At 68.3% G+C, this 57,671-nt stretch carries 48 protein-coding genes, 2 tRNA genes and 1 riboswitch (1 of these 51 running past the window's edge); of the genes, 30 read left to right on the top strand and 20 right to left on the bottom strand.

Features of this window, described 5'->3' with window-relative positions:
* Together tig and AB0J16_RS56125 are read right to left on the bottom strand one after the other, a co-directional pair.
* Positions 1 to 760 carry the 5' portion of a trigger factor gene (tig, locus tag AB0J16_RS56130; protein ID WP_358556497.1) on the bottom strand. The gene continues 626 nt to the left of window position 1, outside the view, so only the first 760 of its 1,386 coding nucleotides appear in the window; the start codon lies at positions 758 to 760; its stop codon lies off the left edge, out of view.
* A gap of 169 nt (positions 761 to 929) precedes the next feature.
* The gene (locus AB0J16_RS56125; protein WP_225292604.1) at positions 930 to 1,796 is read right to left on the bottom strand and encodes a helix-turn-helix transcriptional regulator; all 867 of its coding nucleotides are present in this window, start codon (positions 1,794 to 1,796) and stop codon (positions 930 to 932) included.
* A gap of 248 nt (positions 1,797 to 2,044) precedes the next feature.
* Here AB0J16_RS56125 and AB0J16_RS56120 point away from each other — a divergent pair, with 248 nt between their 5' ends.
* Positions 2,045 to 2,506: an ATP-binding protein gene (locus AB0J16_RS56120; RefSeq protein WP_357644731.1), complete on the top strand. Its 462-nt coding sequence runs from the start codon at positions 2,045 to 2,047 to the stop codon at positions 2,504 to 2,506.
* 145 nt (positions 2,507 to 2,651) lie between these two features.
* Entirely contained in the window at positions 2,652 to 3,485 is an 834-nt protein-coding gene (locus AB0J16_RS56115; RefSeq protein ID WP_358556494.1) for a M48 family metalloprotease, read from the top strand.
* Positions 3,486 to 3,491: 6 nt separating this feature from the next.
* On the opposite strand, the gene AB0J16_RS56110 is transcribed toward AB0J16_RS56115, so the two are convergent.
* The 4 genes from AB0J16_RS56110 to AB0J16_RS56095 all read right to left on the bottom strand — a co-directional run bounded on the left by AB0J16_RS56110 (position 3,492) and on the right by AB0J16_RS56095 (position 7,232).
* Positions 3,492 to 4,847: a M1 family metallopeptidase gene (locus AB0J16_RS56110; RefSeq protein ID WP_358556491.1), complete on the bottom strand. Its 1,356-nt coding sequence runs from the start codon at positions 4,845 to 4,847 to the stop codon at positions 3,492 to 3,494.
* 62 nt (positions 4,848 to 4,909) lie between these two features.
* A complete protein-coding gene (locus tag AB0J16_RS56105) occupies positions 4,910 to 5,650 on the bottom strand; it encodes a hypothetical protein (RefSeq protein ID WP_358556488.1) in 741 nt (246 codons plus the stop codon).
* Positions 5,647 to 6,135 carry a SigE family RNA polymerase sigma factor gene (locus tag AB0J16_RS56100; protein WP_358556485.1) on the bottom strand — a complete coding sequence of 163 codons (489 nt, stop codon included), beginning with the start codon at positions 6,133 to 6,135 and terminating at the stop codon, positions 5,647 to 5,649. The genes AB0J16_RS56105 and AB0J16_RS56100 overlap by 4 nt, the downstream gene beginning before the upstream one ends.
* Positions 6,136 to 6,857: 722 nt before the next feature.
* Positions 6,858 to 7,232, bottom strand: a complete 375-nt coding sequence (locus tag AB0J16_RS56095; RefSeq protein WP_358556482.1) for a hypothetical protein — start codon at positions 7,230 to 7,232, stop codon at positions 6,858 to 6,860.
* Positions 7,233 to 7,305: 73 nt separating this feature from the next.
* Between AB0J16_RS56095 and AB0J16_RS56090 the strand changes: the two genes are divergently transcribed.
* The gene (locus tag AB0J16_RS56090; protein WP_358556479.1) at positions 7,306 to 7,866 is read left to right on the top strand and encodes a hypothetical protein; all 561 of its coding nucleotides are present in this window, start codon (positions 7,306 to 7,308) and stop codon (positions 7,864 to 7,866) included.
* 564 nt (positions 7,867 to 8,430) lie between these two features.
* Here AB0J16_RS56090 and AB0J16_RS56085 read toward each other — a convergent pair.
* Positions 8,431 to 8,556, bottom strand: coding sequence for a hypothetical protein (locus AB0J16_RS56085; RefSeq protein ID WP_358556476.1), 126 nt, complete (start codon positions 8,554 to 8,556; stop codon positions 8,431 to 8,433).
* Positions 8,557 to 8,885: 329 nt separating this feature from the next.
* On the opposite strand from AB0J16_RS56085, the gene AB0J16_RS56080 reads away from it, so the two are divergent.
* Genes AB0J16_RS56080 through AB0J16_RS56070 form a run of 3 tightly spaced genes read left to right on the top strand, consistent with a single transcriptional unit; the run spans position 8,886 to position 16,711 of the window.
* Complete coding sequence (locus AB0J16_RS56080; RefSeq protein WP_358556473.1) at positions 8,886 to 15,533, top strand: DNRLRE domain-containing protein; 6,648 nt, start codon at positions 8,886 to 8,888, stop codon at positions 15,531 to 15,533.
* Between the two features lie 59 nt (positions 15,534 to 15,592).
* Positions 15,593 to 16,324, top strand: a complete 732-nt coding sequence (locus tag AB0J16_RS56075; RefSeq protein ID WP_358556470.1) for a DUF6461 domain-containing protein — start codon at positions 15,593 to 15,595, stop codon at positions 16,322 to 16,324.
* 45 nt (positions 16,325 to 16,369) lie between these two features.
* On the top strand, positions 16,370 to 16,711 hold the full coding sequence (locus tag AB0J16_RS56070) for a hypothetical protein (RefSeq protein WP_358556467.1): 342 nt from the start codon (positions 16,370 to 16,372) through the stop codon (positions 16,709 to 16,711).
* On the opposite strand, the gene AB0J16_RS56065 is transcribed toward AB0J16_RS56070, so the two are convergent.
* Positions 16,690 to 16,766: transfer RNA gene (locus AB0J16_RS56065), tRNA-Pro, on the bottom strand. The two genes, AB0J16_RS56070 and AB0J16_RS56065, sit on opposite strands and share 22 nt — an antisense overlap.
* 89 nt (positions 16,767 to 16,855) lie before the next feature.
* On the opposite strand from AB0J16_RS56065, the gene AB0J16_RS56060 reads away from it, so the two are divergent.
* Positions 16,856 to 16,926: transfer RNA gene (locus AB0J16_RS56060), tRNA-Gly, on the top strand.
* A gap of 170 nt (positions 16,927 to 17,096) precedes the next feature.
* Here AB0J16_RS56060 and AB0J16_RS56055 read toward each other — a convergent pair.
* Positions 17,097 to 17,717: a hypothetical protein gene (locus AB0J16_RS56055; protein WP_358556464.1), complete on the bottom strand. Its 621-nt coding sequence runs from the start codon at positions 17,715 to 17,717 to the stop codon at positions 17,097 to 17,099.
* A gap of 162 nt (positions 17,718 to 17,879) precedes the next feature.
* Between AB0J16_RS56055 and AB0J16_RS56050 the strand changes: the two genes are divergently transcribed.
* The 7 genes from AB0J16_RS56050 (at position 17,880) to AB0J16_RS56020 (ending at position 24,212) form a co-directional block, all read left to right on the top strand.
* Positions 17,880 to 18,128 carry a hypothetical protein gene (locus AB0J16_RS56050; RefSeq protein ID WP_357953459.1) on the top strand — a complete coding sequence of 83 codons (249 nt, stop codon included), beginning with the start codon at positions 17,880 to 17,882 and terminating at the stop codon, positions 18,126 to 18,128.
* Between the two features lie 227 nt (positions 18,129 to 18,355).
* The gene (locus tag AB0J16_RS56045) at positions 18,356 to 18,991 is read left to right on the top strand and encodes a uridine kinase (protein ID WP_358556461.1); all 636 of its coding nucleotides are present in this window, start codon (positions 18,356 to 18,358) and stop codon (positions 18,989 to 18,991) included.
* 18 nt (positions 18,992 to 19,009) lie between these two features.
* Entirely contained in the window at positions 19,010 to 20,320 is a 1,311-nt protein-coding gene (locus tag AB0J16_RS56040) for a TrpB-like pyridoxal phosphate-dependent enzyme (RefSeq protein ID WP_358556458.1), read from the top strand.
* Between the two features lie 256 nt (positions 20,321 to 20,576).
* The gene (locus tag AB0J16_RS56035) at positions 20,577 to 21,356 is read left to right on the top strand and encodes a DeoR/GlpR family DNA-binding transcription regulator (protein ID WP_357644708.1); all 780 of its coding nucleotides are present in this window, start codon (positions 20,577 to 20,579) and stop codon (positions 21,354 to 21,356) included.
* A complete protein-coding gene (gene galT, locus AB0J16_RS56030; protein WP_358556455.1) occupies positions 21,353 to 22,423 on the top strand; it encodes a galactose-1-phosphate uridylyltransferase in 1,071 nt (356 codons plus the stop codon). The genes AB0J16_RS56035 and galT overlap by 4 nt, the downstream gene beginning before the upstream one ends.
* Positions 22,424 to 22,492: 69 nt before the next feature.
* A riboswitch (cyclic di-AMP (ydaO/yuaA leader) is annotated at positions 22,493 to 22,633 on the top strand.
* Between the two features lie 5 nt (positions 22,634 to 22,638).
* Positions 22,639 to 23,604, top strand: coding sequence for a hypothetical protein (locus AB0J16_RS56025; RefSeq protein ID WP_358556453.1), 966 nt, complete (start codon positions 22,639 to 22,641; stop codon positions 23,602 to 23,604).
* 269 nt (positions 23,605 to 23,873) lie between these two features.
* Positions 23,874 to 24,212, top strand: a complete 339-nt coding sequence (locus AB0J16_RS56020; protein WP_358556450.1) for a hypothetical protein — start codon at positions 23,874 to 23,876, stop codon at positions 24,210 to 24,212.
* Here AB0J16_RS56020 and AB0J16_RS56015 read toward each other — a convergent pair.
* From AB0J16_RS56015 to AB0J16_RS56005, 3 genes are read right to left on the bottom strand one after another with little or no spacing between them, the layout of a single operon-like run.
* Positions 24,209 to 24,745: a hypothetical protein gene (locus AB0J16_RS56015; protein WP_358556447.1), complete on the bottom strand. Its 537-nt coding sequence runs from the start codon at positions 24,743 to 24,745 to the stop codon at positions 24,209 to 24,211. The genes AB0J16_RS56020 and AB0J16_RS56015 overlap by 4 nt on opposite strands.
* Before the next feature lie 59 nt (positions 24,746 to 24,804).
* Positions 24,805 to 25,446 carry a response regulator transcription factor gene (locus AB0J16_RS56010; protein WP_358556444.1) on the bottom strand — a complete coding sequence of 214 codons (642 nt, stop codon included), beginning with the start codon at positions 25,444 to 25,446 and terminating at the stop codon, positions 24,805 to 24,807.
* Positions 25,443 to 26,567 carry a histidine kinase gene (locus tag AB0J16_RS56005; protein WP_358556441.1) on the bottom strand — a complete coding sequence of 375 codons (1,125 nt, stop codon included), beginning with the start codon at positions 26,565 to 26,567 and terminating at the stop codon, positions 25,443 to 25,445. Before AB0J16_RS56005 ends, AB0J16_RS56010 begins: the two co-directional genes overlap by 4 nt.
* Positions 26,568 to 26,727: 160 nt before the next feature.
* Between AB0J16_RS56005 and AB0J16_RS56000 the strand changes: the two genes are divergently transcribed.
* The gene (locus AB0J16_RS56000) at positions 26,728 to 27,018 is read left to right on the top strand and encodes a DUF2716 domain-containing protein (RefSeq protein ID WP_358556438.1); all 291 of its coding nucleotides are present in this window, start codon (positions 26,728 to 26,730) and stop codon (positions 27,016 to 27,018) included.
* A gap of 275 nt (positions 27,019 to 27,293) precedes the next feature.
* The gene (locus tag AB0J16_RS55995; protein ID WP_358556435.1) at positions 27,294 to 28,226 is read left to right on the top strand and encodes an HD domain-containing protein; all 933 of its coding nucleotides are present in this window, start codon (positions 27,294 to 27,296) and stop codon (positions 28,224 to 28,226) included.
* 121 nt (positions 28,227 to 28,347) lie between these two features.
* Here AB0J16_RS55995 and AB0J16_RS55990 read toward each other — a convergent pair whose 3' ends face one another.
* The 3 genes from AB0J16_RS55990 to AB0J16_RS55980 all read right to left on the bottom strand — a co-directional run bounded on the left by AB0J16_RS55990 (position 28,348) and on the right by AB0J16_RS55980 (position 32,377).
* Entirely contained in the window at positions 28,348 to 29,130 is a 783-nt protein-coding gene (locus tag AB0J16_RS55990) for a MerR family transcriptional regulator (protein ID WP_358556432.1), read from the bottom strand.
* A 165-nt stretch (positions 29,131 to 29,295) separates the two neighbouring features.
* Positions 29,296 to 30,861: a serine hydrolase domain-containing protein gene (locus tag AB0J16_RS55985; protein WP_358556429.1), complete on the bottom strand. Its 1,566-nt coding sequence runs from the start codon at positions 30,859 to 30,861 to the stop codon at positions 29,296 to 29,298.
* Positions 30,862 to 31,072: 211 nt separating this feature from the next.
* Positions 31,073 to 32,377, bottom strand: coding sequence for a site-2 protease family protein (locus AB0J16_RS55980; protein ID WP_358556426.1), 1,305 nt, complete (start codon positions 32,375 to 32,377; stop codon positions 31,073 to 31,075).
* Between the two features lie 156 nt (positions 32,378 to 32,533).
* On the opposite strand from AB0J16_RS55980, the gene AB0J16_RS55975 reads away from it, so the two are divergent.
* On the top strand, positions 32,534 to 33,133 hold the full coding sequence (locus AB0J16_RS55975; protein ID WP_358556423.1) for a response regulator transcription factor: 600 nt from the start codon (positions 32,534 to 32,536) through the stop codon (positions 33,131 to 33,133).
* Positions 33,134 to 33,268: 135 nt separating this feature from the next.
* Here the strand turns inward: AB0J16_RS55975 and AB0J16_RS55970 are convergent, their stop codons facing one another.
* On the bottom strand, positions 33,269 to 34,384 hold the full coding sequence (locus tag AB0J16_RS55970) for a PP2C family protein-serine/threonine phosphatase (protein WP_358556421.1): 1,116 nt from the start codon (positions 34,382 to 34,384) through the stop codon (positions 33,269 to 33,271).
* A 118-nt stretch (positions 34,385 to 34,502) separates the two neighbouring features.
* Here AB0J16_RS55970 and AB0J16_RS55965 point away from each other — a divergent pair, with 118 nt between their 5' ends.
* Both AB0J16_RS55965 and AB0J16_RS55960 read left to right on the top strand, forming a co-directional pair.
* Positions 34,503 to 35,729 (top strand): GNAT family N-acetyltransferase, encoded by a 1,227-nt coding sequence (locus AB0J16_RS55965; RefSeq protein WP_358556419.1) that lies wholly within the window; start codon positions 34,503 to 34,505, stop codon positions 35,727 to 35,729.
* A gap of 119 nt (positions 35,730 to 35,848) precedes the next feature.
* Positions 35,849 to 35,995, top strand: coding sequence for a hypothetical protein (locus tag AB0J16_RS55960; protein WP_219537467.1), 147 nt, complete (start codon positions 35,849 to 35,851; stop codon positions 35,993 to 35,995).
* Here AB0J16_RS55960 and AB0J16_RS55955 read toward each other — a convergent pair.
* Positions 35,992 to 36,459, bottom strand: a complete 468-nt coding sequence (locus tag AB0J16_RS55955) for a ribose-5-phosphate isomerase (RefSeq protein ID WP_358447749.1) — start codon at positions 36,457 to 36,459, stop codon at positions 35,992 to 35,994. The two genes, AB0J16_RS55960 and AB0J16_RS55955, sit on opposite strands and share 4 nt — an antisense overlap.
* 113 nt (positions 36,460 to 36,572) lie before the next feature.
* On the opposite strand from AB0J16_RS55955, the gene def reads away from it, so the two are divergent.
* Positions 36,573 to 37,058 (top strand): peptide deformylase, encoded by a 486-nt coding sequence (def, locus tag AB0J16_RS55950; RefSeq protein WP_358556415.1) that lies wholly within the window; start codon positions 36,573 to 36,575, stop codon positions 37,056 to 37,058.
* 96 nt (positions 37,059 to 37,154) lie between these two features.
* Positions 37,155 to 37,856: an SDR family oxidoreductase gene (locus AB0J16_RS55945; RefSeq protein WP_358556412.1), complete on the top strand. Its 702-nt coding sequence runs from the start codon at positions 37,155 to 37,157 to the stop codon at positions 37,854 to 37,856.
* 8 nt (positions 37,857 to 37,864) lie between these two features.
* On the opposite strand, the gene AB0J16_RS55940 is transcribed toward AB0J16_RS55945, so the two are convergent.
* Together AB0J16_RS55940 and AB0J16_RS55935 are read right to left on the bottom strand one after the other, a co-directional pair.
* A complete protein-coding gene (locus tag AB0J16_RS55940) occupies positions 37,865 to 39,268 on the bottom strand; it encodes an aldehyde dehydrogenase family protein (RefSeq protein ID WP_358556410.1) in 1,404 nt (467 codons plus the stop codon).
* Between the two features lie 167 nt (positions 39,269 to 39,435).
* Complete coding sequence (locus AB0J16_RS55935; protein WP_358556407.1) at positions 39,436 to 40,068, bottom strand: disulfide bond formation protein DsbA; 633 nt, start codon at positions 40,066 to 40,068, stop codon at positions 39,436 to 39,438.
* A gap of 91 nt (positions 40,069 to 40,159) precedes the next feature.
* On the opposite strand from AB0J16_RS55935, the gene pepN reads away from it, so the two are divergent.
* The 9 genes from pepN (at position 40,160) to AB0J16_RS55890 (ending at position 56,869) form a co-directional block, all read left to right on the top strand.
* Positions 40,160 to 42,718 (top strand): aminopeptidase N, encoded by a 2,559-nt coding sequence (gene pepN, locus AB0J16_RS55930; protein ID WP_358556404.1) that lies wholly within the window; start codon positions 40,160 to 40,162, stop codon positions 42,716 to 42,718.
* Between the two features lie 131 nt (positions 42,719 to 42,849).
* Positions 42,850 to 44,127, top strand: a complete 1,278-nt coding sequence (locus AB0J16_RS55925; protein ID WP_358556401.1) for an ROK family transcriptional regulator — start codon at positions 42,850 to 42,852, stop codon at positions 44,125 to 44,127.
* Between the two features lie 23 nt (positions 44,128 to 44,150).
* Positions 44,151 to 45,080 (top strand): sugar ABC transporter permease, encoded by a 930-nt coding sequence (locus tag AB0J16_RS55920; protein ID WP_358556398.1) that lies wholly within the window; start codon positions 44,151 to 44,153, stop codon positions 45,078 to 45,080.
* Positions 45,073 to 45,879 (top strand): carbohydrate ABC transporter permease, encoded by an 807-nt coding sequence (locus AB0J16_RS55915; protein ID WP_358183134.1) that lies wholly within the window; start codon positions 45,073 to 45,075, stop codon positions 45,877 to 45,879. Before AB0J16_RS55920 ends, AB0J16_RS55915 begins: the two co-directional genes overlap by 8 nt.
* Before the next feature lie 27 nt (positions 45,880 to 45,906).
* Positions 45,907 to 47,199: a sugar ABC transporter substrate-binding protein gene (locus AB0J16_RS55910; protein ID WP_358556395.1), complete on the top strand. Its 1,293-nt coding sequence runs from the start codon at positions 45,907 to 45,909 to the stop codon at positions 47,197 to 47,199.
* Between the two features lie 35 nt (positions 47,200 to 47,234).
* On the top strand, positions 47,235 to 48,464 hold the full coding sequence (locus AB0J16_RS55905; RefSeq protein ID WP_358556392.1) for a glycoside hydrolase family 15 protein: 1,230 nt from the start codon (positions 47,235 to 47,237) through the stop codon (positions 48,462 to 48,464).
* Positions 48,461 to 50,758: a TIM-barrel domain-containing protein gene (locus tag AB0J16_RS55900; RefSeq protein WP_358556389.1), complete on the top strand. Its 2,298-nt coding sequence runs from the start codon at positions 48,461 to 48,463 to the stop codon at positions 50,756 to 50,758. Before AB0J16_RS55905 ends, AB0J16_RS55900 begins: the two co-directional genes overlap by 4 nt.
* Before the next feature lie 13 nt (positions 50,759 to 50,771).
* Complete coding sequence (locus AB0J16_RS55895) at positions 50,772 to 54,044, top strand: TIM-barrel domain-containing protein (protein WP_358556386.1); 3,273 nt, start codon at positions 50,772 to 50,774, stop codon at positions 54,042 to 54,044.
* Positions 54,041 to 56,869: a TIM-barrel domain-containing protein gene (locus AB0J16_RS55890; RefSeq protein ID WP_358556383.1), complete on the top strand. Its 2,829-nt coding sequence runs from the start codon at positions 54,041 to 54,043 to the stop codon at positions 56,867 to 56,869. The genes AB0J16_RS55895 and AB0J16_RS55890 overlap by 4 nt, the downstream gene beginning before the upstream one ends.
* On the opposite strand, the gene AB0J16_RS55885 is transcribed toward AB0J16_RS55890, so the two are convergent.
* Positions 56,850 to 57,659, bottom strand: a complete 810-nt coding sequence (locus AB0J16_RS55885) for a zinc ribbon domain-containing protein (protein ID WP_358556506.1) — start codon at positions 57,657 to 57,659, stop codon at positions 56,850 to 56,852. The two genes, AB0J16_RS55890 and AB0J16_RS55885, sit on opposite strands and share 20 nt — an antisense overlap.
* Between the last annotated feature and the right edge of the window lie 12 nt (positions 57,660 to 57,671).

The following is a 57,671-nucleotide window of genomic DNA, read 5'->3' as shown; positions in this document are numbered from 1 at the left end:
TGGCCAGCTGGGCGAACTCGTCGTCGAGCTCGGGCAGGACCTTCTCCTTGACCGTCTTGACGTTGATGATGACGTCGGCTTCCTCACCGGCGTTCTCACCACCGACCAGCTCGGTCTTGAAGGTCTTCTCGTCGCCCGCGGACATGCCCGCGAGGGCGTCGTCGAGACCCTGCAGCACGGAGCCGGCGCCGACCTCGTAGGAGACCTCGTTGGCCTGCTGCTCCTCGATGTTGGCACCGTCGATCTCGGCACGCAGGTCCATGACGACGAAGTCGCCGGCGGCGGCCGCGCGCTCGACGCCGGTCAGCGTGGCGAAGCGCTGGCGCAGCGCGTCGAGCTGGCCGTCGATGTCCGCGTCGGCGACCTCGGCGGAGTCGACCGTGACCTCGATGCCCGCGTATTCGGGGACCTCGAAGGCGGGCCGGACGTCGACTTCGGCGGTGAACTCGACCTGCTCGCCATCCTCGATCTTGGTGATCTCGATGTCGGGCTGGCTGACCGGGAAGAGGTCGACCTCGTCGACGGCCTGACCGTACAGCTTGGGCACCGCGTCGTTGAGAGTCTCCTCCAGCACCACCGCGCGGCCGAAGCGCTGCTCGATGATGCGGGCCGGAACCTTGCCAGGGCGGAACCCGGGGACGCGCACCTGCTGCGCGACCTTCTTGTACGCCGCATCCAGGCTCGGGCGCAGCTCTTCGAACGGCACCTCGACAGTGAGCTTCACCCTGGTCGGGCTGAGCTCCTCGACAGCGGTCTTCACGGGGTGGTCTCCTTGATCAAGCTTCGAGTGATCGCGGGCGCGTCCAGATTTGGTACGGCTCACGCGCCGCGCCCACATGAGCGGCGCTGGGCATGCTCCGCCTTGGCGGGATCCAAGCGCCGTTCGCCAGTCTAGGGTAGATGCGTACCCAACAACGACGTGACGACCCTCAGAACTCCTCGGCGATCACCCGCAGGAGCTCGATGGTCTCGTCCGGCGTCGTGCTGACGGCGCAGAGCCGCTCCATCACCTCGGTGTAGCGGTCGACGTCCTCGCGTTTGTCCAGGTAGAGGGCGCTGGCGAGTTGCTCGACGTACACCACGTCCGGCAGGTCGTGGTCGGGGAAGCGCAGGACGCTGAACGCGCCGCCCTCGGCGCTGTGGCCCCCGAAGCTGAACGGCATGACCTGGATGGTGATGTTGGGCTGGCGCATCAGATCGATGAGGTGCTCGAGCTGGGCTCGCATCACCTCGGCGCCGCCGATGGGGCGGCGCAGCGCGGCCTCGTCGATGACCGCCCAGAAGACCGGGCCGTCGGGCCGGTCGAACATGCGCTGGCGTTCGAGGCGGAGGTCCACCCTGCGGGCGATCTCCTCGGCGCCGATGCCGGCCGAGCCGGCCGTGACGACCGCCCGGGCGTATTCCTTGGTCTGTAACAACCCCGGAACGAACTGGACCTCGTAGGTCCTGATCCTGGCCGCGGCCTCTTCGAGGCCGACGTAGGCCTGGAACCACGTGGGCAGGATGTCGTTGAACCGGTGCCACCATCCGGGCTCGTTCGCCGTGGCCACCAGGTCGAGTACGGCTGCGCGCGCCTGGGTGTCCACCACCCCGTAAAGGGTCAGCAAATCAGCCACGTCGCGCTCCTTGAAGCCGACGCGTCCCAGCTCCATGCGGCTGATCTTGGATTCGGAGCCCCTGATGAGGTGGCCTGCCTCCTCGCGGGTGACGCCCTTCCCCTCCCTGAGCCTGCGCAGCTGGGAGCCCAGGAGGATGCGCAGCGCCGTAGGGCCGGAACCCGGCTGGTTCTGCGTCACTCTGCCTCCTATCAAGGTCCGCACACACAGTGACACCACATTGCCGGGTATGACAAGGTCTCAACCTGGTGTCCGATTCGGATACCCCTACCCGTAGCCGCTCATGCTGCTGCACATTGCACATGCACGTGCATTTGGGTCTTGCAGCGGCCGGGGATCGTGATCCATGATGGCCTAGTGCATATTGGGCCAAACATGCACGAACCCAGGAACAATCGGGAGGTATCGGCGGGATGGTGGAGGACCCTTTGGCCACTGCCGATTGCCTGCAGATCACCCGTGAAGTGGGGTTCGACAGCCTGTTGAGCTCGGGCAAGCCGTACACGACCTCGTGTCCGCTGCCCTTCCAGGCCGACTCCGTGAAGACCGCCAGGGACGTGACCCGTTCCACGTTACGCGGCTGGGGCCTGCCGGAGCTGGGCGATGACGCCGCGCTGGTCGTCTCCGAGTTGGTGACGAACGCGGTCAGGTACGCGATGTACGCGCGTGGCCGGCGGGAGATCCAGCTGCTGCTGATGCGGGTCGCCCCCCACGTGCTGCTGGCCGTGGCCGACCCGAGCGACAAGATCCCCACGCCCAAGGAGCCCGACTTCATCTCCGAGAACGGGCGCGGCCTTTATATAGTCGAGACCTACAGCCAATGCTGGGGCTGGGACCCGCTGGCTCGGGGCGGCAAAGCCGTGTGGGCCCTCTTCCGTACCGACTCCTGATTTATTACTCTTTCTTGGAGTGAAGGGGAGTACCTCCGAACACGCCTGATCGTCATGACGGCCCGCGCGGCCCGGTCAGGTGGGCCCTGTGTGGCGAGGGAGACCTTCCGGCCCAACGTCGTCGGCTGGAGGTTCCAAGGTGCGCATGCTCATCCCCATGGCCCTGCTCGCGGCCATCTACTCCGCCGTTCTGGCCGGTCTGGTCCTGATCGGGATTCCGGTCCTGTACGTCGCCCTCGGGGCGGCCCTCATCCTGCTCGTGCAGTGGTGGTACACCGAGGTACTGGCGCGGCGGATGACCCGGGCCCGGTACGTCACGGCCGAGCAGGAGCCCGAACTGCATGCCGTACTCGATCGGCTCTGCGCGCTGAGCGACGTGGCCAAGCCGCGGCTGGCGATCAGCCCCTCTCCCGCCCCGAACGCCTACACGGTCGGCCGCTCGCGGCGCAGCGCGACGATCATCGTCACCGAAGGGCTGCGCGCCCGCCTGGAGGCCGACGAGCTGACGGCGGTGCTCGCCCACGAGATCGCGCACATCCAGCACCGGGACGTGGCGGTGATGACGCTGGCGAGCTCGTTCGCGATCGCGCTGGCGGCGTTCGCCAAGGGCACAGGGCGAGCCGCGGTGGAGGCTCCGGGGCTGTTCTTCGAGGAGTTCCCCTTCGGGCTGTTCGTCGGGCTGGCGATCCTGACGGGCGGGGCCGCCGCGGGGCTGGCCAGTTACCTCGCGCACCTGCCGCTGCGCTGGCTCAGCCGCTCCAGGGAGCTGGCCGCCGACCGCGCCGCCGCCGACCTGCTCGGCCAGCCGGGACTGCTCGCCTCGGCGCTGCTCAAGGTGCACGCGGAGGACGGCATCCCGCTGACCGACCTGCGGCGCGGGGTGCCGGCGTTGGGGCTGGTGGCCTGCCGTACGAAGAAGGGCTCCCTGATGGCCACGCACCCGCACGTGCACGTACGGGTGCGGCGGCTCATGGGGTAGTTCCTATTACTGGGCGGTCGGCGTGGTCGGCGAGTCGAGCCAGTCGTCGACCAGGGCGGTGAAGTCGTCGCCCGTCCGCTCGTTCAGCCACCTCACGAACGATGCCCGGTCCTGCGTGGTCCCCTTGTGCTCCTGCACCCAGGCACGCAGGGTCGCGAAGAACCGCTCGTCCCCGAGCCGCTTGCGGATCTCGTGCAGCATCACCGCGGGACCGTAGTACACGTTGCTCGCCCCGAACGCGCTCGCCTGGTAATGCCCGGGCGGCCCGAACTGGTTGCGCAGCCTCCCGTCGAGCGCCCGAGCGTCTTTGAGGTAGCTCTCCAGCTTCGAGCCGCCGTGCTCGGCGTACCACGCCCACTCGAAGTACATCGCGAAGCCCTCGTTCAGCCAGACGTCTCGCCAGGTCCGAGGCGTGACCGCGTCGCCGAACCACTGGTGCGCCATCTCGTGCGCCACCACGTTGGCGGTGAGGAATTCGGGGGCCAGCGTCACCATCTGCTGGGTCTCCATCCCAGAGTCGCTGGTGACGACCACACCCGCGCTGTTGAAGGGGTAGGGACCCAGCCGCTTCTCCAGCCAGCGCAGGATCGCCGGCGTCTGCCGTACGACGGGGAGGTACTCCTTCCGGTCACCCCGGCGCAGCCAGTACGTGATCGGGATCCCGCGCGGCCCCTTGGCGTCGAAGCGCTGGTAGCGGTCGACGGCGAGCAGCGTGACGTAACTGGCCACCGACTCGGTCGACCGCCAGAGGTAGGTGTTCCCCTTACGGCCTTCGAAGCGTCCGTGCGCCACCGCGGCCCACCCGCGCGGCACTGTGACCGCCACGTCGTAGCGAGCTTCGTCGGACGGGTGGTCGTTCACGGGGAACCAGGTGAAGGCCCCGTACGGCTCCTGCAGCGCCCATGCCGACCCGTCGGCGGCCGAGCGCAAGCCGAGCTTGCTCGTGTCCGATCGGTACTGCCCCGTGCGTACAGGCTTGGGAACCCCGTGATAGCGGACGGACACCTCGACCCGCTTGCCCGCCGCCACCGGCGAACCCAGTGGAATGACCAGGCGGTCGCCCGGGTGCCGGGCCTTGACCGTCTTCCCGGCGACCGTCACCCCGTCCACGCGCAACGCGCGGCCGAAGTCGAGCGAGATCTTGTCCAGCTTCTTGACGGCTCTGACGGTGAGCCGGGCCGTACCGGTGAGCAGGCGCTTGGACGGCTTCCAGTCCAGCTTCAGCCCGTAGTGGAGAACGTCGATCGCGGGGTTGCCGTAGGCGGGGTAGACCGGGTCCGCCACCGGCTCCGAGAGCCCCTTGTCGGGAGCGCCCGGCACGGCTACCGCCGCGGTGAGTAAGAGGGAAATGATCGAATGCACCGCGCCACGGTAGTACGTCATGCTTTATGGCGATATAGAACTCCTGGTAAGCGTCATTTCCCTCAGCTCTTGTCGTAGACCCCGGCGGACCACGTTCCGGGCCTGGCTCCCAGGTCGGCGGCCAATTCCAGGGCGACGTCGTACCTGATCAGCTCCTGGGCCGCGTACCTGCCGTTGCAGGTCCCCTTCCGCTTGTCGGGCACGGCGCAACCGTCCAGTGACGCCTGCCCGATGAGCTCGGTGGGAGGGAAGACCCATACGCGGATGGACTGGCTCCCGTTCAACCATCCGGAGGGGAGCGACCGCCGGTTGTAGGTGTGCCGGGCCGTGCCGCCCTGGCACCGGCTGACCTGCCCCGCGCGGCTGCCCCTGACGGCCGTGACCACCCACGACCGCGGGTTCGCACAGATGACGGCCACGGTGGTGGCGTGGCTGGTCGGCTTGATCTGGAGGTCATGTCCGGTCGCGGACATCGAGTTCATCACAGCCGCGACCCTGGTCAGGCCGTCCAGAGTGGCCGGCGGATCGGGCACGCGCGCCGGTAGCGCGGAGGCCGCGCTCGACGGGCCGGCCGACGTGACGAACTGGGCCGCCGGTGCGGGCGCCGGGGGCGTCACCGCCCCCGGCAGCACCCACACCACGGCGGTCGCGGCGGCCCCCGCCAGCACCGCGCCCACGCTCCACCGGGCGAACCGGCCGCGCCTGCCTCTCCGTACGATCTCGGCCACGTCCATGTCCCCTCCGGGTCCGTACGTCGTACGCTCGGCGAGCAGCTCGCGCAGGTCGTCTTCGGTATGGTTCATTGCTCCACCTCCATCAGCTGGATCGTCGGATGCACCCGCAGCCGCGTCAGCGCCCGCCCGAGCTGGGTCTTCACCGTGCCCAGAGAGCAGCCGAGCACGTCGGCGCACTGCGGCAGCGTCAGGTCCTCGAAGTAGTGCAGGACGATGACCGCCCGCTGACGGTCCGACAGCCCTCTGATCGCCGTCCAGAGCGCGTCCTTCTCACCGAGCTCGCGGGCGAAGTCGCCGCGGGCGGTCGCGTCGGGGAGCGACTCGGTGGGCACCTCGCCGCGCCATCGTCTGCGCCACCAGGAGGCGTGCGTGTTGGTCAGGATGCGGTAGACGTACGGGTCGGGATCGCCCTTGATGCGGCGCCACGCCTGCCATGCCCTGGCCAGCGTGGTCTGCACCAGGTCATCGGCTGTGCTCCAGTCGCCCGTGAGCACGTAGGCGATACGGCGCAGCCGACCCGACCGGGCTGTCACATACTCCGCGAATCCATCCATCACCGGTCATTACTCTCTGGGGGCCTGAACCGGATGACAGCCGCGGCAGGGATTTCTGGCCGCGCCTCCAATATTCGTGGCCATCCCGGCTCCCAGGGCGGAGGCGGCCGACTACCAGGCGTCTACACGGATTGGTGCTGACGAGTGCCGGTCACCAAAATTGGTAGATCTTTCTACACATAGCTCCCCTTATATGACTTTTCCGACATCGCCTTGACCTGGTCTTTCACTCTCGACAGAGTCCCCCGCCGCCTCTTTAGAGGCACTTGACCTGCGGAAACGGCAAGGTACTCTCGCCCTACCACAAGCTTCCGGTTTAGCCACAGCAGTCCATAGTCATAACTCTTGTCAGGATCTGTATGGGTAAATCCGGCCTCGTCCCGGAGGTCCCACACTTCCATGACGCACCAAACTGCCCCGACCGCTCCACAGGCAGCCGATGACCACGCGAGCCAATCGGCGGGCCGGCCCTCTCAGCTGCCGCCTTCGGACACCGAAGGCCGCCAGGACTCTCATGAGAACCACCAGGGCACTCAGGAGAAGCCGACCGGGCCAACGAGCCCCGACCAAGACGGCACCAGCCGAAACGGCTCCCACCAGGAGGGCGTCGATTTGTCACCGACAGCGACCCGTCCTGCGCCTGAACCAACCCGGGCCTCGGACACGCCGCCATCCGCGACCGCACCGGCGCCGTCCTCCGACACACCCACGACCGCCGCCCCTCAGCCAACCTCCGACGCACCCACAGCCACCTCGACATCCGACACGCCTTCCCCCACGCCCACCCCCACTGCGTCGGACTCGTCCTCCCCCACTGCCACCCCTACGCCGTCTGACTCACCGTCATCCACCCCCACCGCGTTCGATTCGTCATCAGCCACCCCCACCGCCACAACATCCGACTCGCCCTCGTCCACGAGTACCGCCACGACGTCCGCCTCGCCATCAGCCGCGGCCACCTCCGAAGCCGAGCCGACCGCCACCTCCACCGATGCGACGACCACCACTTCGTCCTCGCCCGCACCAACCACACCCTCCACAACCGAGCTCGCCGTTGCGGAGGACACCGCTGCCACGCCGACGACGTCCAGCACCATGGCTCAAACAGCCCTCCCCACACACCTCAACGCCGCGATCACCAACCCACTGCCGAGCTTGTCGACTCCAACGATGATCACCTCGGCCGTGGTGGTCGTGGCGGCCCTGCTGGCTGTGCTCGCAGTGCTCGTGGCCAAGGCCCGCCGCGGGACCCGCTTGGCCACCGCCGGATACGCGGAACCCATCCCATTCACGTCCGACCCTGACCACAGCACCGCCGAGCCCGACGAGGGCGACCAGTGGAGGCGGCAACTCCTGGAAGCCATCGAGGCCGCCGCCTCCGACCAACAGGAAAATGTTCTACCCGGCGCACCCTACGGACAGGAGGACCCGCGACCCGAGACCAGTTCGCCCAGACTCGGCTCCGGCACGGACCCTCAGGAGACCGCCGCCTGGACTCCGCCCTTCGAGCCCCTCAATCCCCCCGGCCCCCTGGAGTCGCTCTTCAACTCCGAACCAAGCAATAGCGTCGTCAACCTCCCGGAGGCCTCCCCGTTCGACCCCTTCGCCCCGGCCGAGAGCGACCCCGAGTCGGATTACCACGGACGCAGGCGGCGCAGCGAACACCCCGCCACCGATGAGGGTGCCGACGACGACACCCCGCCGGGAGACAGCGGCCACTCCATCCCGTAGCCGGCGGCGAAGGCGCCCAGCCGGGACACCCGCGCTGGGCGGCCACCGCCTGCTCGACGATCGGGAATACGTCAGCGCTGCCCCTCCGATGCCTCCGTGCGCGGCTGTGCCGCGCTCAGTACGCGCCAGAGGGGACACGAAGCCCGGAGCCCCACGAGGACCCTCACGCTGCCCGCAAGATACGTGAACGTCCTGCTGGAGCTGCGGGCCGCATGGATCAGTTAGCAAGGAGACTCATGGTCGGAGCACGGTCCGGTGTTCGTGTCCGCCGCAGGGGGGGTGAGGTGCCTCGCGGATTCCGGACAGTCGGCCGCGGTAGGCGATCGCCTCGGGGATGCACGCCTTTCACGTCGGCGGCGCGTTGGTGCAGCCGACGCGCGTGGTCGCCTTCCTCGGACGACAGGAGCCACGAGATCCGGCCCGTGTCCAGGTCCACCGCTGAGCACGCGCATGCCTAACACAGCCGCTTGGTCATGCACCGCCGCTGCCACCGCGCCGACCGTAGGTATGGCCCTATACCAGGCTCAATGAAGTTGCCGAGATTTGCCCCGTTCGGCATGGCTTCTAGTGGCTTCGTGCTCGCTCGCCAACTACGGCCAGGGTGTGCAGTCGATCCCACGCCCGCAGATACTTTGCGATCTCGGTGGGGTCGGTGATCGTCAGGTAGCCGGAGACCAGCTCTACGGTCACCGATTCCCCGTCGGTGACGTCGGACGACGAACCTTGCGAGGGATGATGCCGAGGGATACCGATGGCCGACGCATCGTTCGGCGGCTCGCCTGGAGACGATGACGATCTTGGTTAAGTTGATCTTTTTTTATAGATCCTTTACTGCTATCTTCTGTCCTAAATGTCAGCTATTCGGGTGTTCCGCGCTGTCCAATGCGGAACACACACATGCCTACAGGCAGGAGAGCGCACCTAGTGACGCAAGACTTAGCGTGACGCAAGACTTAGCGAGAAGTGGCTTAGCCCATCTATCGAATGGGAAGCAGGTGCGAGGACCCCTCGCACGGGCGGTGACCGCCGGCATCGCGACCGCTATGGTCGTCAGCCTCACCTCCTCCCCCGCGTGGGCCGACGAGCCGACACCCGCACGCAACCCGGCCAAGACCGAAACTGCTGCTTCCAAGGGCGACGCCACCCCGACCGTCGACGAGATCATCGAAGCTGCCAAGAAGAAGGCCAGCAAGTCCGGCAAGCGCGTCGAGATCCCGGAGCGCGATACCGAGACGACGACGCTGTTCGCCAACCCCGATGGTAAAACCCTGCGTATGGAGATGCACACGCAGCCCATCCGGGTAAAGAAGTCCAGTGGAGACGGTTTCACGCCGATCGACACCACGCTGGTCGAGAAGAACGGTGCCATCAAGCCCAAAACTGTCAAGGGTGACCTGACCCTGTCAGCGGGCAACGACACACTCGTGGCGAAAAGCAAGGATGCCCAGGGCACAGCGGAGATCTCTGCGCCGAAGAAGCTGCCTGTGCCTACACTCGATGGCAGCAGCGCTACCTACCCTTCGTTATACGGCGACGGTATCGATCTCGTGGTCACCGCCACTCCTAATGGTTTTCGGCAGAAGATCGTCCTTCGCAAGCGAGTCACGGGACCGGTCAGCTTCCGAGTCCGGGCGACGCCGCCGAAGGGTAAGACCCTTACCAGTGACGCCTCTGGCCAACCGGTGCTGCTCGCCGAGGACGGCAAGACCAAGACGGCACTGCCTTCCGCCCTGCTGCTGGACGCCGTGGCTGCAGACCCGAACGGCGCGGTCGACGCCGGAAGGGTTGGTAAGGCGACCGTCAGTGTGGAAGCGGACAATGAGACCCTGGTCTACGCCCCAGACAACGCGTTCCTCGCCGACACCACCGTCGCCTACCCGGTGACGCTGGCCGCACTCGACAGCGACTGGTGGGAGCCGGAACTCGGGAACGACACCTTCGTCAACAACAAGGACTATCCAGACGGCTACGCCAACAGCGGCCTGGACCGCCTCCTTGTCGGGAAGTCCAATTCTGGCACCGTCCGCTGGCGCGGCTATATCCGCTTCGCCGAGATCCCGGAGGACTCCCCACTGCGGGGCGGGACGGTCGACAACGCCGACCTAGTCCTGTGGAACTACCTGTCCAACGACTGCGGCCTGTACGTCGGATCGGGAATCACTGCCTACCGCGTCACCTCACGTTGGGACGTCTCAACGCTCACGTGGAGCAACCAGCCTCCGGTTACCACAGAAGGGGCCGACACGGAGTACGGCGCCTACAGCACCGACTGCACCGGCTCCATGAACTACGCCAACGATCTCATCCACTCAGTGGACGACATCGTGCAGGCGTGGGCGGGGGGAGAGCCCAACTACGGTTTCCAGCTCACTGCGGGAAGCGAGTCCGACCTGACCAACTGGCGCAGGTACCGGTCGAAGGAACAGACCGACGGCTACCCCGCGCACGGTCCACAGCTCACGGTGGACTTCACGCCCCCAGTGACTACGCGGACGCTCCTGTACTGGTCGGAAAGCGGTCCCGCGCGGAGGTCCGCTCCTTCTCCTCAAGAGGCGCTATCGCTGGCTCAGGGCTATTACCCCAATGTGCCGGATCTCCCCGCGCTCACCGATGACGAGGCCGTCCAACTGGAGACCGAGCGCGGCAGTCCATACCTAGTCGGGCCCGAGCAACTCCAGCCGCTGGAGGGCGAGGACTGGAGCCAGCCGGATCCGTTGGGGGACGAGAGGGCGCCCCGGGTGACCAGCGTCACCCCGGTTGAGGGAACGACCGATGCGCCCGCCTCCACCAAGGTGACGGCCACGTTCGACGAGCCCGTCACCGGCGCAGTGATCTCGGTTGAGGACCCGACCGGCTCTTCGGTGCCGGGCACGGCCGAGATGGAGGCCACCGGCAAGACGCTGACGTTCGCCCCCGAGCAGCACCTGAAGGTCGGCGCAGCGTATAAGGCCGAGGTTCGCGACGCGAGGGACGCCTCCTCCAATCGAATGGACGACTACCCGTGGTCCTTCTCCATCGGCGGCCTGGCGGCGAGCTGGACGTTCGAGGAGGGAATGGGTACGTCCACCTCCGACTCCTCAGGTAACGGCCACACGGCGACGCTGAACAAGACAGCGTCCTGGATAGCCGGGAGGAGCGGAAACGCCATTTCGAACGCCCCCACCCAGGCGCTCGACACCGCCTCGAAGAAGGCCGCACGCCAAGGAAAGGCCATCGAAGTCACCGACGCGACGTCCGCCACCAGCGTCACGTACGCGATGCCGGACGGATCGTTCAAGACGGAGATCACGGCAGGTCCGGTACGGACCAGGCGCGGCGGCGCATGGGTACCCATCGACACCACGCTGACGGCCCAGGACGGCAGATTGACACCGAAAGTGATCGCCGATGGTGTGGCGGTTGAGCTATCTGCCGGTGGCACGGATGCGTTTGTCAAAATGACAGCCGATGGGAAGTCCTACGCGCTGCGCTGGCCGACGCCGCTGCCCAAGCCGACCATCAAGGGGAGCGTTGCCACCTACACTGATGCCGCCGGTGTAGGTGCTGACCTGGTGGTCGCCGTCTTGCCGACCGGGTTCCGGCATGATGTGCTGCTGCGCCAGCGGCCCGCCAAGCCGCTGGAACTGCGGATCGGCGTCGAAGACGATGGTCTGACCCTGACCGAGGGCAAGGGCGGACGGCTACTACTGAAAGGAAAGGACAACAAGCTTCTTGCTTCGGCCCCGCAACCGCTCATGTGGGACGGCAGCGCCGAGGGCCGTCTCCCGCTAGCCAAACACGCCAAGGTCACCACTGAGGTCGTCACCAAGGACGGCCGGACAGAACTCGTGCTCAAGCCAGACTACCGATTCCTGTCCGACCCTGCCACCACCTACCCCGTGCGGGTGGATCCGACAACGACGCTGCCATTCAACACCGACATCGAGGTGAACTCCGACAGCGACGCAGACTTCCCCGCCGACCCGACCGGCCAGTACCTGCAGGTCGGCACGCGGGCTGGCGGCTACAAGTACCGGGTGCACCTGAAGTTCGACACAGCGACCCTGCCCGGCTCGACGGTCACCGACGCCAAGCTGTCGATGAACACTATCGAGGCCCCCAGCTGTGGTGCCACGGTCAGCACGGGCATCCAGGTCGCCCGCCTGACTAGCGCCTGGGATCCGGACAACGTGCACTGGGTCAACAAGCCCACGCTTACCACCGAGGACGCCTCGACCAACACCAAGGGCGTCAACCAGGAGTGCGCGACCTGGCCGGACTCGATGGAGTGGAATGTCACCGGCATCGCCCAGGACTGGGCCGCCGGAGTCGCCAACCACGGCCTGGTGCTGAAATCGCCCGGCGAGAACAACGTCAACAACTACCGGGTGTTCACCGCCTCCGAAGACACCGACTTCAACGTTCCGCCGAAGCTGACCATCACCAGTTCTGGCCCGGCATCCGCGCCGACCGTCAGCGGACCGGCCATCACCCCGGCTCAGAATGTCAATGGCGCCACGGTGACCAGTTCGCTCACCCCGCAGTTGGCCGCCACCGTCGCTGACACCACCGCGGGCGCGCTGACCGGCCAGTTCGAGGTGGAGCATGATCCTTCCGCGTCCGGGCAAGGCGCTGGCCAGATTTGGACCGGCACCTCGGCCGCGGCCGCCTCTGGCAGCCAGGCCATGGTGGCCCTCCCGACGGGAAAGCTTGCCGATGGTTGGAAGATCCGCTGGCGGGTCCGTGCTGCCAATGCAGCTGCCGGGACTACCTCGGCATGGTCAGGCTGGCAGATCGCGACGGTGGACGTGCCGAACCCAACCGTCGGCCTGTTCCAAACCACGCCGTCGCAGGTAGTTGACGGTCAGATGGTCGCCAGCAGTCTGACGCCTGCCTTGCACACCACCGTGACCGACCCGGCCGCGCAGCCGGTGCGGGCCGAGTTCGAAGTCGAGCATGACCCGGCCGCCACCGGACAAGGCACTGGTCAAATCTGGACGGGCGGCGTGGACAACGTCGCTTCCGGGAGCCAGGCCAGCCTCGCCATTCCCAGCGGCAAACTGACCGACGGGTGGAAAATCCGCTGGCGTGCCCGCGCTGTTAATACGGGCACCACGGTCAGCTCGCCGTGGTCGGAGTGGCAAAGCCTGACGATCGACGTTCCCGACCCGGTCTCCCAGCCGGCGGTGACGGCACTGCAGGTCAATCCGTCCCAGGTAGTCGACGGTAAGATCGTTACGAGCACACTTACCCCGAGCCTGCTGGGGCAGGTCACTGACGCGGCTGAGGGCATGCTGCGGGCCGAGTTCGAAGTCGAGCATGACCCGGCCGCCACCGGACAAGGCACTGGTCAAATCTGGACGGGCGGCGTGGACAACGTCGCTTCCGGGAGCCAGGCCAGCCTCGCCATTCCCAGCGGCAAACTGACCGACGGGTGGAAAATCCGCTGGCGCGCCCGCGCTGTCTCGGCCACGGCAGCATCAGCCTGGTCGGACTGGCGACAGTTGGATGTCAGTCTGCCCAAGCCGACCGTTGGTGGGCTGGGACTCGAGCCGTCTGCCGTGGTTGACGGCAAGACCCTGGTCACCAGTCTGACCCCGACGGTGAAGGCCATCGTGACGAACCCGGCCGGGCAACCCATCCGGGCCGAATTCGAGTTTGAGCATGACCCCGCGACGACCGAGCAGGGCAGCGGCCAAATCTGGACCGGCGGCGTCGACAACGTCGCTACTGGCACCCAGGCGAGCATCACCCTCCCTGACGGGAAGCTCGCCAACGGGTGGAAGATACGCTGGCGTGCTCGCGCCGTGGCGGCGGCGTCCACCTCCGCCTGGTCGGACTGGCAGACGGCCACGGTTGACCTAGTCGAGCCAGGCGAGGAACCACTCGCGACCACGGATGGCTCGGTGATTCACACCGACCAGAGCTTCACCGTCGCCGCGTGGCTACGGTGGGCCGACAAGGATGGCGACTACAGCGTCCTCGAACAGAAGGGCACCCACCAGGCCCCCTTCCGCCTCGGCAACACCTCTGACCATGGGCTGGTCTTCACGTTGACCAGCGCTGACAGCCCGGATGCGACGAGCGAGGGCGCGCTCTCCGACGTCAAACCGCCACTCAACGAATGGTTCCACCTCGTGGGCGCCTACGACGCCACTACCAAGACGGCTTCGTTGTATCTCAACGGCCAGCTCATCAAGACAACCCCGATCAGCTTCTCCGCCTGGCGCAGTGGCTCGGCGCTGAGCCTGGGCGCCAGCATGCGCGGCGATCTCGACGACACTCGCGCCTACCAGCAGGCGCTGACCGCTGAACAGGTAGGCGAGCTGGTGAATCCGCAATCCACCGACACAAGCGCCAAGAGCGCGAAAGCCGAAGCCCATGTTCCCACGGCCCAAGCCGCAGCTGACTTCAACTATGAGCACATGACGCTCGAACAGTGTGAGGCCGAACGTGACGCCCGGGTCGGGGAGAGCGGCACCTGGAACACCGGCAGGGGATGGGACAAGCTCGCGCCGTATGGCGGCTGCTGGAGCCGACATATGCTGTTCGTCATCCACGAGAAGACCGAGAAGTATCAAAAGTCATGTAACTGCAAGGTCTCAGTGGAGAATGTCGACGAATTCCTTAACTTCGATATGACGGTAGTCATGCACACCTACCTCGGCGACAGCACCGGGACCGCGGTCATAGGCGGGGCCGGGAGCGGCAGAGGACCCCGCGACATCAAGGTGTGGACCAGGGTAAACAATTTCTGGACCGAGGATGACGACTTCTTTGACGCCCTTCTCGGCCTGGACAACACCGACCCTGAGGAACTCGACAACACACTCAAGCTCGAGCTTGAGGTCACCGGTGGATCAACAGCGTGTTCGACCATCTACTCCTCCGGCGACAACGGCGGGCTCACGCGTACCGCGAGAATGAAAAAATGGATAGATGACGGAGACGATGTCTTCATCTTCCATTCACAGAACGGAAGCCCAAGCCGTTGCACCATCATGCCCTGGTTCATCTACAACAACCCGCTGATGCCAGGAAATCACGACCAGCAAGTGGTCGCGGGATGGGGCGAAGGCACCTGGCTGACCACGGGAAATCAAAAGCTGCGGGACAGTGCGCCGAGGGCACGCTGCGACAACATCCCGATGGGATCTGTGGCCGGAAATTACCATGGTGGTTGCGTTTTCTACGGTTCCAGCCGCGTTTATCGCATGTCGACCTCTAATTTCAATAACGGCGCCGTGGCCAGGCATATCAACACGGCATTCACCAGGCCGCAAGACACCGTGCCGTTTAAAACCGATGGCCCCAAGCACATCCCAGGAAACTGGAACGCCAGCCACTCCACCCCGGAAGGAAAAGCCCTAGAACGTATCTACACCAACACGCAGAGGTATAGGCAGAATGTCGCGGCGAAGGACACCGTTTGCGATGAGTTCTTCGACGACCGTCCGCGGAAGAAGACTGGAGAGATGGACGAATCGAGGTGGGAACAATGCGATGAATTCCCGTTCGCGTCCACGAAGCAAGGAGCCGGGTTCGACCATCCCGACTACGGCAAGAACAATTTCTCCGTGTACAGCGTTCTAGGTAGCCAGAACACGAGCGCTGGAAATGACCTCGGCATCTTCTACGCGAGATATCGTGTCTTGTCCAGCAACCAGTTCTGGGTTGCCATTCAGTGACAGACAGTGCGGGCGCCGCCGCAGTGGCGGCGCCCGCGCGCCGTGACCAGGAGGACGGGATGAGGCGCTCGGAGCGGCTGTGGCACCTGGCATACAAGTACGGCATGGGGGAGTCGTTCACCGGGATGTGGGTGGAAGGCCTAGAGACCACAGAGGTCGCCAGGCGCATAAGCGCCGATACTGCGGCGAAAGAAAAGTGCCGGTGGGCGGACCTGCTCAAAGGCGTGAATATCGGCAGCGGAGTGGGAGTCGCCTGGGTCGGTCGCCTCAATGACAACTGGACGCAGATCCTCCAGAGAGGCGTTGAGTCCCTCGACGTCTTGCCGGCCCTATCGGCGGGCAACCGCCGAGCCCTTCTCGTGAGCTGGAACGTGAACGCTGTCGGAGATCTCGTCTATGCGATCGACGGCAACTATGCCACGGCGTTCAGCGTGACCCGGCCGGGCCGGCGCCGAGGTTCCGACCCCCACGCGCTCGACTTGTACGCGGAAGGGCTGCAGTTCGACGCCCAGGACTCATCCTGGGAGAACGACCCGGACCTACCCGCGGGATGGATGGAGTACTCCGCCTGGGAGGAGGCGCGACTGGAGGGAGACATTCCCGAAGACGACTACGAAGATATGCGACCGGAGTGGATGGATCTCCTGGAGTTCGCCGTCAACGGCTACAGTCCACCGCTGGCCACCTGCATCACGTCAGCGTTGGCTCTTGTGGGGCGGATCACCGGGCGAGAGCTGGACGAGGCATGGATGAACGGAGTCCATACCCGATTCCTCATAACCAGGCGTTAGACCACGAAGGGCCCCAAACCCGGACCATGGCTGTGAGGTGCGGCGATGTTCTGGTTTTCGTGGTCGAGCAACGGTCAGGGTTGGCAGGTCCGAGGCTTGTTACGCTGTGCCTTCCCCGCCGAGTGGACACAACGCGAACTGCGCCACAGCTTCATCTCGCTGCTCTCGGACAACGGCACCCAGCTTGAGGAGATCTCCCGCCTCGTCGTCCATAACAGCACGGCCGTGGCCGAGGCCGTCTACTGCAAGCAGATCCGACCCGTCCTCCAGGCCGGTGCCGGAGCCATGGATCGCGTCTTCGCGGTGCGGCGTGGAGCCGTAGTCACTCTGAAGGCCCCTTCCGATCATGGAAGGGGCCTTCAGAGTGGTCGGGGCGACAGGATTTGAACCTGCGACTTCTTGCTCCCAAAGCAAGCGCGCTGCCAAGCTGCGCCACGCCCCGTCTCGCCGGGTACGCACGCGCTCCGTGACTCCGGTACGCTTACGCCCTGACGACCGGATGAAGTCTAGACCAGACTTCGACCGGTTCGCGCGGACGTAGCTCAATGGTAGAGCCCTAGTCTTCCAAACTAGCTACGCGGGTTCGATTCCCGTCGTCCGCTCTCACGACGAAAGGCCAGGTCATCCCGTACGGGGAGCCTGGCCTTTGTGATCTTCGTTCTGTTTTGGCCATTGTGCGGCCGATCGCTTCCTCGGCTCGGTCTCGGGCACTTGCGCGATGGCCCGGTCGCGCTCCTGCGACCGGGCGCCACGTCCAGGCAGACGGGAAGCGTCAGGCAGGGGGCAGGGACGGGGTGCCGCGGGAAGACCCCGCGAGACGGTCTTGGACTTGACGCCGGTGACGAGCGGGAATCTGGTGGGCGTTCATCGACCGTTGCAACAGAGCGGAATCGAACCCGTGCGCGCCCATGTGGTCGAGGAGCGGGTCGTATCGATCGGCCCGGTCTCGTAGGAGCTCCGTGACCAACCGGAGTTCCAGCCGGACTACCGGCACCTGGTGAGAGCCGCAGGTGACCAGGACGTAATGCTGCCATGGGCCGCTGCCCGCACATTCCCAACCGTCCGAATCGACTTGCCGCTCGACGGTGCTGAGCTCCACTTCGACGCCATTCACCGCGAACCTGGTGAAGTATTGCGAAGATTCGGGGAGCCATGAGGCGGCATATAGGCAGGGGAACGAGGAGAGTGCCGCGGCGAACGTTTCTACGTCTTCTCGGCTGCCGAGCAGGATGTCGATGTCCCCGGCACGGAGTGGGACGCCTTGCAGGAGTGCGGCGCTTGTGCCGCACACGCGATACGCCAGGTTGCTGTCCGCGGCTCCGAGCGCGTCGAGGGCCATGTCTAATGTCGTGGTTACGTCCGTCAAGGTCAGTGATCTTGTTCTGTCGCCCATGCAAAGCAACGTAGCCATCAGGCGAGTGGGCGCGTCAGGCCTCCCGCGTACGCGATCTGCGCCAGAGGATCTTGTGGTGGTTTCGGCTGTTATCGCACTTCGTGAGCCAAGCTCGGTTACGCTCTTGATCTCGGTACCGGGCGTGCCCGATAGGGAGGCCGCATGGCGGACAAAGGGATCACGACGATAGGCCGGTGCTACGGCTGCAAGCGCACCTTCGGCTACGACCCGGAACGCGTCACGATGTTCCTGGTCGACCTCGACACCTCAGCTCCCGCCGGTACCCAGCGTGAGCCCACGCCGGAAGCCCTGGCTCGGTCGCGACGGGAACCTGTGTGCCCCGATTGCGTGCGCCGAGGGCGGCACGCCAGGCAGGACGACGGGCCCACGTGGCCACGCGGCACCGCCTGAAGGCTCCCCATGGTCACGCGGCACCGCCTGAGCGGCCCCAGCCACCGCCTGGGCGGTCCCAGGCCCACCTGAGCAGTCCCGCAACCGCCCGAGTGACCCCGGAAACGCCCCAGCGGTCCCGGCGCCGGCTGAGCGGTCACGGGACGAGCGCTTGGGCTTGGGTTGAGTTGCGGGACGAGCGCTCAGGGGTGGGTTGAGTCGCGGAGTGAGCGCGTAGGCTCGGGTTGATGCGTGCGCGAGCGATCTCCCGAGAGGCCCTGGTCGAGGAGCTGGCCGAGCGGATCGCGGGCCTGCCGCGCGACTCCTACGCGCGGGTCGCCGTCGACGGAGCGCCGCCCGCCCATCCCGAACGGCTGGCGGACGAGCTGGTCGCGCCGCTCAGAGCGCGGGGCAGGGCCGTGTTGCGGGTGTCCGCCGCCGATTTCCTGCGGCCCGCGTCTCTCAGGCTCGAGTATGGCCGGACGGACCCCGACGCCTTCTATGACGACTGGCTCGACACCGGGGGGTTGACCCGGGAGGTGCTCGGGCCGCTGGGAGCTCAGGGGACCGGCAAGGTGCTGCCGGCGCTCTGGGACAGCCGAGCCGATCGCGCGTACCGCCTGCCGTACCAAACCCTGCCTCAGGGGGCTGTGCTGCTGCTCGACGGGACGCTGCTGCTGGGCCGCGGGCTGCCGTTCGAGGTGAGTGCGCATCTGTGGCTGTCCGAGGGGGCGCTGGGGCGGATGACCGGGGCGGACGAGCGGTGGCGGCTGCCCGCCTACGCGCGCTACGAGCGGGAGGCCGAACCGCTGCGGGCCGCCGACGTGGCGGTGCGCGCCGACCATCCCGCGCGTATGGCGGTCCTGATTGAGGGCGAGCGGTAACCGGCGCACACTGAGGTGGTGACTCTCAGCAACTGGTACAACATCGTTCCAGATCTGCCCGCGCCGCCGCCTCCGCCGTTGCATCCGGGCACGCGGCAGCCGGTGGGACCCGATGATCTGGCGCCGCTGTTCCCGATGGAGCTGATCGGCCAGGAGGTGAGCACCGAGCGGTACATCGCCATTCCCCAGGAGGTGCTCGATGTCTACCGGCTCTGGCGGCCGACCCCGCTGATCCGGGCACGCCGGCTGGAGAAGGCGCTCGGCACGCCCGCGCGGATCTACTACAAGTACGAGGGCGTCTCGCCCGCCGGGTCGCACAAGCCGAACACCGCCGTCCCCCAGGCGTACTACAACGCCCGCGAAGGCGTACGGCTGCTCACCACGGAGACCGGAGCGGGACAGTGGGGGTCGGCGCTGGCGTTCGCGTGTGCGCAGTTCGATCTGGAGTGCCAGATCTGGATGGTCCGCGCCTCCTACGACCAGAAGCCCTATCGGCGCTCACTTATGCAGGTGTACGGCGCGACGGTGTACCCCAGCCCCTCGACCGTGACCGGGGCGGGCAGCAAGGTGCTGGCCGACGACCCCGGCTCGCCCGGCAGCCTCGGCATCGCGATCAGCGAGGCGGTCGAGGTGGCCGGCGCGAACCCGGATGCCCGCTACGCGCTCGGTTCGGTACTGAACCACGTGCTCATGCACCAGACCGTCATCGGCGAGGAGGCGCTGGCCCAGCTGGAGGAGATGCCGGACCTGATCATCGGCTGCACCGGAGGCGGCTCGAACTTCGCCGGGCTCACCTTCCCGTTCCTGCGCGAGAAGCTGGCCGGCAACCTCGACGTCACGCTGCGCGCCGTCGAGCCCGAGGCGTGCCCGTCGTTCACGCGGGGCGTCTACGCCTACGACTTCGGCGACGCGGCGGGCTTCACGCCGCTGCTCAAGATGCACACGCTGGGTCACGGGTTCGTGCCCGATCCGATCCACGCGGGCGGGCTGCGTTATCACGGTATGTCGCCGTTGCTGTCGCACATGTACGAACTGGGCCTGTTCGAGGCGGTGACCAAGTCACAGACCGAGTGCTTCGAGGCCGGTGTGCGCTTCGCCCGTACCGAGGGCATCGTCCCGGCGCCCGAGCCGACGCACGCGCTGGCCGAGACCATCGCCGAGGCGCTGCGGTGCAGGGAGAGCGGCGAGGAGAAGGTGATCCTGACCGCGCTGTGCGGGCACGGCCACTTCGATCTGGCCGCCTACGACCGCTACCTGTCGGGGCGCATGGAGGACTACCCGCTCCCGCAGGAGCGCATCGACGAGGCCCTGCACGGTCTCCCGGGCTGAGCCGTCGCACCGGCCGAGGTGAAAGGAGCTCACCGCGGCCGGCCCGCCGTCAGTTCGCGTTCGGACGCTTGCCGTGGTTGGCCTTCTTCTTCTTGCGCGCCTTGGTCTTGCGTGATCGCTTCGCCATGGGTACCTCCAGTGATCGGTCCGTTTCCCAACGTCTCGCGCTGTGGTCTACCGCACAACCCGTACGACCTAACATTCCCCAACAAAGTCGTGTCATAATTTGGTGGAATCTGTTGGAAGGAGCGGGGGCGTGCTCGCACAGCAGCGCCAGCAGGCGATTCTCGAACGCGTGCGCAGCAGCGGCGGCGTTCGGGTGGCCGACCTCGTTCGCGAGCTCGGCGTCTCCGACATGACGGTCCGCCGCGACCTCGAAGTGCTCGCCGAGCGCGGGCTGCTGGAGAAGGTGCACGGCGGCGCGACCGCGCTGGGGCCCGGCTCGACCGAGGAGCCGGGCTTCACCGCCAAGTCCGCCCGCCAGCAGCAGGAGAAGGAGGCCATCGCGCGCCGCGCCGCCCAGTTCGTCCGGCCCGGCACCGCGGTCGCCCTGTCGGCCGGGACCACCACCTGGGCCCTGGCCCACCACCTCATCTCGGTGCCCGAGCTCACGGTCATCACCAATTCGATCCCGGTGGCCGACGTCTTCCACCGCAACCCGCGCGCCGACCGCACGGTCGTGCTGACCGGCGGCGTACGCACGCCGTCCGACGCCCTCGTCGGCCCGGTCGCGGTGGCCGCGATCCGGCGGCTGCATGTGGACACGCTGTTCCTCGGCGTGCACGGGATGAGCGTGCGGGCCGGGTTCACCACGCCCAACCTGCTGGAGTCGGAGACCGACAGGGAGCTGGTGCACGCGGCGCACCGGCTGGTCATCCCGGCCGACCACACCAAGTGGAACACGGTCGGCATCAGCACGATCGCCGATCTGACCGAGGCCGACGCGGTCATCAGCGACTCGGGACTGCCCGAGGAAGCACGCATGGAGCTGGGCGAACGCGCCGGCGAACTGATCATCGCGGAGGACTCGCAGTGAAACGCACCATCACCCACCTGGCCGACGGCCGAGAGCTGATCTACTTCGACCGGCGCGACGACGCCGACCGGAGCGCGATCGACCGGCGGGCGCTCGACCCCAGGCCGATGGCGTCGGAGCTGCGCTACGACCCGCTCACCGAGGAGTGGATCGCGATGGCGGGGCACCGCCAGACGCGTACGTTCCTGCCTCCGGCCAACGAGTGCCCGCTGTGCCCGTCGTCCGAGACGAGGGCTTCGGAGATCCCGGCGTACGACTATGACGTGGTGGTGTTCGAGAACCGCTTCCCCTCGTTTTCCGGAAATTTCGGGACTTATGGTGATGTCGGGGGGCTGAGTGAGGTCCGGCCGGGCGTGGGGCGGTGTGAGGTGGTGTGCTTCACCTCTGAGCATTCGTCGTCGTTCTCGCGGCTCTCCGACGAGCAGGTGGGCCTGGTCATGGAGGCGTGGGCCGACCGTACGGCCGAGCTGTCCGCGATCGAGGGTGTCGAGCAGGTGTTCTGCTTCGAGAACCGGGGCGAGGAGATCGGCATCACGCTGCCGCACCCGCACGGGCAGATCTACGCCTACCCGTACGTGACCCCGCGGACCAAACTCCAGCTCGGCGCGGCCGCCCGGCACCAGGGCGGCAACCTCTTCGCCGACGTGCTGGCGGCCGAGCGGGCCGCCGGGGTGCGCGTGGTGGCGGCCAACGAGCTGTGGACGGCGTTCGTGCCCGCCGCCGCCCGCTGGCCGTTCGAGGTGCACGTGTATCCGCACCGGCAGGTGCCGGACCTGGCCGCGCTGTCGGAGGAGGAACGCGCCGCCTTCGCCCCGCTCTACACCTCCGTACTGCGGGCGCTCGACGGGCTGTTCGGCGTCGCCATGCCGTACATCTCAGCCTGGCACCAGGCGCCGGTGCGGCAGGATCGTGACCTGGCCTATCTGCACCTGGAGCTGTTCAGCATCAGACGGGCGCCCGGGAAACTCAAGTATCTGGCGGGCTCGGAGTCGGCCATGGGCGCGTTCGTCAACGATGTCCTGCCGGAGGAAGCCGCACGCATGCTTAAATCACAGGTAGATCTCTAATTGGTTGCCGCTTGGAGTCGCATGACCTTGGTTTTACCACTAATATCCCTTTTCAGCGCCGACCTAAACGGTCGGTGCTGGCCTAATCCTGGGTGCGTGGCCCGGGAGCCGGGGACCCATCGCGTCTTGGGGTGAATCCACTCAGGTGGTAAGGCGGCATCTCCCTGCCCGAACCCGTCAGCTAACCCGGCCGGCATAGGGAGAGGAAACCCTTCGTGGCGGCTGCGTCCCCCTCGAGTCTTGCCATCGCTCTCATCACCACCGCTTCCATGGCCTTCGGCGCCTTCACGGCCACGCCCGCCGCTGCCGCCCCCAAGCCCAGCGAGGCCCAGCTCCGCGCGGAGCTGAAGCAGCTGGACAAGAAGGTCGACAAGCTCATCGAGACCTACAATCTCAAGCGCGTCGAACTCGCCAAGGCCAAACAGGACTCGGAAACGACCAAGAACCGGCTGGCCACAGCGGAGGCCCAGCTCATCACCGCTCAGAAACGCGTCACCGAGCTCGCGCGCCTGCAGTACCAGAACGGCACCGGCGCGCTGCCGAACCTCACCCTGCCGACCGATGCCTCCAGCGCGGCGTTGCTGGACCACCTCGCGGCCGAGCAACAGGCGGTCGTGCAGGGCGTGGCCACCGCCCGGGACGAGAAGAAGGCGGCCGCGGACCAGGCGACCGCCCTCGAGGCGAAGATCCGCGAGGACGCGGCCAACGTGGCCAAGCAGCGCGACGACGCGCAGGACGTCATCAAGGACATCCAGAAGAAGCTGAAGGGCCTCATCCCGTTCGGCCCCGGCCGCCGCTCGGACGGCAGCTGGGCGCCCGAACTGCCCTCAGGCACCGACAACATCACCGCCCGGATGCGGGTGATCCGCGGGCTGATCCAGAAGGACTTCGCGCTGCCGTACGAGGTGGGCTGCTTCCGCGCGGACGGCGGCGGCGGCGAGCACCCGCTGGGGCGCGCGTGCGACTTCATGATGAGCACCGGTGGCAGCATGCCCAGCTCCGCCAACCAGGCACTCGGCGACCGCGTGGCGGCCTGGGCGCTGGAGAACAAGGACAAGCTCGGGGTCAAGTACGTGATCTGGAAGCAGCGCATCAACCAGGGCTCGGGGTGGAGCTCGATGTCCGACCGCGGCAGCATCACCCAGAACCACTTCGACCACGTGCACATCTCGATGTTCTAGAAATGGGACGAATCGCATCTAATGAGCTATTCGCTCACTTGAAGATGGCGTTTGAGCTGGTCATCGACCCGCGAGGGTGATGTTCGCCCACGCCGCCCTGTGTGTCAGCGTATGGCTGTTCACCTCCTCTTTTCCGAGTTCGCCGGACGTCGAGTACCGGAGGGGCGGCTCCGGCGCGAAGATCCACCGCTGGCCCCTCGACGCGTCCACCGCCCTGCTCAAGACGGGCTCCGACGGTTTGGCTCACCCCCGAGGGGTGGACCAGCCCGGTGTGGGCACTCCAGGGCGGCGTGTTCACCGGCGGCAACGACATCGTCGTCGGGTTGTGTCCCGACGGCGCGCCTCCCGTCAGCTACATGCTGAGCGGCACGGCAAACATCTACGGCGACTACCGCAAGTCCTGCCTGCACCGCGTCACGGTCTCCGCCGACCGCGCCACGCTCGACGTCCACTACCTGACGACCGCACCCGGCAACGCGCAGAATGTCGCGTACTGGCCCGCGAGCGGAGAGCCGTGGCTGGTCAACGAGTTCCGCGGGGACTATGACGGCGTGTACGGGAGCGACCGCCTGGTGCCGGCGTTGAGCTGCCCGGATCTCACGTGCTAAGAGCCGTGCCCGCCAGCCGGAACGGGAGCCGGTCGCGGCGCGGCCGTCGCCCTTGCCCTGACGTGGATGCCGCCGACCCTGGCCAGCATCGTCGACACATTGAGCAGGATGATCGCCGCCTTCAGCGCGTTCGCTCCCACGTCGTGCGCCGCCATCCAGCGGCCCAGTTCTGGACCGAACACGTGCATCGCGCCGTACGAGAAGGCGACCTTCGTCAGGGTGATGGCGACCCAGGCGGTCACGTAAGCAAGCCCGGCCCTGGAGTACACGGCCTGCTTGTCCGGCACGTACTCGAACCGCATGAACGAGATCGCGGCCAATCCCATCGCCAGGCCGAGCACGGTGGCCGCGGCTTCGAGCAGCAGCCCGGTGCCCGACAGCTCGAAGCCGTCGAAGAAGATCGGAACCAGCGCCGCCGCCCCTGCCACAGGGCGCAGGAGCCGGAACAGCCCCACCTTCCGCCGGCCGATGTCGCTTTCGATGGCGATCGCGAAGATGATCAGGTTGAGGAGGAATATGCTCACATCGCTCATGGCAGACGACGGTAGGTCGCAGGGCCGGGGCCGATCGTCAAGCCGGAGGTTGGTTCGCGTCAACCCGTGGGTTGAGAGTCGGAGGCGATCCCCCGCCGGTAGGCGTAACGGACGGCCTGCGCGCGGTCCCGCGCCCCGATCTTCGCGAAGATGCGGTTGATGTGCGTTTTCACCGTGGCCTCGCTCACGCGCAGCCGCTGCACGATCTCCCGGTTGGACAGCCCCGCCGCGACCAGCTTGAGCACTTCCAGCTCGCGGTTCGTCAACCCGTCCGGAGGCTCGGGGGGCGGAGCGGCGTCGAAGAGCGACTCGCGGACTCGCTTGGTGAGCAGGCTGCGTCCCTCAGCGGCGGCGGCCACCGCCTGGTAGATGTCCTCGCGTGAGGCGTCCTTGGTCAGGTAGCTGAGCGCGCCCGCGCGCAACGCCGCCGCGATCTCCCGCTGATCGGAGTAGGTGGTGAGCACGACCACGCCGGTCCGCGGGTGTTCACGACCGATCCACCGGATGGCCTCGACGCCGTCGAGTTCGGGCATGCGCAGGTCCATCAGCACCACGTCGGGACGGTGCGCCGCCACGGCCGCGACCGCGTCCGCGCCGGTGCCCGCCGTCGCGACCACCTCCACGTCGGGCAGCAGGCCGAGCAGGACCGCCAGTCCGTCGCGGACGACCGGGTGGTCGTCGGCCACGAGCACCTTGATCACAGCGGGATCCGCATGTCGACGTGCCACTCCTCTCCCTTGGGGGCCGCGCTCAGCGTCCCGCCCAGCCGCTCCGCCCGTTCCTTGAGCCCGCGCAGCCCGAAGCCGGGGCCGACCGGCGCGGCAGAGCCCTGGCTGACAACGCTCAGCGTGGCGTGTGTGCCGTAAGCGAGGCGTATGCGCACGGGGCTTCCCGGCGCGTGCTTGCGTGCGTTCGTGAGCGCCTCCTGCACCCCCCGATACAGCGTCAGGGCGACGTCGGCGGACAGCTCCGCGGATGCCGCCTCCATCTCCAGCTCCGCGGGCTTGCCGGCACGGTCGGCGTAGGCCGTGGCCAGGCCGGTCAGCAGCTCCTCCAGTGGCAGCGCCTCGTCCCGCAGCGCGAGAATGGCGCGCCTGGTCTCCACCAGCCCCTCGTCGGCCAGTTCCTGCGCCCGCCGGAGGAAGACTCTGATCCGCTCGTCCTCCGCCCCCTCCTCCACCAGCGCGTCCACCACCTTGAGCTGCACCGAGAGCGCCGACAGCGCGTGCGCCTGGATGTCGTGGATCTCCCTGGCGATCCGCGAACGCTCGGCCAGCGCCGCCGCCCTGGCCTGCTCCTGCGCCGCCCGTTCGGCGTTGCCCAGGAGCAGCTCTGCCTGCTCCGCGCGCTGCAGCACCTGCTTCCTGAACGTCCCGAGCAACACGCACGCCACCAGCACCGAGACGTGCGCGACCAGGTACGGCCAGGGCGGGGAGGGCCTCAGCGAGACCGTGGCCGCGACGGTCGCGAACGTGATCGGCAGGACCTGGCGCGGCGGCAGCCTGGCTCCGGCGTCGATGAGCGCCACGGCGGGGAACGCGACGGCCACGCCCGCACCCGCACCCGTCAGCGCGGCCCCCGCGACGCCCATCAGCAGCAGCGCCACGACCAGCGAACGGCGGCCGAGCCAGTCCGAGGCCAGCCAGAGCAGCCATCCCGCGCTCGCCGCCGCGAGCAGCCCGGCCATCACGACGGGACGGCGGTCGATCAGGCCGGGATCCGTCCGCATGATGGTGACCAAGAGGACCACCAGCCCGGCGAGCCGGACCGCGCGGAGCGGCCACGTGAGCCGCCCGCGGTGCGGGAGCGCGAAGACGAACATCTACCGCACCCGGATCGCTTCCGACACATTCACGCACCGAATGTACGGCACGCTCGGTGGTACTCCTCGACCCGGACGCCACCCGGTTCCATCCGTGACAGCCCGAAGCGGCAGGGCATTACAGCAGGTCAGTTAAGGGGCTGCCCGCATTTGGCGATTGGTGACACATCCGTTAACGGCACCCCAACATGCCGTACGGACCCCCAGATGCGCCAGCGCTCGACCTGGAGATCGGCTTTACCGTCTCAAATGGCACATCAGCGGCTCCCGCACAGATCCGCTCCGTGCCGGTGGGCCAGGTCAGCCGCGCTGGGCAAGTTACGCCTACCTCATCGATGAACACGTCATCCAGGTCACCGACGACCTCAGGATGGGCACGTTCGGTTACTGGCGCGAAGCCTCCCTGTGCGTCTTCGGCGAGGAACTCCTGGCGCACGTGGACGAAAACTGACCGCGCTTCTCGGCACCGTCCTGCGGCGCGGCGGGCGCCCGATCGGCAACGTCTGGAGCTTCGGTCCCTGACGGCCTGCCGCCCGGATGGATTCAACCTGATTGAGGCCGATCCTGACGACTGCCATTCACACACTCTGAAAAAGACTCTCCGCCGCTAGTGCCCGGACACCTTCTCGCATCTGGTGTGAGGGGGTGTTCGGGGTGACATAGGTCGCGGCGTACCTGGTGCTCACCGGACGCTGAAGGGGCTTCTGGTCGTGACACCATGGCGCCATGGCCCGACGGATACGCCTCTATCACCCTGAGGAAGACACCTGGTTCTACTACGAACTTGATGACCAGGAATGGGCCGTCCGACAGATCGATCTTCAAGGCCCTGACCAGCGCCCCACCACAGCGGCAGCCCTCGACGAAGTGTTCCGGCTTCGCGATCAGCACGGGTTGGCCGAGCTTCAGGCCTACGAGCGTCGTTTCGGCGTTCTCGCCGAAGGCAGCCTCGAAGGCTGGCAGGACGCCGATCAAGCCGCCGAGATCACCCGCCAGGAGTTCGAGGCGCTCTGGATCCAGGCCAGACAGCACCTCGCCCGGCCCGGGCTGAACGAGCCCACGGCGACGAACTCCGCCGCACTCGCACACGCGCTGAACGACCCCGCCGAGCCACCTTTACGCCCGCTGCCTGACCGCGTCGCAGACCTGTTGAAGTCGCTGAACTGCCCGCCCCGGTTGGCGGCCCACCTGCGTCTCGTCCACGACGTCGCCTGGCAGATCATCGACTGGGTTCAGCAGCAGCACCCCCAGCTACGCCTCGACCGGCACGCCGTGCTCTTCGGCGCCGCGACCCACGACATCGGCAAGTCCCTGCACGTCGCCGAACTCTCCGGCCCCGGCTCGGCGCACGAGCCCGCCGGCCGGGACCTGCTGATCCGCTACGGGTTCGATGACGCCCGCGCTCGCTTCGCGGCCACTCACGCGTCCTGGGCAGACACCGACATCACCCTCGAAGACCTGCTGGTGAGCCTCGCCGACAAGATCTGGAAGAACATGCGCGTCCCGGACCTCGAAGACCTCATCGTGACCCACCTGGCCCAGGCGACCGGCCGGCAGCCATGGGAGGAATACGCCGCCCTCGACGAACTCCTCACCCACATCGGTGGCTCCGCTGACCATAGGCTGACCTTCCAGGCCGCTTACCCGATCCACAGCTGAGACTGAGTCACGCTCGGCTTTCGGACCGACCTAAGAATTCCCACACTCTGAATAAGACCCTCCGCCAGCGGCGGCTCTTCCCCCTATGGCCGCCGAACCGTCGGTCGCAGGAGCAGGTCAGTCAGTGGGTGCCTGGTCTGGGGATGTGGACGCCGGCGGCGCGGAGCTTGGTCTCGACGAGCGCGATCCCATGGGCCGTGGCCGATCCCTCCTCTTCGCCGTAGTGGGCGATCAGGTGGTACCGGGCCGCGGCGTCGGTGTGGGCTTGCAGGCCGGTCACGATCTTCAGGTGTGCGGGGTTGGCGAGGAAGTGGTCGGCAATGGCAGTGGCGAGTTCGGCCAGGCGCGGGTCGTCCGGCTCCCATGCCGTGGCTTCGGTTGCCTGCTTGCTCAACGCGACGAAGCGGGGGTCGTCGAGAGCGTGCTCGACATGGGTGAGATAGTCGTCGAAGCCCTCGGGGACCAGAGCCCTGGCCAGCACCCAGCCCTCCCTGGTCGCCGCCACCTCGTCCGCGGGGAAGCCGAGGCCGGACAGCCGCTCCAGCAGCGCCACGGCGCGGTCGGGCAGCAGGGCCCGGTCTCCGTCGGCGAGCCGGTGCAGCATGTCGCGGCGCGCGGTCAGCTCCTCGATCCGTTCGGTGAGCTGCCGCTCGACGTCGGTGAGCGCGGCAGCGAACAACGCGGCGTCGGCGTCGAGCAGGAGGCCGGTCTCGGCCAACGGCACCCCGGCTGCGGCCAGCGTCCGAACCTGCACCAGCCGCAGCAGCTCGGCCGATCCGTACCTGCGGTAGCCGGAGCTGTCGCGTTCCGGCTCCTTGACCAGGCCGAGCTTGTGGTAGTGGCGCACCGTCTTCACTGTGACGCCGACGAATGCCGCTGCCTGCCCGATCGTGACTCCGTTCATCTGCGCAATCCTGCCTTGTGCTCGAGCTCGGCGACCAGGCAGATCACAACCGAGCATGTGGACAGGCCACGCCGAGGTCGACGAGCTCGGCGTGGCCCCGTTCGGGTTTCTCCCTGGTGCACGACCGGAAGGGGGTGCCTCTGGAGGCGCGCCGGTCACAGGTGTTCAGTCCGACGGCTGAGCCGGATCGGCCTGCTCGCCGCAGAACACCTCGTTGACGAGCTTTTGCTGGGCGTTCTGGACCCTTGTTGCTATGGACAGGTCGGCGTCGTCCACCCAGTTCAGTACGGCGGTCAGCGTCTTGCTGCCATCGGGTGTGCTGTACATCAGCGTCATGGAGCCGACCGTGCCGCCGTTGTGGGTGATGACGGTGCCGCCGCAGTCCGTTTTCTGGACGAACACTCCCAGCCCATAGTCCATGTTCGGGAGGCCCGTGGCGTGCGGGGTGCACATCTCGGCCAGCAGCGGGGCCGGCAGGAGCTTGCCTCCTACCAGCGAGGAGATGAACGTGGCCAGGTCCTTGCTGGTCGAGATCATGTCACCGCCGGTGGAGACCCAGGAGGGGTTGTGGCGGGTGATGTCGATCGTCTTCTGCTGGCTGGCTTCCTCGTAGCGGTAGTAGATGTGGGCGTGCGGCTCGGGGATCTCCGGCGAGGCGTCAGGCACCACCGTGGCCGACAGCCCGAGCGGCCCCAGGATCCGCTCCTGCATCTCCTCGGCCAGCGAGCGGCCGGTGACCTTCTCGATCAGCAGCCGGGCCAGCACGTAGTTGGTGTTGGAATAGCTCCAGCCTGTTCCCGGCGCGAACCGGGCCGGCTTGGACAGCGCCAGCTGTACCAGTTCCTCGGGCCGGTAGGTGTGGAACCGGTTGTCCACCCACTCCTTGCCCGTGGTGCCGTAGGGCACGGGGATCCCGTGCACGATCGATCCGTCGTCGTAGACCTCGCCGGTGAAGTTGAACAGCCCGCTGGTGTGCTGCAGCAGCATCCGCACCGTGATCCGCCGGTCCAGTCCGAACTCGGGCAGGTAGTCGGCCGCCGGGGTGTCCAGCTCGATCTTGCCCTCGGCCACCAGTTGCAGCACCAGGGTCGCGGTGAAGGTCTTGGTGTTGCTACCGATCCGGGCATGCCCGTTGACCGGCGGCTTGGCGGTCCCGCCCAGCTCGGCCACCCCGGCGCTACCGGCCCACTCGCCCCGCTCATCGTGTACGCGCAGCGACACTGCGAGGAAGCCGGACTCGACGATCTCCTCGATTGCCTTCCGCAGCTCCGGGCGATCCTGCCCGGCTGCGGCTTCCGGCATGGCCTTGCTGTCCGCAGCGGCCGCCCTGGCGGCGTCGAGGGCTTCGGTGATCTTGCGGGCCATCTCGGCCGTGGCGGGGCTCGGCCGGCCCTGGTACATCTGGGCGGTTTCGACAGCGATGAGAACGGTGCCGCGGAAGTTGTCGGCCTCGGCCGGATCCTGCTTCTTCAGCAGGCTCATGGCCGCGGTCAGGGCCGGCAGCACGCGGTCGGCGATCTCGGCCACGGACTTGCCGGCCAGGTCCTTGCCCTTGGGGTAGTCGGCGAGAACGTGCCCGATAAGACCGGTGGTCGAGCCCAGCGCGATGCCGCCGTTGGCGGCGATCTTGTGGGGCTGGCCGGCGGCGCCGGCGGCGGCCATCAGCGACACGGCGCCGTACGCGGCCGTCCGCAGGGTGCTCTTGTCCTGGTCGGAAAGGGTGATCGTCATGGTGGTTCGATCCTTCGAGTGTGTTATGCCCGGGGCGGCGTCGTGCCGCCGCGCCGAGCTTCCACCCTGACCCAAGGTCAACCTCAACTGTGATCTAGCTCACAGCGACATCGCGGGGGCAGCCCGCCGACCAGCGGGAACGCCGAGATCGACGTGGGGCGGGTGTTCTCGAAGGTGTTGGAGAAGTTCGTGAAGGGGTGCTCTGCGACGGTCAGCCGGTGAGCGTGAGCGGGTTGATCAGGTCGGCGTAGACGAGCAGGCCGGCCATGATGATCATGACGAAGGCCAGGGCGTAGGTGAGCGGCAGCACCTTGGCGATGTCCACGTACGCGGGCTCGGGACGCCGCGTGACGCGGGCGTAGGCGCGCTTGAGGCCCTCCCAGAGGCCGCCCGCGATGTGGCCGCCGTCGAGCGGCAGCAGCGGGATCAGGTTGAACATGCCGATCGCCAGGTTGAACCCGGCCAGCAGGTTCACCAGGAAAGCGACCTTCTTCTCGCCCGACAGGTCGGAGGAGAGGATCTCGCCGCCCATGCGTCCGGCGCCCACGACGCCGACCGGGCCTTCGGGGTCGCGCTTGTCGCCGGAGAACGCGGCGTGCCACACGCCGATCATCTTCTGCGGCAGGTTCAGCAGGGAGTCGGCGACCCGGCCGGTGAGCTGGCCCATGTAGCCGATCACGACGCCGAGGCTCTGCTGCTCCATGACCTCGGTGGGCATGACGCCGAGGAAGCCGACGTTCTTGTCGATCTTCTTCGGGTCGGTGGGCGACGGCCGGTCCTGGGCGATGAGCGTCACGTTGAGGGTCATCGGCTTGCCGTCGCGGACGATGCCGACGGCGACGGGACCGGCGCCGTGCGAGCGGATCAGGCGGGTGGCGTCGTCCCAGGAGGCGATCTTCTGGCCGCCGAAGGAGACGAGCCGGTCGCCGGGCTTCATGCCGGCCTTGGCGGCGGGCGTCGGCTGGTCGGAGGCGCGGCAGTCGGTGCGCTGCTCGCTGATCGGGATCACGCAGGTGTTGGTCTGCGGGGACACCACCGGGGTCAGCGCGGGCAGGCCGATGCCGACGAGCAGGACCGAGAAGAGGATGAAGGCCAGCACGAAGTTCATGAACGGGCCGCCGGACATGATGATGACCTTCTGCCACCACTTCTTCCGGTAGAAGACCCGCTCCTCGTCGCCCGGCCGCACCTCTTCCTGCGCCGCGTCGCGGGCGGTCTCGATGAGCCCCTGGAACGGGCCGGTGGAGGAACCCCTGAGCTTGGTGGGATCGTCGCCGGGCCGTGGCGGCAGCATGCCGATCATGCGGATGTAGCCACCCAGCGGGATCCACTTGATGCCGTACTCGGTCTCACCTCGCCGGATGGACCAGGCGGTCGAGCCGAAGCCGACCATGTACTGGGGCACCCTGACACCGAAGATCTTGGCGGGCACGAAGTGACCGAGCTCGTGCAACGCGACAGACGCCATCAGCCCGATCAGGAAGACTACGATCCCCGCGAGGTAAAGCCAGTTCATCTAGTCCCGCTCCAGGGCAGACAGAAGGTCCCGACAGCCCCAGAGTAGTCGAAGTCATCACACCTCGATGGCTTGCGCACCCTTTGCCGCAGCGCCACATTCCGTTGACAGTACGCGATCAGGCGATCACTCTGGGGGATGACGGAGGTGGGAGCCTTGATCCGGATTCTGGTCGCCGAGCATCTGCCGCTGGTCCGGCGCGGTTTGGTGGCGTCGCTCGACGCGGAGCCCGATCTGCGGGTGGTCGCGGAGGTGGGAGACGCGGACGGCGTCCTGCCCGCGGCGGCCGCGTACGCGCCCGACACGGCGATCGTCGATCTGGACCTGCCCGGAGGGGGCGGCCTGTCCCCCGCGGCGCGACTGCGCGAGCGGGGCTGTCACGTACTCATCCTGTCGGCGCAGCCCAATCCCGGTCAGGTGCGCAGGGCGTTCGCCACGCACGCGCTCGGGTTCATGAGCCTCGACGTCGCGCCCGAGCAGCTCGCCGAGAGCCTGCGGCTGGTCGCCGCCGGACGCCGGGCGGTCGACTCCGATCTGGCGATCGCCGCTCTCCAGTCGGTCGCCAACCCGCTGACCAGGCGCGAGCTCGACGTGCTGCGGATCGCGGCGGGCGGGGCCCGATCGACGGAGATCGCCGACCAGCTCTTCCTGTCGGTGGGCACCGTACGCAACCATCTGTCGCGCATCATGTGCAAGACCGGGGCTCGCAATCGCCTCGACGCGGTACGCATCGCGAGCGACTCAGGCTGGCTCTGAGAGCCGGAGGCGAAGACCGGATCCCGGTGAAGCCGCGCCGCTCCGCCGGGACCCGGAGTGGTGAACCCTTCGAGGATCTCAAGGGCGATCAAGCGCTGCCAGTGACCTTGTTCACCCCTTGACCCGTGTGATTCGTCACGGGCGCCAGATGAGCACCAGCGCGCAGTCGTCGTTGTGACCCGACGCCATGGCGTTGACCAGGGCCCGCGCGCCGTCACGGAAGCCCGAGGGCAGCAGCCGCTCCGCCTCGCCGAGCAGCTTGTCGAGCCCGGCGTCGATGTCGCGCCCCGGCTGCTCGATCAGCCCGTCGGTGTAGAGCAGCAGCGCGTCGCCTTTGCGCAGGGTGCCGCTGTCGGGCTCGCAGTGCAGGTCGGGGACCACGCCGAGGACGACGCCCTTGGCCGTGGCGACCTGCCAGTTGCCCGTGCCCGCGTCGAACTTGACCACCGGCGGGTGGCCGGCCGAGGTGATCGTGTAGTCGCCCGTCGCCAGGTCGAGGCGTACGTGCACGGCCGTCACGAACCCCTCGTCGCCGCGCTGGCGGTGCAGGTAGGTGTTGCAGGCCGGCAGGAAGTCGACGCCCGAGCCGAGCAGCCCGCCGAACGTGCCGGACAGCAGCAGCGCCCTGGTGCCCGCGTCGACGCCCTTGCCCGACACATCGACCAGCGCGATCTCCACTTTGTCCTCGTCGCGCATGGAGACCAGGAAGTCGCCGCCGAAGGAGGAGCCGCCGGCCTGCTTGAGCACGACCTTGCCGCCCCAGTCCTTGGGCAGCGCGGGCAGCTCACCCTGGCTCCTGAGCCGGTCGCGCAGCTCCAGCAGCATGGCGTCGCCACGCAGCCCCTGCACGCCGAGCTTGCCCCGGGTGCGGGCCATCAGCAGCGCCAGCACCGTGGTGAAGCCGATCGTCACCATGAGCCCGAGGCCGATCTGGCCGACCCCGAGGGTGCCGGCGATGTAGCCGAGCGAGATGATCACCGCGACGAGCAGCTTGATCAGGCTGTTCAGCCGCAGCTGCAGGCCGCCCACCAGGAGGACGAGGATGAGCAGCGAGGGCGAGAACCACTCGGTCGAGATCTGCGCGGCGAGCAGTCCGATGACGAGCGTGAGCATCGTCAACGTGACCAGCAGGTTGCGGTCTCGGGCCAAGGAGCCCCTCCTGAGGAACCGGACGACGGACACCAGAAACGGCACCCGCACCAGGAGCGCGCGGAGCCGTGGCGGTATCTGCAGCGCCGAACGGGAACTCATGATGCGCCTGACTGTAGCGCTCTGGCCTCCCTTTGGGCAGCCCACTTGACCAAGGCCTTGATCATTAAGCACGTATATTGGGTGGCCCCTCCCCTTTGCCCGCTCCTACCGTGGACGGATGACGTATCCGATCCGTCCGGTGGACGAGGGCGAGTGGCCGAAGTTCGCCGATGTGCTCTCCGAAGGCTTCAGCTGGACGCCGCATCCCCAGGAATTCGAACGAGCCAAGGCGCAGACCGAGTTCGATCGGACGCTCGCCGCGTTCGACGGCGATCTCATGGCCGGTGTCACCGCGGTCTTCTCCTTCACCATGACGGTCCCCGGCGCGCAGATCCCCGTCGCGGGAGTGACGGCCGTCAGCGTGCTCCCCTCCCACCGCCGTCGTGGCGTCCTGTCGAGCCTGATGCGCAGGCAGCTGTCCGACGTGCGTGATCGGGGCGAGTCCGTCGCCGCCCTGTACGCCTCGGAGTCCGTCATCTACGGCAGGTTCGGCTACGGCAGGGCGTCGGCCGAGATGGGATTCAGCGTCGCGAAGCACAGCTCGGCCTTCGTGGCGAACGCCCCCACGGACCCCGCGCTGCGCCTCAGGGTGGCCAAGCCGGCCGAGGCCCGGGCCGAGTTCGAGCGGCTGTTCGCCTCCGTCGTGACCGCCCGCCCCGGGCGCTATATCCGTAACGAGCAATTCTGGGATGCTCTGCTGGCCGACGAGGAGTTCGACCGGCACGGAGACGGGGCGCTCCGCTCGGTGATCGCCGAGGACGACCGAGGCGTACGCGGTTACGCGCTGTTCAGGGTCAAGGCGAGCTGGGACGACAACGGCGTGCCCAACGGCTTGCTGAAGCTGACGGAGCTGGAGGCGGCCGACCCCGCCGCCCGCGCGCTCCTGTGGCGCAGCGTGCTCGACCGCGACCTGGTCTCCCGGGTGGAGGGCAGCCTGCCGATGGACGACGCGCTCCTCGCGCTGCTCGCCGACCCACGGCAGCTCCGGGCGAGCTGCGCCGACGAGCTGTGGGTACGCCTCGTGGAGGTGGACCGGGCGCTGACCTCGCGGGCGTACTCGTCGGCCGTCGACGTGGTGATCGAGGTCGAGGACGACGTGTGCCCGTGGAACGCCCGCCGCTGGCGGCTCAGCGCCGACACCTCCGGCGCGGAGTGCAAGCCAGTGGAGGACGAGCCCGACATGTCGCTGCGGGTCTCCTCGCTCGGCTCGGCGTACATGGGCGACGGCCTGCTCTCGGCGCAGCTCGGCGCGGGGCTGCTGCGCGAGCACTCGGCGGGCTCTGTACGCAGGCTCGACGCCGCCATGGCGTGGAGCCCGAAGCCGTGGGCGGGACTGTCCTTCTGACGTGGTCCCGTCAGACATAGGCCCGTCAGACACGGTCCCGTCAGACATAGCCCGGTCTAGACGCGGTCCCGTCTGACGTAGGCCGCTCAAGTGGGCCCCTCTGACGTAGGCTCGCGGGCATGGCACTGCAGAGTTTGCAGATCACCGCGATCACCGCGATGCGGGCCCGCGACGTGTCGCGACCCTCGAAGGAGCAGCAGGAGGCCGCCGACCGGCGGCCCCTGCGTGACGAGATGCCCAAACGCGAGCCCAAGCGGCGGGCTTAGGGCAGAGAGGGCAGCTGGCCGATCGTCTCGTAGGTCGCCACCTGCGCGATGCGGCGGGCGTGCCGCTCCGAGCCGGAGAACTGCGTGGCGAGGAAGGTCTCCACGAAGCCGGTCGCCTCGTCGTCGGAGTGCATGCGCGCGCCGATGGAGACGATGTTGGCGTTGTTGTGCTCGCGGGCGAGTCTGGCTGTGTCCTGGCTCCAGGCCAGGGCGGCCCGGATGCCGCGCACCTTGTTGGCGGCCATCTGCTCGCCGTTGCCCGACCCCCCGATGACGACGCCCAGGCTGCCCGGATCGCCGGCGACGCCCTCGGCGGCCCGCAGGCAGAACGCCGGATAGTCGTCCTCGGCGTCATAGACGAACGGACCGCAGTCGGTCACCTCGTGCCCGTTGTCCTTGAGCCAGGACACAAGGTGGTTCTTGAACTCATAGCCGGCATGGTCGGCACCGATATAGACACGCACGCGCCCAGTCTTCCACAGCGCCGCGCACGGGCCTCGCACCAGCGCGTCGGCTGGCTAGAGTAAGGACCCCATCGGTTAGCCAGTCCTTACGGAAGTTACGGAAGTAGAGCATCATGCGCGAGATCCGCGTCCTCGGCGATCCTGTGCTGCGCACACCAGCCGAGCCCGTCGAAGGCTTCGACCGCGAGCTGCGCCGCCTCATCGACGAGATGTTCGAGGCGATGTACGCGGTGGACGGCGTCGGCCTGGCCGGTCCGCAGATCGGCGTGCCGCGGCGGCTGTTCGTCTATGACATCAACCGCCGCAAAGGCCACATGATCAATCCCGTGCTGACCGTGGACGATCCGGAAGAGGTGCTGGACGAGGAGGGCTGCCTGTCGGTACCCGACCGGCAGACGGGCACGCCGATCTACGCCCCGGTGGCGCGGGCGGCGGGCGTGACCGTCGAGGGGTTCGACCGGCTCGGCCGCCCGCAGCGCGTCAAGGCACGCGGCTCGCTGGCCCGCTGCTTCCAGCACGAGACCGAGCACCTCGACGGGAAGCTGTACGTCGACCGGCTGCCGAAACCGGAGGCGCGCAAGATCATGCTCAGAACGTAGGTTGGCGGTATGAGTGAACCTTCGGGACAGGAATCTTCGGGACAGGAATCTTCGGGACAGGAATCTTCGGGACAGGTCTTTTCGGGGAAAGGCGCGTTGGTCACAGGTGGCTCCCGGGGCATCGGCCGGGCCATCGTCGAACGGCTGACCTCTGACGGCGCCGAGGTGGTCTTCACCTATCGCGGCAACGCGGAGTCTGCCAAGGAGGTGGCCGCGGCTACCGGAGCGCATGCCGTACAAGCCGATCAGGCGAGCAGGGCGGATCTCGACCGGCTGTTCGCCACGGCCGAGGAGCTGCTGCCGGGGCTCGACATCCTGGTCGCCAACGCGGCGGAGACCGGGCAGGGGCTCATCGCCGATGTCACGGACGAGTCCTACGAGCGGGTGTTCACGGTCAACGCGCGTTCGGTGTTCCTAGCCATCCAGTGGGCCGGGCGGGTGATGCGCGACGGCGGGCGGATCATCAACATCTCCACGCTCAACACACGTGTGCCCGGCCCGGGGATCTCGCTCTACGCGGGGAGCAAGGCGGCCGTCGAGCAGTTCACCAAGGTCGCGGCGCGTGAGCTGGGCGGGCGCGGCATCACGGCCAACATCGTCTCGCCCGGCGCGACCGACACCGACATGCTGCACGGCAGCAATGCGCCGGAGGCGCTCGAACAGATCCCCGCGATGACCGCGCTGCGACGGCTCGGGCAGCCGGACGACATCGCGGCCGTGGTGGCGTTCCTGGCCGGGCCCGACGGGCGGTGGATCACCGGCCAGAACCTGCTGGCGGCCGGCGGGCTGCTCCTCTGAGTGCGCCCCTAGAGCTGCAGCGACTTGACCTCGAGGAACTCCTCCAGCCCGTGCTCGCCCAGTTCGCGGCCGATGCCCGACTGCTTGTAGCCACCGAACGGGGCGAGCGGGTTGAACGCACCGCCGTTGATCGCGACCTGCCCGGTGCGCAGCCTGCGCGCCACCGCGACCGCCCGCTCCTGGGTGCCCGCCCACACCGCGCCGGCCAGACCGTAGGGGGTGTCGTCGGCGATGCGGACGGCCTGGTCCTCGCTGGTGTAGGGGATGATCGACAGGACCGGGCCGAAGATCTCCTCCTGCTCGATCGTCATGCCGGGCTCGACCGCGGCGAAGACGGTCGGCTCGACGTAGTAGCCGCGCGGGTGCGGGCGTTCGGTGCCCCCGGTCACCAGCCTGGCGCCCTCTTCCTGGCCCCGGTTGATGTAGTGGATCACGCGGTCGCGCTGGGCCGCGGAGACGAGCGGGCCGATGCGGGTGGTCTCGTCGAACGGGTCGCCGACGGTGTAGCGGCGCGCCGCGGCGACGGCGAGGTGGACCGCGTCGTCGTACTGGTCGCGGTGGACGATCATGCGGCTCCACGCCGAGCAGGTCTGGCCGGCGTTGATGAAGCAGTTGGCGACGCCGACCTTGACGGCGGCGCCCAGGTCGGCGTCGGGCAGGATCAGGTTGGCGGACTTGCCGCCGAGCTCCAGCGCCACCCGCTTGACCGATTCGACCGCCAGCGAGGCCACCCGGCGGCCGGCGGCCGTCGAGCCGGTGAAGGAGATCATGTCGACCTGCGGGTGCGCGGCCATGGCCTCGCCCACCACCGGCCCGCGCCCGCTGACCAGGTTGAACACGCCGGCGGGCAGGCCCACCTCGTGGAAGATCTCGGCCAGCGCGTACGCCGCCAGCGGCGCCACCTCGGACGGCTTGAGCACGACCGTACAACCGGCGGCCAGAGCCGGAGCGACCTTGCACACGATCTGGTGCAGCGGGTAGTTCCACGGGGTGATGGCGGCGACCACGCCGACCGGCTCCTTGAGCACCAGCGAGCTGCCGACGCGCGACTCGCGCGGATGGCTCTCGGCCAGCCGGGCGTAGCCGGCCAGCACGCCCGCGGGCATCAGCGTCTGCACCTTGAGCGCGAAGCCCAGGGGTGAGCCCATGTCGGTCGCGATGGTCTTGGCGATGTCGCCGGCGCGCTCGGTCAGCAGTTCGGCGGCGGCGGCCAGCAGCTTGCCGCGTTCGGCGGCGGAAGTGGCGGACCAGGAGGGGAAGGCGCTCCGCGCGGCGCGTACGGCCGCCTCGACGTCGTCGGGGGCGCCGGCCGGCACCCGGTCGATGATCTGTTCCGTGGCCGGGTTGACGACCTCGATGGGCTCGCCGGAGACCGAAGCGGTCCAGGCACCGCCGATGTACAGCTGACGCATAGCCCCCATCCTTGCGCGCCGGCCGTCGCTGAGCGAGGGCGTGGCGCCTCGTTCGGCTGCATCTTTCAGAACAGTGCTGCTCTTTCAGAAGAGTACGGCCGGACACACCGGATAGGCGCGGATTGCGCCGCTACAAGTCACTGCGAGGTGAAAAACAGCGGTGAAAGTCAGTCGAAGCTCGGCCGCCGGGTGCGCGAGCGCTTGAGCTCGAAGAAGTCGTCGAACTCGGTGACCAGCAGCACGCCGTCCCAGAGCCGGCCCGCGTCCTCGCCTCGGGGGATGGTGGTGACCACCGGGCCGAAGAAGGCGTTGGAGCCGACGCGGATGACGGGAGTGCCGACCTCCTGGCCGACCAGGGTGATGCCCTCGTTGTGCGACTTGCGGATGGCGTCGTCGTACTCGGTCGAGTCCATGGCCTCGGCGGCCAGACCCTTGTCGAGACCCACGGCCTCGAGCGACTCCTCGGCGATCACGCGCAGAGTGTCGATGTCCCGGCCCCGGCCCTCGTTGTGCAGGCGGGTGCCGAACTCGGTGTAGAGGCGACCGATGTACTCCTCGCCGAAGCGGTCGGCGGCGGTGGCGATGACCCTGATGAGCTTCGCGCCCCGGGCGCTCGACGCGCGGTATTCGTCGGAGACGTCCTTGTCCTCGTTGAGGACCTGCAGGCTCATGATGCGCCAGCGAGGCTCGATCGGGCGAACCTTCTCGACTTCGAGCAGCCATCGTGACGTCACCCAGGCAAATGGGCAGAAAGGATCGAACCAAAGGTCTACGGGGGTCGTGTCAGTCACGAGGGCCATAACCTGGGGTGTCGATGTCCTATTCCCCGCGTGGCAGGATACCGACAAACCTCCATAAAGTGGCGAAAAGAAGTGCGAAAAGGAGTGGAACTTGGCAGGCAACCTGACCCGGGACGAGGCTCGCGAGCGCGCCCGGCTGTTGAAGGTCGAGTCGTATGAGGTCGCACTCGATCTGACCGAGGGAGACGAGCGCTTCGAGAGTGTCACGACCGTCCGGTTCAGCAGCACCCGGCCGGGCTCGGCCACGTTCATCGACCTCCATGGCGCGCACGTGCGCAAGGTCACGCTCAACGGAGCCGACCTCGATGTCTCCACCTATGACGCGGAGAAGGGGCGCTTCCCGCTCCCCTCGCTGGCCGAGTCCAACGAGCTGCGCGTCGACGCCGACTGCGTCTACATGCGCAGCGGCGAAGGGCTGCACCGCTTCGTCGACCCGGTGGACCAGAAGGTCTACCTGCACAGCCAGTTCGAGACGGCCGACGCGCACCGCATGTACGCCTGTTTCGACCAGCCCGACCTCAAGGCCACCTTCAAGCTGACCGCGCTGGCCCCGGCCGACTGGGAGGTCGTCTCCAACGCGGCCGCCACGTCGGTCGAGCACCTGCCCGAGCAGACCGGCAAGCACGGCACGGTGCAGGCGGCCAGGCGCTGGCAGTTCCCCGCCACGCCGGTCATGTCGACCTACATCACCGCGCTGGTCGCCGGGCCGTACTACAAGGTGACCTCAGAGCACGACGGCATCCCGCTGGGCATCTACTGCCGCGCCTCGCTCGCCGAGCACCTCGACGCCGACAACATCCTGGAGGTCACCCGGCAGGGCTTCGACTTCTTCCACAAGGTGTTCGGCGTCCGCTACCCGTTCGGCAAGTACGACCAGCTGTTCGTGCCGGAGTTCAACGCGGGCGCGATGGAGAACGCCGGCTGCGTGACCTTCCTGGAGGACTACGTCTTCCGGTCCAGGGTCACCGACGCCGTCGTCGAGCGGCGCGCCGAGACGATCCTGCACGAGATGGCGCACATGTGGTTCGGCGACCTCGTGACCATGCGCTGGTGGGACGATCTGTGGCTGAACGAGTCGTTCGCCACCTACATGTCGGTGCTCGCCCAGGCCGAGGCGACCCGCTGGGGCAAGGGTGCCTGGACGACGTTCGCGAACGTGGAGAAGTCCTGGGCCTACCGCCAGGACCAGCTGCCGTCCACGCACCCGATCGCCGCGGACATCCCCGACATGCAGGCGGTCGAGGTCAACTTCGACGGCATCACCTACGCCAAGGGCGCCTCGGTGCTCAAGCAGCTGGTCGCCTACGTCGGGCTGGACAACTTCCTGGCCGGGGTGCGCGACTACTTCGGTGAGCACGCCTGGGGCAACACCGAGCTGAAGGACCTGCTCGGGGCGCTGGAGCGGACCTCGGGGCGCGACCTGTCGTCGTGGTCCAAGGAGTGGCTGGAGACCGCCTGGGTCAACACGCTGCGCCCGTCGTTCACGGTCGCCGACGGCCGCTTCGAGACCTTCGAGGTGCTGCAGGAGGCGCCGGCCGACTACCCGACGCTGCGCTCGCATCGGGTCGCGGTCGGCCTCTACTCGCTGGCCGACGGCGTGCTGACGCGTACCAAGCGGGTCGAGCTGGACGTGGTGGGCGCCAAGACGAGCGTCGCGGAGCTGGTCGGGGAGGAGCAGCCCGACCTGGTCCTGGTCAACGACGACGACCTGACCTACGCCAAGATCCGGCTGGACGAGCGGTCGCTGCGTACCCTGGTCGACGGCGGCATCGCCGGCTTCACCGAGTCGCTGCCCCGGGCCCTGTGCTGGTCGGCCGCGTGGGACATGACCCGCGACGGCGAGATGTCCACCCACGACTACGTGAAGCTGGTCGTCTCGGGCGTCGGCACGGTCAAGGACATCACGGTCCTGCAGGCCGTGCTCCGGCAGGCGCGGATGGCCATTCAGCAGTACGCCGACCCGGCGTGGCGGGCCGAGGGTCTGTCGCTGCTGGCCACCGAGCTGCGTACGCTGCTCGCCACGGCGGCGCCGGGCTCGGACCACCAGCTCGCCTTCCTGCAGGCGTTCGCGCCCACGGCGACCGCCGAGGCCGATCTGGCGATCATCGCCGGCATCCTGGACGGCTCGGCCGTGCCCGAGGGGCTGACCGTCGACACCGACCTGCGCTGGACGCTCGTCCACGCGCTGGTGGTGGGCGGCCGGCTGGACGGCGCCGACATCGACGCCGAGCTGGCGCGCGACGCCACCGCCACTGGCGAGCGCTCCGCGGCGCTGTGCCGGGCGGCCATCCCGACGGCCGAGGGCAAGGCGGCCGCGTGGGCCTCGATCGTGGGCGGCAAGCTGGCCAACCACATCGCCCGTACGACGGTCAACGGCTTCCAGGATCCGCACCACCCGGAGCTGCTGGCCCCCTACCGGGAGAAGTACTTCGCGGAGATCGGCCGGATCTACCGGGAGTGGACGTTCGACCAGGCGCAGACGTTCACGGTCGGCTGCTTCCCCGCGCTGCTCATCGAGCCGGAGACGGTGCGGGCGGCGGAGTCCTACCTGGAGAAGGAGCAGCCGCCGCAGGCGCTGCGCCGGATGATCCTGGAGGGCGCCGACGGCGTCAGCCGGGCGCTGCGCAACCGCGCGAAGGACGCGTCCTAGCGCACAGCTCTTGAGAAGGGGTCTCCGGTGGCGGGGGCCCCTTTTCGCGTTCCCGGACTCTTGACAGCGGCGTGCTGCGGCTTCATATTTTCAGCACTAACTTTATTTCTAAAGAAAGTCGTTCTCATCACATGGCAGGCACTGATCGCGGTGATCTCACGAGGACGGCGATCCTCGCGCTTCTCGGCACCGTCGGGCCGCTGAGCCGCACCGAGCTGGCGCGCGAGCTGGACCTGAGCCCGGCGACCGTCACGCAGCTCACGCGCGAGCTCATGGGTTACGGGATGCTCGAGGAGCTCGACCTCAAGCCGTCGCGGGGCGGGCGGCCGGCCCAGCGGCTCGGGCTGGTGGGCAGCGCGGGCCGTGCGCTCGGCGTGAAGGTGACGGCCGACCATCTGGTGCTGGTCGACGTGCGGCTCGACGGCGAGGTGCTGGGGGCCTGGGAGTGCGCGTTCGACCCGTCCTCCCCTGAGGCGCTGGACCGGCTGGCCGACGCCGTCGAGGCGGTGGTCTCGGGCAGCGGGCGCGGGCTGACGGCGCGTACGTCCGCCTCGGCCGACCACGGCCAGGCGCCGCCGCTGCTCGGGATCGGCGTCGGGGTGCCCGGCAGCGTGGAGGACCAGGCGGTCGGCACGGTCAACGCGCCGACTCTGGGGTGGCAGGCCATGCCGGTGGGCGAGCGGCTGCGGCGGCGGCTCAAGCTGCCCGTGCTGGTGGAGAACGACGTGAACGCGCTGGCGGCGGCCGAGCGGCTCTACGGCAGGGGGCGGACCCACCGGGACTTCCTGGTGCTGACCATCGGGCGCGGCGTCGGCGCGGCGATCGTGGCCGACGGGCGGGTCTACCGGGGCGCCAGGGGCGGGGCCGGGGAGTTCGGGCACGTGCCCGTCGATCCGGCGGGGCCGGTGTGCGGGTGCGGGGCGCGCGGGTGCCTGGAGGCGTACGTCGGCTCGGCGGGGCTGCTGGCGGCGGCCCGCGCCAAGGACGGCGGCTCGGCGGGGCTGCCGGCGGCGGCTCTCGCCAAGGACGGCGGTTCGGCCGGTCTTACCGGGCTGGGAGCGGCCGGGGCGGCGGGCGATCCGGCGGCGCGGGAGGTGTTCGCCGAGGCGGGGGCCGTGCTCGGGCGGGCCGCGGCGGGGCTGATCAACGTGGTCGATCCCGAGGTCGTGGTGGTGCTCGGCGAGGGGACGGCCGACTGGCCGCTCTGGCAGGTGGGCTTCGACCCGGCCGTCAGGGCGCAGCTGTATCCGGGGCGCAGGGACATCTCGATCGAGGTGGAGAGCTGGGACGACACCAGCTGGGCCCAGGGCGCGGCGGCCCTCGTACTGGCCACCCCCTTCGACGCCGCCGGGGCCGCCGGAGAGCAGGGCCGCCTGGTACGGGCCCGCCTGATCGGGACGACGCCATGAGCCAGTTACAGAGGAGCGAGCGCATGACCCTCACCGCCGTCCGGCCGAAGGCCGGGGGCACGCAGGAGCGGCGGGCGCCGCGGCGGCGATGGCGCTACGCCGGGACCGTGGCCGTGTTCCTGCTGCCCAGCCTGATCCCGCTGACGCTCTACACGCTGATCCCGATGGTCGCCTCCTTCTGGACGAGCCTCCACGAATGGGACCTCATCACCGAGATGCGCTGGGTCGGCCTCGGCAACTACATCGAACTGCTCGGCGACGCCGGGACGCGGGCCGCGTTCCTGCACACGCTGTACTTCATCGCCGGTTACCTGCCGCTCGTCTACCTGGGCGGGCTGGGGCTGGCGCTGCTGCTGAACCGGGCGATGCCGGGACGCGGGCTGCTGCGCGGCGTCTACTTCCTGCCCGTCATCACCAGCTGGGTCGTCGTGGCGCTGATGTGGAAGTGGCTGCTCAACCCGGCCAGCGGGGTCGTCAACTGGGCACTGGGGCTGTTCGGCGTCAGCGGGCCGGGCTGGTGGACCGATCCCGACTGGGCGATGCCGTCGATCATCTTCGCCTCGGCCTGGAAGGACCTGGGCTTCGTGATGATCATCCTGCTGGCGGGGCTGCAGGCCATCCCGAAGGAGTTCCAGGAGGCCGCCATGGTCGACGGGGCGAGCGCCGTCCGCCGGTTCAGGCACATCACCCTGCCGCTGCTGTCGCCGTCGTCGTTCTTCGTGGTGGTGATCTCGCTGATCAACGGCTTCCAGGTCTTCGACCAGGTGAAGATCATGACGGGCGGCGGGCCCGGCGGCGCGACGCAGGTCGTCGTGTCGCAGATCTACGACCTCACCTTCCGGTACGGCCGGGCGGGCGCGGCCTCGGCGCTGTCGTGGCTGCTGTTCGCCCTGGTGCTGCTCGTGACGATCGTGCAGATCCGGGGGCAGAGGCGGTGGGTGACCTATGGGTAAGGCGATCCGCTATCTGCTGGTGGGTCTCGGCGCGGTGGTCATGCTGTTCCCGTTCGCCTGGGCGGTGATCACGTCGATCACGCCGAGCGACGCGGTGCTGGCCGTACCGCCGGACTTCACGCCCGACAACGCGAGCCTCGACGCCTACGGCAAGCTGCTCGACACACTGCCCTTCTGGCGGATCGTGGCCAACAGCGCCTGGATCGGGGCGGCCTCCACCACGCTGCAGCTCCTCACCAGCGCGATGGCCGCCTACGCCTTCGCCAGGCTGCCGTTCCCGGGGCGGAGCGCGCTGTTCGCGGTCTACCTGGCGACGCTGATGATGCCGCTGCCCGTGCTGGTCGTGCCGCTGTTCATCGAGATGCGCACGTTCAACCTGGTCGACACGTACTTCGCGCTGCTGGCGCCGACGATCGCGTCGGCGTTCGGGGTGTTCCTGCTGCGGCAGGCTATCAACCAGGTGCCGAGGGAGTTCGACGAGGCGGCCGTGCTGGACGGCGCCGGACATTTCCGGATTTTTGTGTACGTTGTGCTGCCGCTGATCAGGCCGGCCCTGGCGACCTTCGCCATCTTCGGCTTCATGGCCAGCTGGAACAGCTACCTCTGGCCGCTGATCATCATCAAGTCGCCCGAGTTCATGACGCTGCCGCTGGGCCTGGCCACGCTGCACGGCCAGTTCACCACCGAGTGGGACGTGGTCATGGCGGGCTCGGTGATCAGCGTGGTGCCGATCCTCATCCTCTACGTCTTCGCGCAGAAGCACGTCATCGCCAGTGTCGCGCAGAGCGGGCTCAAGTAGTTGTGCACAAGTAAAGGAAGTCCCCCCATGTCACAGAAGATCAGGTCACAGAAGGTCCGGTCACAGAAGGTCCGGGTTGCCGCCTCCCTGGCGGCGGCCGCGTTGCTCGCCACCGCCTGCTCCCAGGGCTCGGCGACGAAGGCCCCGTCCGGCGAGGGCGGCAAGGTGACGCTGCGTTACTTCACGTTCTCGGCCGCGCCCGACCACGTGAAGGACCTGGACAAGATCGAGAAGGCCTTCGAGAAGGAGAACCCGAAGGTCGACGTGGTGGTGGAGACCGCCCCCTTCGACGAGTACTTCACCAAGCTCCAGACCAGCATCGCCGGCGGCACCGCGCCCGACACCTTCGAGCTCAACTACGAGAACTTCGTGACCTACGCCAGCGCGGGCTCCCTGCTCGACCTGGACACGGTGAAGGGCGACGGCGACCCGTCGGTGTACGCCAAGGAGTCGCTCGAGGCGTTCAAGCGCGACGGCAAGCAGTACGCGCTGCCCGCCTCGTTCTCCACGGTCGTGCTCTTCTACAACAAGGACCTGTTCGACAAGGCCGGAGTGGCCCCGCCGACGGCCGACTGGACCTGGGCCGACGAGCAGGCCGCCGCCGCGAAGCTGACCGACAAGAAGAAGGGCGTGTTCGGCGACTTCCAGCCGGTGCAGTTCTTCGAGTTCTACAAGACGCTCAAGCAGGCGGGCGGCGAGTTCCTGTCGGCCGACGGCAAGAAGTCGGCGTTCAACAGCCCGGCCGGGGTCAAGGCGGCGCAGTGGCTGGTCTCCAAGGTCGGCAAGACGATGCCGACCGAGGCGGAGATCGGCGGCACCGCCGACTACGACACGAACCTCTTCAAGTCCGGCAAGCTCGCCATGTGGCACAACGGCATCTGGCAGTTCGCCGGGCTGAAGGACGCCGCCTTCACCTGGGACGTCGTCGTCGAGCCCGGTGAGAGCGCCAAGGCCAGCGCCGTCTTCCACAACGCCGTCGCCGCCTCCTCCGGCACCAAGCACGGCAAGGAGGCCTGGGCCTGGGCCCGGTTCCTGTCGTCGTCGAACACCGCGGCGACCACCCGCGTCGCGTCGTCGTGGGAGCTGCCGCCGGTCGCCGACCAGGCGGTGCTGTCCGGCTATCTCAAGGACCCCAAGCCCGCCAACCGTCAGGCGGTGTTCGACTCGCTGAAGTCGATCGCGCTGCCGCCGGTCATCAAGCGCCAGCAGGAGATGCAGGACGCCGTGACCAAGCAGCTGACCGAGGCCGCCGCCGGACGCAAGCCGGTGGAGGAGGCGCTCAAGACCGCCGCCGCCGAGGTCGACGCCCTGCTCGGCTGAGTTGCCCGCCCACTCATCTCAGGAGATCGGTTCCCGTGACCCTCGTGTCGCACAGCCTTGACGTGATCCAAAGGCTCCAGTCCCCCACCGGCGCCTACCCGGCCTCGCCCACCTTCTCCGCCTATCGCGGCTACTCGTGGCTGCGTGATGGGGCGTTCATCGCCGAGGGGGTGAGCAGGCACGGCGACGCCGCCGGTGCGGACGCCTTCCACACCTGGTGCGCCCGGGTGATCGGCGACCGGGCGGGACAGGTCGACTCGCTCGTCTCACGCGCGGGACGCGGTGAACCGGTCTCGCCCGCCGAGATGCTGCCGACGCGGTTCACACTCGACGGCGTGGACGGGGACGTCGACTGGTGGGACTTCCAGCTCGACGGGTACGGCACGTGGCTGTGGGCCCTGCGCGAGCACTCCTTCCGGCACGGCCGGGCGGTCTCAGGGGTGGAGAAGGGGGTGCGGACGGCGGCCCGGTATCTCACCTCGTTCTGGGACATGCCGTGCTACGACTGGTGGGAGGAGCACGTCGAGCAGCGGCACGTGGCGACGCTGGGCGCGGTGCACGCCGGGCTGCGGGCGGCCGTCGCGCTGGGCGTGCTGAGCGGGGCCGAGTCAGAGGCGGCGGGGCGGGCGGTGGAGGGCATCGCGGCCCTGGTGGCCGCCGAGGGCATTTCGGGCGCCACCTCCGCCACGGCCTCCAGCACCGCAGTCTCCAACGCCGGGCCATCCGGCCTCGCGGCGTCCGGCGCCGGGGCTTCTGGCGCCGGGGCTGCGAAGTCCGGATATCTCACGAAATGGCTGGGCAGTGAGGCCGTGGACGCCAGTCTGCTCGCGTGCGTCGAGCCGTTCGGGCTCTACGCGGCCGATCATCCGGTCGGCGCGGCGACGGTGGCCGAGGTGGAGCGGCAGCTCGCCGTCGACGGCGGCGTGTACCGCTACCTGGCCGACACCTTCTACGGCGGCGGGCGCTGGGTGCTGCTGGCCGGGTTCCTCGGCTGGAACCACGCGCGGGCCGGGCGGCGCGCGGAAGCCCAGCGATACCTGGACTGGATGGCGGCCCAGGCGACCCCCGAGGGTGACCTGCCCGAGCAGGTGTCCGACCGGCTGCTGGCGCCCGACCGGCTCCAGGAGTGGCTGGACCGATGGGGCACCGTGGCCACGCCGCTGCTGTGGTCGCACGGGATGTACCTGATCCTCGCCGACGAGCTGAACAAGCTGGATCAGCTGGACGAGCAGAGTGGGCTGGACGAGCAGGGGGTGCGGGCATGATCCGGCATCGGCCGTACGGGTCCGGGCACCCGTACGCCACAACCGAGGACCAGCGCGTGCCCGCCTGGCCGATGGACGGCGAGGCGGTGGAGCTACGGGTGCGAGCCTCGGCGAAGGTCGTCTCGGTGGTGTGCGAGTGGGTCACCGACGGTGCGGCGCCGGTGGACCTGCCGCTGACCCAAGCCGGGGACCACACCGGTGATGCGGCCGAGGCGGTTGACGGCGGGCACCAAGCCGGGACGGTTGACGGCGGGCGCCTTGCTGGCGAGGTTGACGGCGGGCACCAGGCTGGCGCGGTTGACGGCGGGCATCTGGCTGGCGCGCAGGCCAGGGCGGCGCGGGCCGCCGCCGGATCGTGGGTGGCGCGCTCACCCGTGTTGCGCGCCGGGCAGCACTACGCCTACCGGTTCCGGGCCGCGCTGGACGGCGGTGGGAACCGTACCAGCAGGTGGTTCGAGGTGACGGCGGCGGCGTGGGGCCGGAGCGGCGGGAAGCTCGTCGTGCGCGGCGCCGACCGGGTGGTGCCGGGGAGCGTGCGGTGGTTGGTCGGCGGCGACGGGGCGCGGCGGGTGCGGTTCGAGCTGGCGTTGGCCGATGGCGAGCACGTGGTGGGGTTCGGCGAGCGGTTCGACGCGGTGGACCAGCGCGGGCGGCGGCTGGACGCGGTGGTGTTCGAGCAGTACAAGGCGCAGGGGGCGCACGGCAGGACGTACCTGCCGATGCCCTTCGCGCTCGTGGTCGGCGGGGCGGCGAGCTGGGGGTTCCACGTCGAGACCTCCAGGCGGACCTGGTACGACGTCGGCGCCTCCACCCCGGACCGGCTGGTCGTGGAGGCGGAGGTGGGGCCGGACGGCGAGCCCTCGGTCCGGCTCTATGACGGCGTGACCCCGGCCGAGGTGTTGCGGGGCTTCCTGGAGGAGGTGGGGCGGCCGACGGAACTGCCCTCGTGGGTGTTCCGGCTGTGGGCCAGCGGCAACGAGTGGAACACGCAGGAACGCGTGCTGGCCGAGATGGACCGGCACCGCGAGCACGACATCCCCGTCGGGGCGCTGGTCATCGAGGCGTGGAGTGACGAGACGACGTTCACGGCGTTCCGCGGGGCCGAATACGAGCCGTCGGAGGAGCCGCACCGGCTGGCGGACTACGCCTTCCCGCCGGACGGGCCGTGGCCGGATCCCAAGGGCATGGTGGACGAGCTGCACCAGCGGGATATCAAGGTGCTGCTCTGGCAGATCCCGCTGCAGAAGATGCGTCCGCACCCCCGGCACCAGGCGGCTGTGGACGCCCGGCAGCTGGTCGAGCACGGCTACGGGGTCAGGGAGAGCGACGGCCGGCCGTACCGGAACCGCGGCTGGTGGTTCCCGCTGGCGCTCATGCCCGACCTGTCCTCGCCCGAGGTCCGCGACTGGTGGACGGCCAAGCGCGCCTACCTGGTGGACGAGGTGGGCGTGGACGGGTTCAAGACCGACGGCGGCGAGCACGCGTGGGGCCACGACCTGCGCTACGCCGACGGGCGCAGGGGTGACGACGGCAACGGCCTGTTCCCCGTGCATTACGCGCGCGCCTTCGGCGAGCTGCTGGAGCGGCACGGCAAGGCGCCGGTGACGTTCAGCCGGGCCGGGTTCACCGGGTCACAGCCGCACGGCGTCTTCTGGGCCGGGGACGAGGACTCGACCTGGACGGCGTTCCGGTCGTCCATCAGGGCCGGGATCACCGCCTCGGCCTGCGGGATCGTCTATTGGGGCTGGGACCTGGCCGGGTTCTCCGGTGACCTGCCCGATGCCGAGCTCTATCTGCGGGCGGCCGGGGCGGCGGCGTTCATGCCGATCATGCAGTACCACTCGGAGTTCAACCACCACCGCCTGCCCCTGAGGGACCGCACGCCGTGGAACGTGGCCGAGCAGACCGGCGACGACCGGGTGCTGCCCGTCTTCAGGCGGCTGGCCAAGGTGCGCGAGCGGCTCGTGCCGTACCTGGCGGGGCAGGCCCGCCAGGCGGTCGGCGGCGGGGCGCCGCTGATGCGCGGGCTGTTCTTCGACCACCCGGACGACCCGCGCGTCTGGGAGCATCCGCTGCAGTACAAGCTGGGCGACGCGCTGCTGGTGGCCCCGGTGACGGCGCCCGGGGTCGCGGAGCAACCGGTCTACCTGCCCGAAGGGGACTGGGTCGACGTCTGGACCGGCCGCGCCCATCGCGGCGGGCGCGACATCACGCTGCCCGCGCCGCTCGACCGTCCGCCGGTCCTCTGCGCGGCGGAGCACTGGCCTCATCTCTCACCCGTGTTCGCCACCTGATAGGAGCTCCCCCGTGATCCGGTTACGGTCGGGCGTCATCGTCGCGGTGATCGCCCTGCTGGCCTCCCTCGTGACCGTCCCCGCGTACGCGCTCGACGGCATCTTTCACAACCCGACCGGGATCGACGACCTCTACTCCAGCGAGCCGACCGAACGCGCTCCCCGTGACCCGATGGCCGGGGACGCCGTCCAGATCAACGCCACCACCTGGCCCATCGAGTCCGGCCAGACCGTCTGGGTGACCTGGACCAAGAACGGGACCGCCCAGACCCCGATCGGCGCCGCCTGGGACCACAACAACGGCAACAACAGCTACTGGAAGATCAACCTGGGTACCTTCGCCCGGGGCGACAAGATCTCCTACTCGGTCAACGCGGACGTGAACGGCGGCGGGCAGAAGAGCACGGGCCCGTTCGCGTTCACGGTCACCTCGTGGAGCACGGTGACGAACGTGACCGGGTTCACCAATAACAGCACGTCGGTAGATGTCACGACCGGTGACAGCGCGGGGAGCTTCACGCCGAAGATCCGCTTCGCCTTCCCGGCACTTGACCGCTTCCGCACCCAGATCGCCCCCAGCGGCCAGGGTCTGAATATTTCCGGAGTCTCCGGCTATACGGTGACGGATTCCGCGAGCACCCTCACCATCTCCACCACGAGCCTGGTGCTGAAGATCCAGAAGTCGCCCTACCGTCTGTCGGTCTACAAGGGCGACGGGACGACGCTGATCACCCGGCAGTACGACCCCGCCACGTTCAGGAACATCGGCTGGGCCAGCGACGGCGCCACCACGGTCACCAAGATCGAGGACCACTTCATGTCGCCGTCGGGCGAGCGGTTCGAGGGCTTCGGCGAGCGCTATGACCGCCTCGACCAGCGCGGCACCGACGTGCACAACTACGTCTACAACCAGTATCGCGACCAGGGCAGCACCCGGCGGACCTACCTGAGCGTGCCGTTCTTCCTGAACTCGGCCGGTTACGGGGTCTACCTCCCCAGCACCCGCTACGCGATCTTCAACCTCAACACCCACCTCAGCGACCTGGCCGGATTCACCGTCGACACGAGCGGCGCGCTCGACTCGACACTGGACTACCACTTCTTCGCCGGCACCCCCGCGGAGATCGTGGACGACTACACCGCGGTCAGCGGCCGGCCGCAGCTGCCGCCCAAGTGGGCGTTCGGTGTGTGGATGTCGGCCAACGAGTGGAACACCCAGGCCGAGGTGGAGAGCGAGCTGGACAAGGTCGGCACCTACAAGATCCCGCACACGGCGATGGTGCTGGAGCAGTGGAGCGACGAGGCCACGTTCTATCTGTGGCACGGCGCCACGTACACGCCCAGCGCCGGCAGCGGGAAGCTCGCCTACGGTGACCTGACGTTCCCGGCGGGCGGCGAGTGGCAGAACCCGAAGGCCATGGTCGACAACGCCCACGGCAAGGGGATCAAGATGATCCTCTGGCAGATCCCGGTCTTCAAGGAGAACTTCGACACCAATCCCCCGACAGCGCCGCAGCAGCATCTCAACGACAAGAGCTACGCCCAAGCACAGGGCTATGTCGCGAAAAATCCGTCCAACGCGCCGTATCGGATTCCGACCGGACAGTGGTTCGGCGACAGCATGGTCCCCGACTTCACCAGCACGGCGGCGACGAACTGGTGGATGAGCAAGCGGGACTACCTGATCAACGAGGTCGGCATCGACGGCTTCAAGACCGACGGCAGCGAGGCGGTCTTCGGCAGGGGCGTGACGTTCGCCGACGGCCGCAAGGGCGACGAGATGCACAACGCCTACCCCAACAGCTACACCAAGGCGTACAGCGACTACGTCAAGGCCGAAAGCGCGGACAACGTCATCTTCAGCCGGGCGGCCACCGCCGGCGGCCAGAGGAACTCGATCTTCTGGGCCGGTGACCAGAACTCCAGCTTCTCCGCCTTCCAGGAGGCGGTCAGGGCCCAGCTCAGCGCCGGGCAGTCCGGCGTGCCGTACACGGCCTGGGACCTGGCCGGCTTCACCGGCGACTTCCCCAGCGCCGAGCTCTACCTGCGGGCGGCGGCGCAGGCGACGTTCTCGCCGGTCATGCAGTATCACTCGGAGAAGTCGAACCCGGGCACGTCCGAGGCCCGCACGCCGTGGAACGTACAGGCGCGCAGCGGCGACACGACGGTCGTGCCGACCTTCCGGAAGTTCGCCAACGTCCGGATGAACCTGATCCCCTACCTGTACACCGAGGCCAAGGCCGGCTCGGCCACCGGGGCTCCGATGATGCGGGCGATGAGCTTCGCCTTCCCCGGCGACGCGACGGCCGCGGCGCAGGACCAGCAGTATCTGTTCGGCTCCCAGTTGCTCGTCGCGCCCGTGACCACGCAGGGCGCGACGACGAGGAACGTCTACCTGCCCGCGGGCGAGTGGTACGACCTGTGGAACGGCGGCCGCTTCACCGGCCCCGGCACCAAGTCCTACGCCACGGCCCTCTACACGATCCCGGTCTACGCCAGGCCGGGCGCGATCATCCCGCTCAACCTCAACGCCGACTACGAGCTCGGCGGCGAGATCGGCAACAGCGTCACGAGCTATCCGAACCTGGTCTTCCGGATCTACCCGTCGGGCAGCTCCTCGTACTCCTACTTCGAGGATTCGGCGAACGCCAACCGGACGATCAGCTCGGCCGAGAACTGGGCCGGACACTCGGTGGCGCTCACCGTGCCCACGCTCACCACGACCAGCACGCTCCAGGTCGCCAGTACCAAGCCGACATCGGTGACCGGCGCGACCGCGCGGGCCACGCTGGCGGCGCTCCAGGCGGCGGCCGAGGGCTGGTGGTGGGACCCGGTGCGGCAGCTCACCTACGTCAAGCTAGCCGCCAGTGCCTCCAGCAGGACCGTCACGCTCAACGGCGTGGACAAGGCCGCGTACGAGGCGGAGTTCGGGACGGGCACCGGCACGACGACCAACACCGACCACGCGGGCTACACCGGCACCGGGTTCGTCGACAACTTCGCGAGCTCGGGTGACGCGGTGAGCTTCCAGGTCAAGGCGGACGCGGCGGGCAGCCACCAGCTCAAGTTCCGCTACTCGACCACGGTGGCGAGCACCAGGACCGTCTACGTCGACGGCGTCTCGGCGGGCACGCTCACGCTGCCCGCGCAGGCGAACTGGGACACCTGGGGCACCGCCTCGCTCACCACGACACTCACCGCGGGCGCGCACACCGTCAAGATCGCCTATGACGCGGCCAACACCGGCGGGATCAACCTCGACAACCTGGTGGTGGGCCGGCCATGAAACGTGCTCTCGTCCTTCTGACGGTTCTCCTGGGTACCTTCCTCGTCGCGGGCGAGGCGCGGGCGGCGGTCCAGCGGGTGCAGTTCACCAGCGGATCGGCCTATCTGATCGTCGAGTTCCTCGACGACGACCTCGTCCACTTCGAGCTGGCCTCCGGGACCAGCCCCGGCACCGGATCCGCGCTCTTCACCACGCCGCAGGTGGCGAAGAAGGACTACACCGGTCCGTCCTCGTTCAGTCAGAGCGGCAACACGCTGACCACGGCCTCGATGAAGGTCGAGGTCACGGCCGGCACCCTGTGCGTGCGGGTCTCGGACCCGGTCAGGCAGCTGTACGAGGCGTGCCCGCGCAACCTGACCCAGGCGTGGAAGGGCCTGACGATCACCAAGGGCTCGATCCAGAACGCGTACGGGCTGGGCGAGCAGTTCTTCATGGGCGGCAGCTCCGACGGCGACTGGGTGGGACGCAGCCGGACCCCGGGAGGTCCGTACGGCAACGCCATGGCCTACGACACCGACAACGGACCGGTGGGCAACGCGCAGATCCCCGTGCTGTTCGGGGTCGGCGCGTCGAACCTGAACTACGGGTTGCTGCTCGACCAGGTCTACAAGCAGGAGTGGAACCTGACCGGCGACCCGTGGACGGTCGACACCTGGGGCGACCAGCTCAGGTGGTACACGATGACCGGGCCGGACCTGCCCGACCTGCGCAAGGACTACATGGAGCTGACCGGCCGGCCGCCGGTGCCGCCGAAGAAGGCGTTCGGCATGTGGGTGTCGGAGTTCGGCTACGACAACTGGGCCGAGATCGACAGCCGGCTGAACGGGCTGCGGGCGGCGAAGTTCCCCGTGGATGGGTTCGTCCTGGATCTGCCCTGGTTCGGCGGAGTGACGGCCGGATCCGACAACACCCGCATGGGCACGCTTTCCTGGGACACGGCCAACTTCCCCAACCCAGCGACAACTATTTCCGATTATCAGGCGAACAAGGGCATCGGCCTGATGACCATCGAGGAGTCGTACGTCGGCAAGAACCTCGCCGAGCACGCCGACCTCGCCACCCGCGGCTACCTCGTCAGGTCCGGCTGCGCGACCTGCTCGCCCGTCTACCTCACCGCCAACGACTGGTGGGGCCGCGGCGGCATGATCGACTGGACTCAGGACGCCGCGGCCGACTACTGGCAGACGACCAAGCGCCGGCCGCTCATCGACCAGGGCATCATGGGCCACTGGCTGGACCTGGGCGAACCGGAAATGTACGACGCGGCCGACTGGACGTCCGGCGTGCTGCCCGGCAAGCACGCCCACGCCGACTACCACAATGTCTACAACCTCAAGTGGGCTGAGAGCATCGCCAGGGGCTACACGTCGAGCACCAAGCGGCCGTTCGTGCTGGCCCGCTCCGGCGCCGCCGGGATGCAGCGCTACGGCGTGGCCATGTGGTCGGCCGACATCGGCTCCAAGCTGACCGCGCTCGCCCAGCAGCAGAACGCCCAGCTGCACATGTCGATGTCCGGCATCGACTACTACGGCTCCGACATCGGCGGATTCCGCCGCGAGATGCTCGACTCCGACCTGAACGAGCTCTACACGCAGTGGTTCGCCGACGGCGCCTGGTTCGAGGTGCCGATCCGGCCGCACACCGAGAACCTGTGCAACTGCGCGCAGACCTCACCGGACGCGATCGGGCACACGGCCAGCAACCTCGCCAACCTCCGGCAGCGGTATGAGCTGGCGCCGTACTACTACTCCCTGGCCCACCGGGCCTACCTGTACGGCGAGCCGGTGGTGCCGCCGCTGGTGTACCAGTACCAGAACGACGCGAACGTCCGCGAGATGGGGCACGAGAAGCTCATCGGCCGCGACCTGCTCGTCGGCGTCGTAGCGGGCGCGAACGAGCGTAAACGGGACGTCTACCTGCCGGCGGGCTCCTGGTTCGACTACGCCACAGGCGAGAAGCTCACCAGCACCGGCCAGTGGTTCACCGACCGGCCGCTCTGGGTCGGCGGCGCGTTCCGGCTGCCGGCGTTCGCCAGGGCGGGGGCGATCATCCCGAAGATGTACGTGGATGACAAGACCATGAACGTCGTGGGCAAGCGGACCGACTCCACCACCAGGAACGAGCTGGTGGCCCGGGTCTACGCCGACCCGGCCGCCTCGAACTTCACCCTGTACGAGGACGACGGGGCGACGACCGGCTACCAGAGCGGCGCCGTACGCACGACGCTGTTGAGCCAGCAGCTCAGCGGCGGCACGGCGACCGTCACGGTGGCCGCGGCCGGCGGCACCTACACCGGCGCGCCCGCGAGCAGGACGAACGTGGTCGAGCTGGTCTCGGACACCCAGGCGTCCGCCGTCACGCTCAACGGCACCGCGCTCACCCAGCACGCCACCAAGGCGGCCTTCGACGCCGCGACCAGCGGCTGGTACAACGCGGGCGGCAACCTGATCGTCGCCAAGTCGGCGAGCACGAGCGTCACGAGCGCCAAGACGTTCGCGTTCACGCTCGGGCAGGCTCCGGCGTCGATGACGTTCAGGTGCGACAACGGCACGACCACCACGGGCCAGTCCGTCTACGCCGTGGGCAGCGTCCCGCAACTCGGCGGCTGGTCGGTGGCGAGTGCGGTCAAACTGTCGCCGACCGCCTACCCGACCTGGACCGCGACGATCGGCAAGCTGCCGCCGACCACCGCCATCGAGTGGAAGTGCGTCAAGCGCCAGGAGACGAACTTCCCCGACACCGCCGACCAGTGGCAACCCGGTGGCAACAGCACCTTCACCAGCCCCGCCTCGGGAACGGGAGGCACTACCACAGGGGCGTTCTGAGCGCCGGATCCGGCGCGTCCATCGAGGTCGCGGTGTTAGCGTCTTGAATTCCCTGTGGTTCCCTGAAGGAATCAGGCAACTCGGACAGGCGTAACCTGCCTTGGACCGCCCCCGTGCTCGGCAAGCGTGAGCACGGGGGCGGCTTTGGCGTGGTGGAAGCCGGTCCGATGGTGAGAATTCCTGACATACCCTGTCCGGTACGGCTGACGCCGTCCCGGCTTGGGTGCATGGCCCGCCGGACGCTGTCCACCGCCGGTGGGCGGTGGGGCGGGCACCGTGCGCCGGTCGGGCACACGGCTGAAAGCCATCGGGTTGTCTCGCGAGCTGTCTTGAGGGTTGTTTCGTGAGTTGGCCGGGACGCGGGTGGGCCGTTTCGGGGTGGGGCGGTTCTTGGACCGGTCGCGTGCCGCCGGTCGGGGATGCAGGTCGGCTCGGGTGCGGCGGGCGCGGCGAGCCGCGCGGGTGAGTTTGCGTCGTGGTCGGGCGCGGGCCACGTTGCCCTCCACGACGGCGTGGATGGTGCGCGCGCCGGTGGAGCGGTGGGTACGGGTGGCGTTTGGCCGAGCAGGCCGCGTGCGAGGATCCGCTCGGCCGCTGCCCAGTCCCGGTCACACGACAGGCCACAGGCCGGGCAGGAGGCCCACCTCCAGCCCCGCTCACCGACCCGATCCGGAGCAGAGCAATGCATGAGCACCGACGTACCCTGGCCGCAGCGGGGGCAGTATCGGGAGGTGCCACGCGCCGGGACGGTGACCACCGCGATGGAGTGTCTGGCCGCCAGGTGCCGGATCGCCTCGACGAT

Source organism: Nonomuraea sp. NPDC049750 (genome assembly GCF_040659625.1).
Taxonomy (GTDB): domain Bacteria; phylum Actinomycetota; class Actinomycetes; order Streptosporangiales; family Streptosporangiaceae; genus Nonomuraea.
Note: the sequence above shows the minus strand (reverse complement) of the source record. Positions and strands in the feature narration are given on the sequence as shown.

What these genes read in the sequence shown, in the direction of transcription:
- AB0J16_RS56115 (WP_358556494.1), top strand. Translation starts at nt 2,652, where the DNA reads ATGCTCATCCCCATGGCCCTGCTCGCGGCCATCTACTCCGCCGTTCTG.
- AB0J16_RS56105 (WP_358556488.1), bottom strand. Translation starts at nt 5,650, where the DNA reads ATGAACCATACCGAAGACGACCTGCGCGAGCTGCTCGCCGAGCGTACG.
- AB0J16_RS56100 (WP_358556485.1), bottom strand. Translation starts at nt 6,135, where the DNA reads ATGGATGGATTCGCGGAGTATGTGACAGCCCGGTCGGGTCGGCTGCGC.
- AB0J16_RS56095 (WP_358556482.1), bottom strand. Translation starts at nt 7,232, where the DNA reads ATGGTGCTGGACGTCGTCGGCGTGGCAGCGGTGTCCTCCGCAACGGCG.
- AB0J16_RS56090 (WP_358556479.1), top strand. Translation starts at nt 7,306, where the DNA reads ATGATCACCTCGGCCGTGGTGGTCGTGGCGGCCCTGCTGGCTGTGCTC.
- AB0J16_RS56075 (WP_358556470.1), top strand. Translation starts at nt 15,593, where the DNA reads ATGAGGCGCTCGGAGCGGCTGTGGCACCTGGCATACAAGTACGGCATG.
- AB0J16_RS56070 (WP_358556467.1), top strand. Translation starts at nt 16,370, where the DNA reads ATGTTCTGGTTTTCGTGGTCGAGCAACGGTCAGGGTTGGCAGGTCCGA.
- AB0J16_RS56055 (WP_358556464.1), bottom strand. Translation starts at nt 17,717, where the DNA reads ATGGGCGACAGAACAAGATCACTGACCTTGACGGACGTAACCACGACA.
- AB0J16_RS56050 (WP_357953459.1), top strand. Translation starts at nt 17,880, where the DNA reads ATGGCGGACAAAGGGATCACGACGATAGGCCGGTGCTACGGCTGCAAG.
- AB0J16_RS56045 (WP_358556461.1), top strand. Translation starts at nt 18,356, where the DNA reads ATGCGTGCGCGAGCGATCTCCCGAGAGGCCCTGGTCGAGGAGCTGGCC.
- AB0J16_RS56015 (WP_358556447.1), bottom strand. Translation starts at nt 24,745, where the DNA reads ATGAGCGATGTGAGCATATTCCTCCTCAACCTGATCATCTTCGCGATC.
- AB0J16_RS56005 (WP_358556441.1), bottom strand. Translation starts at nt 26,567, where the DNA reads ATGTTCGTCTTCGCGCTCCCGCACCGCGGGCGGCTCACGTGGCCGCTC.
- AB0J16_RS55995 (WP_358556435.1), top strand. Translation starts at nt 27,294, where the DNA reads ATGGCCCGACGGATACGCCTCTATCACCCTGAGGAAGACACCTGGTTC.
- AB0J16_RS55990 (WP_358556432.1), bottom strand. Translation starts at nt 29,130, where the DNA reads ATGAACGGAGTCACGATCGGGCAGGCAGCGGCATTCGTCGGCGTCACA.
- AB0J16_RS55985 (WP_358556429.1), bottom strand. Translation starts at nt 30,861, where the DNA reads ATGACGATCACCCTTTCCGACCAGGACAAGAGCACCCTGCGGACGGCC.
- AB0J16_RS55980 (WP_358556426.1), bottom strand. Translation starts at nt 32,377, where the DNA reads ATGAACTGGCTTTACCTCGCGGGGATCGTAGTCTTCCTGATCGGGCTG.
- AB0J16_RS55970 (WP_358556421.1), bottom strand. Translation starts at nt 34,384, where the DNA reads ATGAGTTCCCGTTCGGCGCTGCAGATACCGCCACGGCTCCGCGCGCTC.
- AB0J16_RS55965 (WP_358556419.1), top strand. Translation starts at nt 34,503, where the DNA reads ATGACGTATCCGATCCGTCCGGTGGACGAGGGCGAGTGGCCGAAGTTC.
- AB0J16_RS55960 (WP_219537467.1), top strand. Translation starts at nt 35,849, where the DNA reads ATGGCACTGCAGAGTTTGCAGATCACCGCGATCACCGCGATGCGGGCC.
- def (WP_358556415.1), top strand. Translation starts at nt 36,573, where the DNA reads ATGCGCGAGATCCGCGTCCTCGGCGATCCTGTGCTGCGCACACCAGCC.
- AB0J16_RS55940 (WP_358556410.1), bottom strand. Translation starts at nt 39,268, where the DNA reads ATGCGTCAGCTGTACATCGGCGGTGCCTGGACCGCTTCGGTCTCCGGC.
- AB0J16_RS55935 (WP_358556407.1), bottom strand. Translation starts at nt 40,068, where the DNA reads ATGGCCCTCGTGACTGACACGACCCCCGTAGACCTTTGGTTCGATCCT.
- AB0J16_RS55925 (WP_358556401.1), top strand. Translation starts at nt 42,850, where the DNA reads ATGGCAGGCACTGATCGCGGTGATCTCACGAGGACGGCGATCCTCGCG.
- AB0J16_RS55920 (WP_358556398.1), top strand. Translation starts at nt 44,151, where the DNA reads ATGACCCTCACCGCCGTCCGGCCGAAGGCCGGGGGCACGCAGGAGCGG.
- AB0J16_RS55915 (WP_358183134.1), top strand. Translation starts at nt 45,073, where the DNA reads ATGGGTAAGGCGATCCGCTATCTGCTGGTGGGTCTCGGCGCGGTGGTC.
- AB0J16_RS55910 (WP_358556395.1), top strand. Translation starts at nt 45,907, where the DNA reads ATGTCACAGAAGATCAGGTCACAGAAGGTCCGGTCACAGAAGGTCCGG.
- AB0J16_RS55900 (WP_358556389.1), top strand. Translation starts at nt 48,461, where the DNA reads ATGATCCGGCATCGGCCGTACGGGTCCGGGCACCCGTACGCCACAACC.
- AB0J16_RS55890 (WP_358556383.1), top strand. Translation starts at nt 54,041, where the DNA reads ATGAAACGTGCTCTCGTCCTTCTGACGGTTCTCCTGGGTACCTTCCTC.